The following is a 57,671-nucleotide window of genomic DNA, read 5'->3' as shown; positions in this document are numbered from 1 at the left end:
TTGCAGCACGTCGCGAAAGCGCGGATGCCGACTGGATCCGAGCCATTCGAACGCGATCATCTCGACGGTCGCAATCTCCACGCCGTTCGCCCCGAGCCTGCCGATCGCCGCTTCTCGATCGACCGTTTTGCGGGAACCCACCGCGTCGCTGACCACCGTGACTTTCCGCCCGCTACGCAACAAGCCGAAGGCCGTTTGCAACACGCAGACGTGTGCCTCGCAACCGGCAACGATGACGCTGTTGCGTTCGGCCGGAAGCGCATCGGCCAGACCATCCGCGCACGCGTCGAAATGGTCCTTGGTCAGATGTCTGAGCATAACCCTTTGATCTCCGACACGCTCTCGCCGAGCCGGAGCGGGCTTTGCTCGGTCCCGATGACCGGCACCTCGAATATCCGGGCAATCCGGCCGAGTTTGACGGCCTGCGCCGCGACAGACGCACCGTCGTGGATCGCCGGCATCAGCCGTGTCTGAAAATCGACCAATAAGAGCACTGAATCGTCGGGTACGTGCAGCACCGCGCATTCTCCAAAATGATGCAAAGGCAACCTCCTCCGTCGCCGACCAGATGCAACGCCCCGCTCAGCGAAGGGCCGAAATCGACAGCGAAGGAAGCCTCCAAGCCTACCAAATTTATCGATAACAACGGATGATCTCGAGCGCTGCGGTCCGCGCAGAACTCGGAAGCGGCATAGCGCGACCGCACTCGGCCCCATGCCGGGAACACCGATTGCTAAAGCGCCGGCCGCGCCGAATTCGCACAATCCGACGCCGTCGGTTCAACACCCGTCAAGCACCGGCAAATGACCTATACCGGCATCCATTGCCGATCGATTTTCGCCGAATTTCAAATTCGATTATCTCAAATTCATCCCGATTCGAACATTTTACCGACCTATCTGGCAATAATTGCATCCAGCTTTGAAGCGATCAGCCAAGAGTATTCAAAATCATTATTGACTCCATCTTTATTCGAACTTTAGAATCCCCTACGACAGCTTACGCTTCATCCCCCTGCAGCACGCGCGGCGCTTCCAGCGCCATGCGGGGATGCCTGCGGAAGAAGTCATTCATGCCTCACAGGGGTGAAGCCTCTTTTCGTTTTTTCAATTCGGGCATTTAACCGCCTGCCGGTTATTCCGTCCAATTCACCCGCATCACGCCCGGATTAAATCACGCATTCATCCAAATGCCGTCGCACCGAACGAAGCAGGCCAATCGCCCGCTGCTTCAATCATCCTCATAAAAAAATCACCATTCACCAGGAGGGACATCACATGCATCGTTTCGCGAAATCGCTGTGTATGGGATTCGTCTGCGCCGGCCTGCTCGCGGCCTGCAACGACGACGACATCAAGCCGGCCAATCCGCCGTCGAACCAGGCCGCCCTGTCGTTCCGCATGGACGCCGGCGGACAGATCAATGCGTTCTACCGGCAGGACCAGGTCGCCGCGCATCTGCTGGTGCGTTCGTCGACGAAACCGCGCCTGCTCGTGGTATTTCCGGCCGGCAACAGCGGCACCGGGCTGTGGTTCGACGATACGGCGCAGCCGGTGAACTGGAGCCTCGACACGCCGCCCGCCGCGCTGTCGGCGCCCGACTCGCACGGTCGTCCGCTGCACGGCATCGGTGCCGACGTGTCGGTCGACACCGATACGCTGACGGTCCGCCAAGGCCTGCTCAGCAACGTGCGCTTCCTGCGCGACTTCAACGGCGGCGCGACGATTCCGCCGGAGATCGTCACCGCCCCGACGATCCAGGGCAGCGCCGCGCAATGGCAACGCGACAGGATCGACGGCGCCCCCGGCTACGCGCTGCGCATCACGCTGCGCGACGGCGGCAGCATCGCGCCGGCCGCAGGCGGCAAGCTCGTGCTGCGCGCGGCGCCCGGCTCCCGCACGCTGAAACTGCACGTCGACGCGCTGTCTGGCGAGACGCCGTTGTCGCCGATCACGCGCGCCGACCTGCTCGCGCCGTCCGTGAACCCCGACCCGGTCAGCCAGAACGTGCTCGAATTCCTGAGCTTCCACGACAAGCTGCTGGCCGGCTCGTGGCAGTACGACACCTACTTCGGCCGCGACACGCTGATCTCGGTGCGCATGCTGATGCCGGTGCTGGCGCCGGCGGCGATCGAGGCCGGCCTGACGTCGGTGCTGAGCCGCCTGTCGAACGACGGCAAGGTCGCGCACGAGGAAGGCATCGGCGAATTCGCACTGGTCGACAATGCGAAGAAAGGCCGGCCGAACGATGCGACGCCGGCCTACGACTACAAGATGATCGACAGCGACTACCTGCTCGCGCCGATCGCGGCGGCCTGGCTGATCGACGACACGCGCGGCCAGGCGCGCGCGGCCGCCTATCTCGCGCAACGCGGCAGCGACGGCCGGACCAACGGCAGCCGGCTGGTCGTCAACCTGCTGCACGTCGCGGCAACCGCGCAGCCATTCGCGCAGCAGCCGTCGGTCGCGAACCTGATCCGCCTGCGGCCCGGCGAGATCGTCGGCAACTGGCGCGACAGCACGGACGGTCTCGGCGGCGGCGTCTACCCGTACGACGTGAATGCGGTGCTCGTGCCGGCCGCGCTGCGCGCGGCGAACGCGTTCCTCGCGCGCGGCCTGCTCGATCCGTACCTCGACGCCGGCCAACGCGCGGCGCTCGCGAACACGGCGACCGAAGCGGCCACATGGGAGCAGCAGGCGCCGCCGCTGTTCCAGGTGAGCGTGCCGGCCGCGCAGGCGGCGACCGACGTGTCGACCTATGCGCCGTCCGCCGGCGTGCCGGCCGGCACCGCGCCGAGCGCGCCGCTGTCGTTCTACGCGCTGTCGCTCGACCAGCAAGGCGCCCCGATCCCGGTCATGAATTCCGACGGCGGATTCGCGCTGCTGTTCGGCACGCCGCCGGACGATGAACTGCGGCGCATCGTCGCCGACGTCACGCGGCGCTTCCCGACCGGGCTCGTCACCGATGTCGGGATGCTGATCGCGAACCCCGCGTATGCGAGCCAGGCGCTGTGGCCGAAGTTCACGAGTTCCGCGTATCACGGCACGGTCATCTGGTCGTGGCAGCAGGCGATGTGGGTCGCCGGCCTCGATCGCCAGCTCGCGCGCCAGGACCTGTCGGACACGACGCGCACGCTGCTGACGCAGGCACGGCAGACGATCTGGCAGGTGATCTCGAACGGACGCGACATGCGCACGTCGGAGATGTGGACCTGGTCGTACGTCAACGGCCAGTATCGGCCAGACGCATTCGGCACGCGCAGCGCGGACGCGACCGAGGCCAACGCGGCGCAGCTGTGGAGCACGACGTATCTCGCGATCCGCGATCCGCAACTGCGCACGGGCAAGTACTGGTGGCAGGCATCGCAGCGGATTCAGGACGCGCAGCCGGCGAACACGGCGGCGATTGCGTCGCGATAGTCGGGCTGCCGGTGAAACGAAAGCCCCGCGCGCGTATTCGCGGGCGGGGCTTCGTTCGGGTTGCATGCAAAACGGCGGTACGTGGCATCGCGCCACTGCCGCGCATCAACGCGCACCATGTCGCCGGATGCGCGGCGGTCGCTCGTCAGTGCGCGACCACGCGATTGCGCCCGTCGCGCTTCGCCTGGTACAGCCGTTCGTCGACCGCGCGCAGCAACGCGTCGACCGTACTCCCGTCGACACCGTACTGCGCGACGCCGACGCTGACCGTCACCTGCACGCGCTTGAAATCCAGCCCGAACGGCGAACTCGCGATCGACGAACGCACGCGCTCGGCCGTCATGCGGGCGCCCTCGAGCGGCATCTCGGGCAACAGCGCCATGAACTCCTCGCCGCCGACCCGCGCGAGCGCACCCGCCGGACGAATCGCCTCGAGACACTGGCGCACGACGCCGCGCAACACCTCGTCGCCGATCTGGTGCCCGTACGCGTCATTGATGTTCTTGAAGTTGTCGAGATCGAGCGCCAGCAGGCAAAACGGCGTGCCGTCGCGTTCCGCACGCATGATCTCGCGCTCGACCTGCCCGATGAACTGGCGGCGGTTCGACGCACCCGTCATCGGATCGGTCGCGGCCATGTACTCGAGCTTCTGGTTCGTGCGCCGCAACTCCTGCAGCGCGCTATCGGTGCGCGCCATCGATTCCGACAGCCGGCTCATCAGGTCTTCCTGGCGGTAGATCGCCGAGAACGAGCGCGTCGTCTGCAGCGCCTGCACGACGCCATAGCTGAGCAGGAAGAACCCGCCCGCGAAGATCGCATGCGCGAGCCACCACATGTGATTCCATGGCTTGCCGAGGATGAACGCGACCGAAGATAGCGCGAACGCCATGATCGACATCCCGTAGATCACCATCAGCGGCGACCGGATCCGCCTGGCGAGCAGCACGCCGACGTTCAGCAGCGAAAACACCAGCGCGCCGCCTTCCATCGACAGCCGCGTGCCCAGCGCGCCGGCGACCGGCGAATACGCGATATAGGCGACCGCGACATTGATGATCAGGAAGAACGCGATCCACGGCAGCCAGGTAAGCGCGCGCGTGCGCTTCTCCGGCCGGTCGGGCGGATTCGAATACGACAGCATGCCCGTCAGCAGCAGGATCGACATCACGAGCCGCGACGCGGGCCCGTACAGCAGGAACAGCCAGATATTGTGGTGCGCCATCCCGGTGAACGCCCCGTGCAGCGCGTAGATCATCGCGAAGCCGAGAAAGCCGAGTGTCAGCCAGCGCAGCAGCGGCTCGCCGGACGACCGGTAGCACACCCACGTCACGTAGGTGACGAAGGCGCCTTCGAGCGTGGCGGCCGCGATCGCGATTTCATGGAATGCGTGGCTCTCGAACACGACGTGGGGGTCGCCGAAAAACCACAAATAGGCAATCAGATAGGCCGGCAAGAGCGCGAATCCGACCAGCAGGCATTTAGCGTAGAGCCTCGCGGCCGCGCTGACGACACGCGGCGGTTCCCCGGATGCATAGGTCGTGCTCAATTTGAACCCCGTTTCGGTCTGCTGCGTGGTTCGAACGTCCACGGTGCCGGAAACGCGTGCTGCATCGTCTTCGCCGGCTACCGGAAACGCGTCGCGAGCGTCGGTGCAACGCACGCGCTGGCCCATCCCGCCGAAAGGCAAATGTCAGAGCAAGTATAGATGCGTCAATTCGTTTGACAAGTAAGGGGAAACGGCAGCATCGAATGAATGCGCTTTGCTTCCGGTTCCTTTCGAATGGCCTGCGAAGGCCGGCGCTCGCGGCTTCCACTCGAGAAGCCGCGAGTCGGTCAGTCGAAATCAAACGATTTCGAACAGCCCGGCCGCCCCCTGCCCGCCGCCGATGCACATCGTGACGACCACATATTTCACGCCGCGCCGCTTGCCTTCGATCAGCGCATGACCGGTCAGGCGCGCACCCGACACACCGTACGGATGGCCGACCGCGATCGCGCCACCGTTCACGTTCAGGCGGTCCTCAGGAATCCCGAGCGTGTCGCGACAGTACAACACTTGCACCGCGAACGCTTCGTTCAGTTCCCACAGGCCGATGTCGTCGACCTTCAGCCCGGCCTGCTTCAGCAGCTTCGGCACCGCGAACACCGGGCCGATGCCCATCTCGTCCGGCTCGCAACCGGCCACCGCGAAACCGCGGAACACGCCGAGCGGACGCAGCCCTTCGCGCTGCGCGACATCCGCGTTCATCACCACGCACGCCGACGCGCCGTCCGAGAACTGGCTCGCATTGCCCGCGGTGATCACGCCGCCCGGCACGGCCGAACGGATCTTCGACACGCCTTCGAGCGTCGTGTCGGGCCGGATGCCTTCGTCGGCCGACACCGTCACGTCCTGCGTGAACAGCCGGCCCGTCGCCTTGTCCGCAATGCCCGCGCGTACGGTGATCGGCACGATCTCGTCGTTGAAGCGCCCGGCTTCCTGCGCGGCTGCGGCCCGCAGTTGCGACTGCACGCCGTACGCGTCCTGCCGCTCCTTCGAAATCCCGTAGCGCTTCGCGACGTTCTCCGCCGTCTGCAGCATGTTCCAGTAGATCTCCGGCTTGTGCTCGACGAGCCAGCCTTCCTGGACCATGTGCCGGTTCATCTCGTTCTGCACGCACGAGATCGATTCGACGCCGCCTGCGATGTACACGTCGCCCTCGCCCGCGATGATCCGCTGCGCGGCGAGCGCGATCGTCTGCAGACCGGACGAGCAGAAACGGTTCACCGTCATCCCCGGCACGCTCACCGGCAGCCCGGCGCGCAGCGCGATCTGCCGCGCGATGTTGGCGCCGGTCGCGCCTTCGGGGTTCGCGCAACCCATGATCACGTCCTCGATGCGCGCGGGGTCGAGCTTCGCGCGTTCGAGCGCGGCGGCGACGACGTGGCCGCCGAGCGTCGCGCCGTGCGTCATGTTGAATGCGCCGCGCCACGATTTCGCGAGCGGCGTGCGTGCGGTCGATACGATTACGGCTTCGGTCATGCGAGTCTCCTTCGGTCCTGCTTCATGTACTGAATCGGATGGGAATGCGCTACGCCGTCGGGCGTGCGCCCGCGGACGTCACATGTGCGACGCCCGCCGCCTGCATCTGTTGCCATGCGTGCGCGAGCGACCCGTTCAGGTCGATCGCGCGGCACGCATCGTTGATCACCGCGGCCTCGAAGCCCGCCGCGCGCGCATCGAGCGCGGACCATGCGACGCAATAGTCGGTCGCGAGCCCGCAACACCACACGCGCTTCGCGCCGAGCTCGCGCAGGTAGCCGGCGAGCCCCGTGCGCGTCGTGCGGTCGGCTTCGACGAACGCGGAATAGCTGTCGAGCTGGGCGTCGCCGCCCTTGCGGATCACGAGCCTGGCGTGCGGGATGTCGAGATCGCGATGCAGCGCCGCGCCTTCGGTATCCTGCACGCAGTGCACGGGCCACAGCACCTGCTCGCCGTACGGCAGCGCGAGCGTCGAGAACGGCTCGTGCCCCGGGTGGTTCGCGGCGAACGACACGTGTTCGCGCGGGTGCCAGTCCTGCGTCAGCACGACCTGGTCGAAGCGTCGCGCGAGCGCGTTGATCACCGGCACGACCGCGTCGCCGTCCGGCACCGCGAGTGCGCCGCCCGGCATGAAGTCGTACTGCACGTCGATCACGAGCAATACGTCGTCGGTGCGTTTCATTGCGTTTCTCCTTGCGGGCTTCGCCGTGCCGTCACGCGGGGCCCGTCAGTCGTTGAATCCGCGTCCGGCCGCCGCCCGCTCGACGATCGACGGCGCGAGCTGCCACGCGTCGCCGTTCGGCGCGGCCGCGTAGCGGCGGATCGCCCGCTCGACGTTGTAGAGGCCTACCATGTCCGCGTACAGCATCGGGCCGCCGCGCCAGAGCGGGAAGCCGTAGCCGGTCAGGTAGACCATGTCGATGTCGGACGCCTTCGACGCGATCTTCTCTTCGAGAATCTTCGCGCCTTCGTTGACGAGCGCGAACACGAGCCGCTCGACGATCTCGTCATCGCCGATCTTGCGCCGCTCGACGCCGCGCTCCTTCGAATACGCGACGACCATCTCGTCGACGAGCGCCGACGGCTTCGCCTTGCGATCGCCCGGCACGTAGTCGTACCAGCCGCCGCCCGTCTTCTGGCCGAAGCGGCCCAGTTCGCACAGGCGGTCGGCGATCTTCGAATACTGCAGATCGGGCTTCTCGACGTAGCGGCGCTTGCGGATCGCCCAGCCGATGTCGTTGCCGGCGAGATCGCTCATCCGGAACGGGCCCATCGCGAAACCGAACTTCTCGATCGCACGATCGACCTGAGCGGGCAGCGCGCCTTCCTCGAGCATGAAGAGCGCCTGGCGGATGTACTGCTCGATCATCCGGTTGCCGATGAAGCCGTCGCACACGCCCGACACGACCGCCGTCTTGCGGATCTTCTTGGCGACCGCCATCACGGTCGCGAGCACGTCCTTCGCGGTCTGCGCGCCGCGCACGACCTCGAGCAGCTTCATCACGTTCGCGGGGCTGAAGAAGTGCATGCCGACCACGTCCTGCGGACGCTTCGTGAACGCGGCGATCTTGTCGACGTCGAGCGTCGACGTGTTCGACGCGAGGATCGCGCCCGGCTTCGCCACGGCGTCGATCTGGCCGAACACCTGCTCCTTCACGCCGAGCTCCTCGAACACGGCCTCGACGATCAGGTCCGCGTCCTTCAGGTCGTCGTAGGACAGCGTCGGCGTGATCAGCGCCATGCGCGCGTCGAGCTTCTGCTGCGTGAGCTTGCCCTTCTTCACCTGCGCGTCGTAGTTCTTGCGGATCGTGGCCAGCCCGCGCTCGAGTGCGTCCTGCTTCGTCTCGAGCAGCGTGACGGGCAGGCCCGCGTTGATGAAGTTCATCGCGATCCCGCCGCCCATCGTGCCCGCGCCGATCACGCCGACGCGGCGAATCTCGCGCACCGGCGTATCGGCCGGCACGTCGGGAATCTTGCTCGCCGCGCGCTCGCCGAAGAATGCATGCCGCAGCGCACGGCTCTCCGGCGTCATCATCAGCGCGACGAAGCCCTCGCGCTCGGCCGCGCTGCCCTTGTCGAAACCGTTCAGCACGCCGGCTTCGATCGCGTCGATGCACTTGTGCGGCGCGGGGAAATTCGGCGCGGCGGCCCGCGCCGAATTGCGCGCGAACTGGATGAAACCCGCGGCGTTCTCGTGGACGATCTTGCGATCGCGCACGCGCGGGTGCGGCCCCTTCTGCGCACCGACCTTGCGCGCGAACGCGACGGCCGCGTCGAGCAGGTCGCCGTCGGCCATCGCGTCGAACAGCCCGCTGTTCGCGAGCTGCTCCGACGGCACCGGGGCGCCCGACACGATCATGTTCAGCGCGGTTTCGAGGCCCACCGCACGCGGCAGCCGCTGCGTGCCGCCCGCGCCCGGCAGCAGGCCGAGCTTCACTTCGGGCAGCGCGATCTGCGCACCGGGCGCCGCGACGCGATAGTGCGCGCCGAGCGCGAGCTCCAGCCCGCCGCCCATCACGACGCTGTGCAGCGCCGCGACGACCGGCTTCGCGCTCGCCTCCACCGCGCGAATCACGGTGTGCAGCGTCGGCTCCTGCAGGGCCTTCGGGGTATTGAATTCGGTGATGTCGGCGCCGCCCGAGAACGCGCGGCCGGCGCCCGTCAGCACGATCGCCGTGACCGACGCGTCCTGCAGCGCGCGATCGAGCGCGTCCATGACGCCCTGGCGCGTCGACAGGCCGAGCCCGTTGACGGGCGGATTGTTGAGCGTAATGACGGCCACGCCGTCGCGAGTCGAATAGTCCACTGCCATCTGCCTGCCTCCATGCATCGCGCGCCGGGGTGGCTGCGCTTCATTGTGCGCGGTCGAACGGCCGCATGTCCGGATCGAACGGAGGCAGCATACAACGAAAAAGCACGGTCGTTCAATTTGAATTTTTCCCGATCCGGGGGCCGGATCGGGCGACCGTGTGTCGGACTGCGTGGCGGACCGTGGCCGGCCCTGGCTTACGGCTCGCCCACCGCCGTCGGCAGCACGTAGTCGCGGAACGTCTCGCGCAGCTTCAGCTTCTGCAGCTTGCCGGTGGCGGTGTGCGGCAGCGATTCGACGAACACGACGTCGTCAGGCACCCACCACTTCGCGACCTTGCCCTCGTAGAACGCGAGCAGCGCGTCGCGGGTGAGGTTCGCCCCCTCGCGCGGCACCACGACGAGCAGCGGACGCTCTGTCCATTTCGGGTGCGCACAGGCGATGCAGGCGGCTTCGGCCACGCCTGGGTGCGCGATCGCGACGTTCTCGATGTCGATCGAGCTGATCCACTCGCCGCCGGACTTGATCACGTCCTTGCTGCGGTCGGTGATCTGCAGGAAGCCGTCCGGGTCGATCGTCGCGACGTCGCCGGTGGGGAACCAGCCGTCCGACAGCGGCGACGTGTCGCTCCGGAAGTAGTGATCGATCACCCAGGGCCCGCGCACCTGCAGTTCGCCGAACGCGACGCCATCCCACGGCAGTTCGTGGCCGTCGTCGCCGACGATCCGCATGTCGACGCCGCAGATCACGCGCCCCTGCTTCTCCAGCAACCGGCGCTGCGTGTCGAGCGGCCGCTGCGACTGCGCCCAGTTCAGCTTCGCGAGCGTGCCGAGCGGCGACAGCTCGGTCATCCCCCACGCGTGGATCACGCGCACGCCGTATTCGTCCTCGAACGTGCGCAGCATCGCGGGCGGGCACGCGGAGCCGCCGATCACCGTGCGGTTGAGCGTCGAGAAGCGCACGCCGGCCTCGCGCATGTAGTTCAGCAGCCCGAGCCACACGGTCGGCACGCCCGCGGAAAACGTCACGCGTTCGGCCTCCATCAGTTCGTACAGCGACTTGCCGTCGAGGTCCTTGCCGGGCAGCACGAGCTTGCCGCCCGTGAGCGGCACCGCGTACGGCAGCCCCCACGCGTTCACATGGAACATCGGCACGACGGGCAGCACGGCGTCCAGCGCCGACAGGTTCATCGCGTCGGGCAGTGCGGCGCCGTATGCGTGCAGCACGGTCGAGCGATGCGAATACAGCACGCCCTTCGGATTGCCGGTCGTACCCGACGTGTAGCACAGGCCCGACGCCTGCAGCTCGTCGAGGCGCGGCCAGTCATAGCGGCCGTCTTCGGCGTCGACGAGCGTTTCGTAGCACAGGTACGGCAGCGCGCCGGACGGCACGTGCGCGGCGTCGGTCATCGCGATCCAGCCCTTCACGTGCGGGCACTGCGGCGCGAGCGCATCGACGAGCGGCGCGAAATTGATGTCGAAGAAAACGTAGCGGTCTTCCGCGTGATTGATGATGTAGGCGATCTGCTCCGGAAAGAGGCGCGGGTTGATCGTGTGGCACACGGCGCCCATTCCGCCGATCCCGTAATACGCCTCCAGGTGCCGGTAGCCGTTCCAGGCCAGCGTGCCGACGCGATCGCCCGATTCCACGCCGAGCCGTGCGAGCGCCTGCGCGAGGCGCTTCGCGCGTTGCTCGCAGTCGCGGTACGTGTAGCGATGCAGGTCGCCTTCCACGCGCTTCGACACGATCTCCGTGTCGCCCGCATAACGCGCGGCATGCGCGATCAGCGACGACACCAGCAACGGCATGTCCATCATCTGGCCCAGCAACGGCTTACCCATCGTCTTGTTCTCCCGGAAGGACGCGAATCGGTGACCAGCCTTGAAGCGGTGCGCCGGCTTGCGGCCCGTCCACGGCCGGACGGGCCTCGCGCAACGCACGCGGGCCGCCATGCGGGCGGCGCGGCGCCGCCTTACAATATCGGCTTACCCAGAGGCGCTCAACATGTCGTTTTCCCGAAGCGCAGCCGATGCGGCTGACACTCTCCCCGACCTCGCCGCCACGCTCGGCGCGCCGGCCCTTGACGCGTTCGTCACGCTCGGCGACGCGTTTCATACGCGGCTGCCGGCCGCGCCGCTGCCCGCGCCGTACGTCGTCGGCTGTTCCGACGAAGTCGCGCAGCTGCTCGGCCTGCCGGCATCGTTCGCCACCCAGCCCGGCTTCGCCGAGCTGTTCGCCGGCAACCCGACGCGCGACTGGCCCGCGCACGCGCTGCCGTACGCGTCGGTGTATTCCGGCCACCAGTTCGGCGTGTGGGCCGGCCAGCTCGGCGACGGCCGCGCGCTGACGATCGGCGAACTCCCCGGCACCGACGGCCGACGCTACGAGCTGCAGATCAAGGGCGGCGGCCGCACACCGTATTCGCGAATGGGCGACGGCCGCGCGGTGCTGCGTTCGTCGATCCGCGAATTCCTGTGTTCCGAAGCGATGCATCACCTCGGCATCCCGACCACGCGCGCGCTCACGGTGATCGGCTCCGACCAGCCGGTGGTGCGCGAGGAGATCGAGACGTCGGCCGTCGTCACGCGCGTGTCGGAGAGCTTCGTGCGCTTCGGCCACTTCGAGCACTTCTTCTCGAACGATCGCCCGGACCTGTTGCGCCAGCTCGCCGATCACGTGATCGACCGCTTCTATCCGGCGTGCCGCGACGCCGACGATCCGTACCTCGCGCTGCTCGAAGCCGCGACGCTGCGCACGGCCGACCTCGTCGCGCAATGGCAGGCCGTCGGCTTCTGCCACGGCGTGATGAACACCGACAACATGTCGATCCTCGGCCTGACGATCGACTACGGCCCGTTCGGCTTCGTCGACGCGTTCGACGCGAATCACATCTGCAACCACTCCGACACGAGCGGCCGCTACGCATACCGGATGCAGCCGCGCATCGCGCACTGGAACTGCTACTGCCTCGCGCAGGCGCTGCTGCCGCTGATCGGGCTGCAGCACGGCATCGCCGACGACGATGCGCGCGCCGAGCGCGCGGTCGAGGACGCGCAGGCCGTGCTCGCGAAGTTTCCGGAACGCTTCGGCCCCGCGCTCGAACGCGCGATGCGTGCGAAGCTCGGCCTCGAGATCGAACGCGAAAACGACGCCGAGCTCGCGAACAAGCTGCTCGAAACGATGCACGCGAGCCATGCGGACTTCACGCTGACGTTCCGCCGCCTCGCGCAGCTGTCGAAGCACGACGCGAGCCGCGATGCGCCGGTGCGCGACCTGTTCATCGATCGCGACGCGTTCGACGCGTGGGCGAACCTCTACCGCGCGCGGCTGTCCGAGGAGACGCGCGACGACGCGGCCCGTGCGGCCGCGATGAACCGCGTGAACCCGAAATACGTGCTGCGCAACCATCTGGCCGAAGTCGCGATCCGGCGCGCGAAGGAAAAGGACTTTTCCGAAGTCGAGCGACTCGCGCAGGTGCTGCGCCGGCCGTTCGACGAACAACCGGAACATGAAGCGTATGCGGCATTGCCGCCCGACTGGGCCGGGTCGCTCGAAGTGAGCTGTTCGTCGTGACCCGCACGACCCGACCGACCGATCAGGAGAACTCCCACATGTCACACGATTCCGACGATAAAACCTATCCCTACCAGAAGGATGACGCCGAGCTGCGCCGCCGGCTCACGCCGATGCAGTACGAAGTCACGCAGCATGCGGCGACCGAGCGCGCGTTCACCGGCGAATACACCGACACCGAGGACGCCGGCATCTACAAATGCGTCGTCTGCAGCACGCCGCTGTTCGAATCCGGCGCGAAATTCCATTCGGGCTGCGGCTGGCCCAGCTATTTCAAGCCGCTGAACGGCGAGGTGATCGACGAGAAGATCGACCGCACGCACGGGATGGTGCGCGTCGAGGTCCGCTGCAACCATTGCGGCGCGCACCTCGGCCACGTGTTCGAGGACGGCCCGCGCGACAAGACCGGTTTGCGGTACTGCATCAATTCGGCTGCGTTAAACTTCGAGTCCCGACCCGAAAACGAATGAGCGGCGCCGGACGGATCGGTCGGACAGCCTTGCCGGCTGCGCCGATCCCGGACGGTGTCGCCTGGCGGGTCCCCACAACGGTGAAAGGCCGCGCGATGCGGTCTTTCACGCAGCTGCGAGCGCCATGAAATTCCTGTTCGATCTGTTTCCGATCATCCTGTTTTTCGCCGCCTTCAAGGTCTGGGGCATCTTCACCGCCACCGCCGTCGCGATCGTCGCGACGCTGGCCCAGGTCGCGTGGGTCGCCTTCCGCCACCGGAAGGTCGACACGATGCTGTGGGTCAGTCTCGGCGTGATCGTCGTCTTCGGCGGCGCCACCCTCGTCCTGCATGACGAAAAATTCATTCAATGGAAACCGACAGTGCTGTACTGGTTGTTTGCGATCGGGCTGCTCGCCGCACGCTATGCGTTCGGCAACAACCTGATCGAGAAGATGATGGGCAAGCAGCTCACGCTGCCGCATCCCGTGTGGGACAAGCTGAACGTCGCGTGGGCGATGTTCTTCGCGGTGCTCGGCGTCGCGAACCTGTACGTGGTGCACAACTACACCGAATCGCAGTGGGTGAACTTCAAGCTGTTCGGGACGACGGGCGCGATGGTCGTGTTCATCATCCTGCAGAGCCTGTGGCTCACGAAGTACCTGAAGGACGAATGACATGACCGACGCCTTTCTCGACGCCTCGCCCGACGAGCGCATCGCGCTGATCGAAGCGCGCCTGACCGCCTCGCTCGCGCCACTGTCGCTCGCGGTGCGCGACGACAGCGCGCAGCACGCGGGCCACGCCGGCGCAGCCGCCGGCGGCCACTACACGGTCACGATCGTGTCGGCCGCATTCGCGGGCAAGCCACGCGTGGCGCGGCACCGGCTGGTGTATGATGCGCTCGCTGATGCGATGCAGCGCGGCATTCACGCGCTCGCGATCATGGCTTATACGCCCGAAGAATTCAACGAATCTTCAATCTAGTCTCAACAGGAATTCCCGATGATCCTGAAATCCCCCCGCCTGTGGGTCGCGGCGGCTGCTTTTGCAGCGGCACCGGCATTCGCCCAGAACATCGCCGTCGTGAACGGCACGCCGATTCCGAAGTCGCGCGCCGACGCGATGGTCGCGCAGCTCGTCCAGCAAGGTCAGACCGACAGCCCGCAACTGCAGCAGGCCGTGCGCCAGGAACTCGTGAACCGCGAAATCCTGATGCAGGAAGCGATCCGCGAAGGCATCCCGAACCGTCCGGAAGTGAAGGCGCAGGTCGCCGTCGCGCAGCAGACCGTCGTGCTGCGCTCGATGATCGAGAGCTTCCTGAAGAAGAACCAGCCGACCGACGCGGAAGTGAAGGCGCGCTATGACGAGCTCGTGAAGGGCGCCGGCGGCAACCGCGAGTACCACCTGCATCACATCCTCGTCGAAAGCGAGCAACAAGCAAAGGACCTGATCGCGAAGATCAAGGGCGGCGCGAAGTTCGAGGATCTCGCGAAGCAGTACTCGAAGGATCCGGGTTCGGGCAAGAATGGCGGCGACCTCGACTGGTCCGATCCGAAGGCGTACGTGCCGGAATTCGCGGCGGCCGCGCAGAAGCTGCAGAAAGGCCAGATGACCGACACGCCGGTGAAGACGCAGTTCGGCTGGCACATCATCCGTGCCGACGACATCCGCGACGTCGCCCCGCCGCCGTTCGATCAGGTGAAGGCGCAGATCGCGCAGCAGATCGTGCAGCAGAAGCTGCAGGCGTTCGAGGAAGGCCTGCGCCAGCAGGCGAAGATCCAGTAACGTCGGCGACACTCGCCCATCCAAGGCCGCTCCCTGTGAGCGGCCTTTTTTCATGCACGCTTGGCGGCTGCGGCACACGCCGCGCCGGCTGCGGTCGACCCACGCGTTGCGGCCGGGATGCATATGGATACGGCTCGCGGCCCTGCCCGAACGCGCAAAGAAAAAGCCGCTTCTAAGCGGCTTCTTTTCGGAACGGCGGGATCCGGGATCCTGTTCGGACAGCGCGGCGAACCGCTATGCGGGATAGAACGCAGTGTGATAGCGGACCGCACCCGACGGCCGCGGCGCGGCTTCGTCGAACGCCAGCGCGAGGAAATACTCGCGGGGCGCATCCGCGAACACGAGATCGCCTGCCGGCAAGAAACCGAAACGCGCGTAGTACGCGGGGTCGCCGAGCACGACACAGCCGTGCGCACCGAGCCGGCGCAATGCGTCGAGCCCCGTGCGCACGAGCCCCGCACCAATGCTCTGGCGCCGGCATTCGGGCCGCACCGCGAGCGGCCCGAGCCCGTACCATGCGTGGCTGCCGGCCGGCGCGCCGCCGATCGACACTGGCGAGAACGCGACGTGACCGACCACGCGCTCGTCGCGCTCCGCGACGAGCGACACGGCGAGCGCACCATCCGCGCGCAGCGCGTCGACGATCTGCCGCTCGAGCTGCCCATGCTGCGGTTCGTCCGCGAACGCGGCCACGATCACGCGACCGATCGCATCGACGTCGCTGGCGCGTTCATCGCGCAGCGTGACGATCTCGACCGGTGCGTGCGGATCGAACATCAGCCGATCCAGCGGCGCGCGTTACGGAACACGCGCATCCACGGGCTCGCTTCGTCCCAATCTTCCGGATGCCAGCTCATCGTGACCGTGCGGTGCACGCGCTCCATGTGCGGCATCAGCACCGAGAAGCGGCCGTCGGCCGTCGTGACCGACGTGATGCCGGCCGGCGACCCGTTCGGGTTGAACGGATAGCGCTCGGTCGCTTCGCCGCGGTGGTCGATGTAGCGCATCGCGACCGCGACGCGATCGATGTCGCCCTGCTGCGAGAAGTCCGCATAGCCTTCGCCGTGCGCGACCGCCACCGGAATCCGCGAGCCTTCCATCCCCGCAAAGAAGATCGACGGCGACTTCTCGACTTCGACGAACGAGAAGCGCGCCTCGAACTGCTCGGACTTGTTGCGCGTGAACTTCGGCCACGCCTCGGCGCCCGGAATCATCGACGCGAGGCTCGACAGCATCTGGCAACCGTTGCAGATGCCGAGCGCGAACGTGTCGGGGCGCGCGAAGAACGCCGAGAACATGTCGGCGAGGTTCGCGTTGAAGCGGATCGTCTTCGCCCAGCCTTCGCCGGCACCCAGCACGTCGCCGTACGAGAAACCGCCGCACGCCACCGCGCCCGCGAAATCAGCGAGCGTCGCACGGCCCGCGAGCAGGTCGCTCATGTGCACGTCGTGCGCGTCGAAGCCCGCGCGGTCGAACGCGTACGCCGTTTCGAGGTGCGAGTTCACGCCCTGCTCGCGCAGGATCGCGACGCGCGGGCGTGCGCCCGTCGCGATGAACGGCGCGGCGATGTCGTCGGCCGGATCGAACGTCAGCACCGGCGAGATGCCCGGGTCCGCCGCATCGAGCAGCGCGTCGTATTCGGCGTCCGCGCAAGCCGGGTTGTCGCGCAGGCGCGCGATGCGCCAGCTCACTTCGCCCCACGCACGATGGAGTTCGGCGCGCGGCGCGTCGAAGATCTTCTTCGCATCGCGGTACACCTCGATTACGTCGCGGTCGTTGACCGTGCCGATCACGTGCGAGCACGCCGACAGGCCGAACTCGCGCAGCGCGCCGAGCACCGCGTCGCGATCGGCCGTGCGCACCTGCACGACGGCACCGAGTTCTTCCGAGAACAGCGCGCGCAGCGTGCGATCCTCGCGACGGCCGCTCGTCTGCTTCGCCCAGTCCTTCGCGTCGCCGTAGTCGGATTCGTGATTCGGGTCGAGCGTCAGCATGTCGACGTTCAGCGACACGCCCGCGTGACCCGCGAACGCCATTTCGCACACCGTCGCCCACAGGCCGCCGTCCGAGCGGTCGTGGTACGCGAGCAGCTTGTCTTGCGCGTTGAGCGTCTGGATCGCGTTGAAGAAGCGCTTCAGGTCTTCCGGATCGTCGACGTCCGGCGTCGCGTCACCGACCTGCTGCGTGACCTGCGCGAAGATGCTGCCGCCCATCCGGTGCTTGCCGCGGCCGAGATCGATCGCGATCAGCACGCTGTCGCCCGCGTCGGCGATGCGACGCAGTTGCGGCGTCAGGTGGCGGCGCACGTCCTCGACCGGGGCGAACGCGGAGATGATCAGCGACACCGGCGACACCACTTCCTTCGCGACGCCCTGCTCGTCCCACTTGGTCTTCATCGACAGCGAGTCCTTGCCGACGGGAATGCCGATCCCGAGCGCCGGGCACAGCTCCATGCCGATCGCCCGGACCGTATCGAACAGCGCGGCGTCCTCGCCGGCCGTGCCGCACGCCGCCATCCAGTTCGCCGACAGCTTCAGCTTGTCGAGCGACGCGATCGGCGCGCTCGCGATGTTCGTGATCGCCTCGCCGACGGCCATGCGGCCCGATGCCGGCGCGTCGATCACCGCGAGCGGCGTGCGCTCGGCCATCGTCATCGCCTCGCCCTTGAAGCCCGCGTAGTCGAGCGCGGTCACCGCGCAGTCGGCCACCGGCACTTGCCACGGGCCGACCATCTGGTCGCGCACCGACGTGCCGCCGACCGAACGGTCGCCGATCGTGATCAGGAACGACTTGCTGCCGACCGTCGGGTGCTTCAGCACGTCGACCGCGACTTCCGACAGCGCGATGCCCGTCACGTCGACCGGCGCGCGCTCGGTGGCGACGCGCGTGACGTCGCGATGCATGCGCGGCGGCTTGCCGAGCAGCACTTCCATCGGCATGTCGACCGGGTATTCGTCGGCGCCCGATGCTTCGTCGTCGACGAGCTTCAGCTGGCGTTCGTCGGTCGCGACACCGACCACTGCGAACGGGCAGCGCTCGCGTGCGCAGATCGCCTCGAAGCGCGGCAGGTCGGCCGGCGCGATCGCCAGCACGTAGCGCTCCTGCGCCTCGTTCGACCAGATTTCGCGCGGCGACAGGCCCGATTCCTCGAGCGCGACCTTGCGCAGTTCGAAGCGCGCACCCTTGCCCGCGCCGTCGACGATCTCGGGGAACGCGTTCGACAGGCCGCCCGCGCCGACGTCATGGATGCTCAGGATCGGGTTTTCCGCGCCGAGCTGCCAGCAGCCGTTGATCACTTCCTGCGCGCGCCGCTCGATTTCCGGGTTGCCGCGCTGCACCGAGTCGAAGTCGAGTTCGGCCGTGTTCGCGCCGGTCGCCATCGAGCTCGCCGCGCCGCCGCCCATGCCGATCCGCATGCCGGGGCCGCCGATCTGGATCAGCAGGGAGCCTGCCGGCACGTCGTGCTTGTGCGTATGCTGATCCGCGATGTTGCCGAGGCCGCCCGCGATCATGATCGGCTTGTGATAGCCGCGCACCTGACCGTCGACGTTCTGCTCGTACACGCGGAAGTAGCCGCCGAGGTTCGGACGGCCGAATTCGTTGTTGAACGCGGCGCCGCCGAGCGGGCCGTCGATCATGATCTGCAGCGGCGACGCGATGCGGTCCGGACGGCCGTACGGGCCGTGCGCGTCGTTCGGGTTGCGCTCGCCGAGCGGCTGCGCCGCGTCGCGGGCGTTTTCCCACGACTGACGCGCGCCGGGCAGGTCGAGGTTCGACACGGTGAAACCGGTGAGGCCGGCCTTCGGACGCGCACCGCGGCCCGTCGCGCCTTCGTCGCGGATCTCGCCGCCCGCGCCGGTGGCCGCGCCCGGGAACGGCGAGATCGCCGTCGGGTGATTGTGCGTCTCGACCTTCATCAGCGTGTGCGTGAGTTCGGTGTGGCGCCCATAGCGCTCGCCCGGCTCGCCGGCCGCGCCCGCGTTGCGCGGGAACCAGCGCTCGGCTTCGGCGCCGACCATGATCGACGAGTTGTCCGAATACGCGACGATCGTGCCCTGCGGGCTCAGCTTCTCGGTGTTGCGGATCATCGCGAACAGCGACATGTCCTGCGGTTCGCCGTCGATCGTCCACTGCGCGTTGAAGATCTTGTGGCGGCAGTGCTCGCTGTTCGCCTGCGCGAACATCATCAGCTCGACGTCGGTCGGGTTGCGTTCGAGCTTGCGGAACGCGTCGACCAGGTAGTCGATTTCGTCATCGGCGAGCGCGAGGCCCAGCTCGACGTTCGCGCGCTCGAGCGCGGCGCGGCCGACGCCCAGCACGTCGACGGTCGCGAGCGGCTTGGCCGGCAGTTCGTCGAACAGGTGCTTCGCGTCGTCGCGCGCGGCGACCACGCTTTCGGTCATCCGGTCATGCAGCGCGGCCGCGACGGCTGCGCGCGCGTCGTCGGACAGCGCCTTCTTGCCGCCGAGCAGGCCCGACTTCAGCGTGACCGTGAATTCGACGCCGCGCTCGATGCGACGCACCTGCGTGAGGCCGCAGTGCTGCGCGATGTCGGTCGCCTTGCTGGCCCACGGCGAAACCGTGCCGAAGCGCGGCAGCACGACGAAGGTCTCGGTCGCGCCCTTCTCGGCCGCCGGCTCGAACGGCGCGCCGTAGTGCATCAGCGCGTCGATGCGGGCGCTGTCGTCGGCCGACAGCGGCTCGGCCGCATTGACGAAGTGCAGGAACTGGCCGCGCACCGCGACGATGTTGGCGTCGATTTGCCTGAGCGTGTCGAGCAGACGGGTTTGACGGAAATCGGAGAGGGCCGAAGCGCCGGGAAAACACGAGAAGTGAGCCATGGGCTGGACTGACGTCGATGAGTCGCGCGAGGTGGCGACGTGGGGCGAAAGGAAGGCCGTAATTATACCCGGAAGTCGGTCGTCCCAGACCGGCCGATCGGGACCCGTCGCGCACCGCGACGGTGCACCGCAATCCGCCGCGCCCGCCTCGCCGAGCCGCCCGCCCATCCGCCCGCCGGGCCGGCGTGCCCGGCCGCGGCAGCCGGCGGTCGCACGATGGCGGAATCGGATGGGCTCGCGTGGCGCCGGTTCGCGCGCTTTTGGCGCTATCATTCCCGGTTCACCGGGCCGGGGGCCCGTCAGCGAATTCTCACCGGGCGGCGTGCGCGCCGCCCGTCATCGAAGCAATCCATGGATGTCATCGTCATCGGCGGCGGACTCAGCGGCGTCGCCACCGCCTACCAGCTGCGTGCGGCCGGCCATCGCGTCTGCGTGGTCGAGCGCCACGCGACCGTCGCGCAGGGTGCGACCTACGGCGACGGCGGCGCGCTGCTGCCGAGCCCGCTCGACGTCTGGTTCGGCCCCACCTTCATGCACCAGCGCCAGCCGCGCGAAACCGGCATCGTGTACAAGCCGGGCTTGAACGGCGGCGTGCGCCGCTTCGTGAAGCAGCTCGCGGCGCTGCGCGAGCCCGACGCATTCGTCGCGCAGTACGCACGGCTGCGCCCGCTGATCGACGCGTCGCGCGAGTCGCTCGCCGACATCGAGGCGCGCTTCCAGCTCGAATTCGAGCAGAAACCCGGGATCCTGCACGTCGTGCGCGACACGCGCGACTGGGACGCGCTGCAGCCGGCGCTCGACCTGCTGCGCACGCTCGACCAGCCGTACCGGGTGCTCACCGCCGACGAATGCGCGGCACTCGAGCCGTCGGTGCCGGCCGAGCCCGGCTTCGCCGGCGGCGTGCTGCTCGAGGCCGAGCGCACCGGCAACTGCCCGCTGTTCGCGAAGCTGGTCAAGCAGACGCTCGACGAGCACGGCGTGCAGTTTCGCTTCGGCGCGGACGTCGCGGCGATCCGCGTCGACACCGGCCGCGCCGCGGTCGAGCTCGCGCCGCCGGCCGGCGGCCGGCACGCGACGAAGGCGCACGAGGTCGACGTGATTTCGGCCGACGCGATCGTGGTCGCCGCCGGCGCCGGCAGCCTGCCGCTGCTGGAGCGGCTCGGCTGGCGGCTGCCGCTGCATCCGGTGCGCGCCCATACGCTGACCGCGCCGGTCGCGTACGAAGAACATGCGCCGCACCTGAGCGTCGTCGATTCGATCAAGCGGATCTCGATCACGCGCACCCACCAGCGGTTGCGGGTCGGCGGCGGCGGCGTGCTGCAGAGCGTCGCCGACACCGCGAAGCCGCTTCCCGAGCCGTTGTCCGAGGCCGCGCTCGCGCTGCTCGGCCAGGCCGTCCACGACTGGGTGCCTGGGGCAGCAAAGATTTCCGCCGCGCTGTCGTGGCAAGGCACGCAGTTGCTGTCGCCGGACGGCCTGCCGGTCGTCGGTCCGACCCCGCATCCGCGCGTGTTCGTCAATTTCGGCCACGGCCCGGCCGGCTGGGGGCTCGCGTGCGGGTCTGCTAAAGTGGTGACCGACTGCGTGGGCGGCGCAGCGCAGCAGTGGCCGGCCGACACGCTCGCCGCGCTGAGCGCCGCGCGCTTCACGACCTGACCGCCGCGGGCTCGCCCCCGGGGCGGCTTCCTCTTCGCCGCCATGACTCCGCGATGACGAATACCCGCCCGCTTCCCGACTCCGCCCCGCTCGCGCTGCTGCGCGTCGCCGACCTGCGCGCGGCCGAGGCCGCCGCAACCGCCGAACTGCCGCCGCACACGCTGATGGGCCGCGCGGGCGCGGCCGCCGCGCGCTGGCTGTCCGAGCGGGTCGCCGGCGACGAACGCCCGGTCTGGTTCGCGGTCGGCCCCGGCAACAACGGTGGCGACGCGCTGGTGGCCGCCGCGCAGCTGCAGCAGCTTGGCGTCGCCACGCAGGCGTGGATGCCGGTGGCGGTCAAGCCGGACGATGCGCAATGGGCGCTCGGCCTCGCGCGCGCGGCCGGCGTGCCGCTGTCGACCGAACCACCCGCATCGCTGGACGATTACGCGTGGGTCGTCGACGGACTGTTCGGCATCGGCCTCGGCCGCGCGCTCGACGGCCCGTTCGCCGCCCAGGCCGCGCGCATCGCCGCGCACACACGAAACGGCGGCCGCGTGCTCGCGCTCGACGTGCCGAGCGGACTGGACAGCGACACGGGCCGGATCGTCGGCGCGGGCGTCGCCGTCGCCGCCACACATACGCTCACCTTCATCGGCGCGAAGCCAGGCCTTTACACGGGCGACGGCCGCGATCTCGCCGGCGAGATTCACATCGCGTCGCTCGACGTCGCCCCGCCCGCCGCGCCGGCCGTCGTGCTGAATGCGCCGGCCCGGTTCGCCGCCGCGCTGCCCGCCCGCGCGTTCGCATCGCACAAGGGCACGTTCGGCAGCCTGGCGGTGCTCGGCGGCGACACCGGCATGTGCGGCGCGCCGATCCTCGCCGCGCGCGCCGCGCTGTTCGCGGGGGCCGGCAAGGTGCATGTCGGCTTCCTCGGCGCCGGCGCGCCGCCGTACGACCCGCCGTTTCCGGAACTGATGCTGCATCCGGCGGACGGCCTCGATCTCGATGCGATGTCCGCGATCGCGGCAGGCTGCGGCCTCGGCACGCGCGAGGCCGCGGCTACCCTCGTGCGTGACGTGCTCGCGCACGACGCCGTGACGCTGCTCGACGCCGACGCGCTGAACCTCATCGCGACCCACGCCGAGCTCGCGACCGCCGTTGCCGCCCGCGGCGCGCGCGGCCTCGCGTGCGTGCTGACGCCGCATCCGCTCGAGGCCGCGCGGCTGCTCGGCAGCGATACCGCGACGGTGCAGCACGATCGGCTGGCCGCGGCCCAGGCGCTGGCCGCGCGCTACGCGAGCATCGTCGTGCTGAAGGGCTCGGGCACGGTGATTGCCGCGCCCGACGGCCGCCTGACGATCAACCCGACCGGCAATGCCGCGCTCGCGACCGGCGGCACCGGCGACGTGCTCGGCGGCCTGATCGGCGCGCTGCTCGCGCAGCGCGTCGCGCCGTACGAAGCCGCGCTCGCGGGCGTGTATCTGCACGGCCTCGCGGCCGACACGCTGACCGCGAACGGCAACGGCCCGGCCGGCCTCGTCGCGGGCGAACTCGCGCCGATGGTGCGCACGCTGATCAATCGCCTTTTTTACCCGTCGCCGCGCGCCGACATATAACGCCGCTATACTGAGTGCCCCGCCGCACGGCGGGCCCTCTCGTCCGCCGGCCTTCCGATCCCGATGAGCCGGCGCGGCATTCCTCCCGATTCACGCTTCACTCGAACCGCCATGACGCTGAATTCGCTCCCCGCCTGGACTGCCCTTCAATCCCACTTCGAACAAATCCGCCATGCCCGCCTGCGCGACTGGTTCGCGCCGGAAAACGACCGCGCGCCGACCCGTGCCGAACGCTTCACGATTCCCGGCGGCGGCCTTGCGGCTGACTTGTCGAAGAACCGCATCAACGACGACACGCTGCGCCTGCTCGTGCAACTGGCCCGCGAAGCGGGCGTCGAAGCGCGCCGCGACGCGATGTTCGCCGGCGAGATCGTCAACCCGACCGAAGGCCGCGCCGCCCTGCACACGGCATTGCGCGCGACCGACCCACACGCGCCGTTCCATGCGCAGATCAGCGCCGAGCGCGCGAAGATGGCGACCTTCGCGCGCGCCGTGCGCAGCGGCGCATGGACCGGCTACACCGGCAAGCGCATCCGCCACGTGATCAACATCGGCATCGGCGGCTCGGATCTCGGACCGAAGATGGTCACGCATGCGCTGCATCACGTCGCGAGCCCGGACATCTCGACCCACTTCGTGTCGAACGTCGACGGCGCCGATCTCGCCCGCGTACTCGAACAGGTCGACCCGGAGGAAACGCTCGCGATCATCGTGTCGAAGACCTTCACGACGCTCGAGACGATGACGAACGCACGCTCGCTGCGCGACTGGTTCGTCGCGCGCGGCTGCCCCGAGGCCGCCCTCGCGAAGCACTTCGTCGGCGTGTCGGCGAACCCGGCCGAAGTCGTGAAGTTCGGCATCGACGCGGACAACGTGTTCGAAATGTGGGACTGGGTCGGCGGCCGCTATTCGCTGTGGTCGGCGGTCGGCCTGTCGATCATGATCGCGATCGGGCCCGAGCAGTTCGACGAACTGCTCGCCGGCGCGAACGACATGGACCGCCATTTCCGCCAGGCGCCGCTCGAGCGCAACCTGCCGGTGCTGCTCGGCCTGATCGGCATCTGGTACCGCAACTTCTTCGGCTCGCAGAGCTATCTCGTCGCGCCGTATTCGGAAGCGCTGCACTACCTGCCGTCGTACCTGCAGCAGCTCGAGATGGAAAGCAACGGCAAGTCCGCGCGCCTGGACGGCACGTTCGTCGACTACCCGACGTCGGCCGTCACGTGGGGCGAGCCCGGCACCAACGGCCAGCACGCGTTCTTCCAGATGCTGCACCAGGGCCCGACGATCGTGCCGATCGACTTCATCGCGGTGCTGACGCCCGAGCATCCGCTCGCGAGCCATCATCCGAAGCTGCTCGCGAACTGCTTCGCGCAGAGCGAAGCGCTGATGCTCGGCCGCACGCTCGACGAAGCACGCAAGGTCGCCGGCCCCGGCAAGGAAGCGCTCGCGCCGCACCTGACGTTCCCCGGCAACCGGCCGACGACGACGCTGCTGGTGGATGCGCTGACGCCGCGCACGCTCGGCGCGCTGATCGCGCTCTACGAGCACAAGGTGCTGGTGCAGGCGACGGTGTGGGACATCAATCCGTTCGACCAGTGGGGCGTCGAGCTCGGCAAGATTCTCGGCAAGGTCGTCGAAGCCGACCTGTCGGCCGAGTCGGTCGATCCCGCGAAGCACGATTCGTCGACGACCGCGCTGATCGAGCGCGCGCGTGCGGCGCTCAAGCGCTGACGCGACCACGTCATGCGCGTGCCGGTCGCACCGGCGATTGACCGTGTGCGACCGGCGCAGGCATTCAGCGCCGTGCTACGCCGCCTGCGGCGCGACGATGCGTCCGGCGTCGATGGTGACCGTCGTCGCGCAGCGCCGCGCGAGTTCGGCATCGTGGGTGACGAGCACGAGCGTCGCGCCGTGCGCGCGGTTCAGTTCAAACATCAGGTCGATGACCGCGTGGCCCGTGGCCGCATCGAGGCTGCCGGTGGGTTCGTCGGCGAACAGGATCGCCGGGTGCGTGACGAACGCGCGCGCGAGCGCGACGCGCTGCTGTTCGCCACCGGACAGCAGCTTCGGATAATGCGCGGTGCGCTCGCCAAGACCAACCTGCACGAGCAGCGCGCGGGCCCGCTCGGCCGCTTCGCGCGCACCGATGCCACCCCGCAGCTCGAGCGGCAGCATCACGTTCTCGAGCGCCGTCAGGTGCGGCATCAACTGGAATGACTGGAACACGAATCCGACGGCGCCGTTGCGCAGCGCGGCACGCTCGTCCTCGTCGAGCTGGTCGAGCGCACGGCCGAGCAGGCGAACCGTGCCGCTCGTCGCGCTGTCCAACCCCGCAAGCAGGCCGAGCAGCGTCGATTTGCCGGACCCCGATGCACCGACGATCGCGAGGCTGCTGCCGGATCGCACACTGAGCGTGATGCCGTCGAGGATCGTCAGCTCGCCCGTTGCATCGGCGACCCGCTTGCATACGTCTTGGACTTCGATGATCGGATCGGTAATCTTGAACATGGACACGACATTCCACTGGAAGAGACGCGCGGCGCTCGCCGCGCTGCTGGGTACGCTGCTCGCAGCAACCGTGCCCGCACGCGCCGCAACGGCGGCCCCGACATCGGGCCAGGGCCGGCCCGCGCTCGTCGTGCTCGGCGACAGCCTGTCGGCCGAATACGGACTGCCGCGCGACACCGGCTGGGTTGCGCTGCTGCGGCAACGGCTCGCGACCGAGCGAATCGATTATAGCGTCGCGAACGCAAGCGTCAGCGGCGACACCACGAGCGGCGGCCGCGCACGGCTGCCCGCGGTGCTGCAACGGCTCAAGCCGTCGATCGTCGTCGTCGAGCTCGGGTCGAACGACGCGCTGCGCGGCGTGCCGCTCGCGACGACCGAGCAGAACCTGCGTGACATCATCGCCGATGCGCGGCAAGCGCGCGCGAAAGTCGTGCTGGTCGGCATGTACGTGCCGCCCAACTACGGGCCCGATTACACGCAGAAATTCCATGCGCTCTATACGCGGCTGTCGAAGGAACTCGGCGTTCCGCTCGTGCCGTTCCTCTTGGCCGGCATCGAGAACAAGCCTGAGATGTTCCAGTCGGACCAGATGCATCCCACGCAGCAGGCGCAGGGCATCCTGCTCGACAACGTCTGGCCCGCGCTGAAACCGCTGCTCGGCAAACCGCGCGGTTGACCTCGCGATTCGCCACGGCCGGAAAACAGAAAGCCCCGCTCGAAGCGGGGCTTTCTGTTGTTGCGTGCGAAACCGTGAACGGCGCTTCGCTCAGTTGCCGCTGTCCTGCGACTGGCTCGGCGTGGTGCCGTACAGCTTCACCTTCGAACGGTCGCGCAGCGCGGCGAGATACGCTTCGCCTTCGCTTTGCGCTTCGACCTGCGCCATCTGCTGCTGCGCGGCCGCGAGCTGCTGCGGATCGACGGCCGTGCCCGGGATCACCGCGTTCACGCGATAGATCGCGTAGCCGTCCGCACCGAGATCGACTCCGACGTAGGCCGGCAGCGTCTTCGCATCGACCTTGTAGACGGCGCTCAGCGCCGCCGGCGTCAGGCCTTGCGATTGCATGCGCGACACCTTCTGCACAGGCGTGAAGCCATCGGTCGATTTCGACTTCTGCAGCTCGGCCAGCTTCGCCGCGCCGTCCTTCTTCGCGAGTTCCGTGGCTTGCTCGGCGACGACCTTCTGACGCACCGCGTCCTTGATCGTGTCGAGCGCCGGCACGGCAGCCGGCTTGTAGTCGGTCACGCGCGCCGAGATCAGCGTGTTGTTGCCCACGTCGATCGCCTGCGTGTTGTTCTGGCTCTTCACCGAGTCGCTCGCGAACACGGCAGCGAGGAACTTCGGATTGTTCAGCGGGCTCGTCGGCGGCAGCTGCGGATTCGGCGTCGGCATGACGGTGGCCGTCTGGATCGTCAGCTTGTACTTGTCGGCGGCCGGCTGCAGCGTCTTCGCCTTTTCATATACGGTCGACGTGAAGCCTTCCGCGTTGTCCGTGAACGCCTTCGCCGCATACTGCTGCTTCAGCTGCGCCGCGATCTGGTCCTTCACGTCGGCGAACGGCTTGACCACCGACGGCTTCACTTCCGTCGCCTTCAGGATGTGGAAGCCGAGATCCGACTGCACGACACCGCTGACGTCGCCCTGCTTCAGCGCGAACGCGGCATCGTCGAACGCCTTGCCGCCCGCCGTCGAGCCGCGCGTGATGAAGCCGAGATCGCCGCCCTTCGCTGCCGACGGTGCATCCTGCGAGTTCTTCTGCGCGATCTGCGCGAACTGGTCCGGATGCGCCTTCACGTCGGCCAGCAGCTGCTCGGCCTTCGCCTTCGCGGCCGCCTTGTCGGCAGCGCTCGCGTCGCTCGCCGCGGCGATGAAGATGTGGCTCACGCGCACCTGCGCTTCCGAGCGGAAGTGCGTCGGGTTGTCGTCGTAGAACTTCTTGATGTCCGCGTCGTTCGGCTGTGCGCTCGCGGCGGCCGCGGCCGGTGAATAGACGAGATACTGGATCGTCGCGGTTTCCGGCGTCGCGAAGCTCTGCTTGTGCGCGTCATAGTACGCGGTGAGCTGCGCGTCGGTCGGCTGCACCTTCGCCGCGTAGTCGCTCGTCTTCAGCACGAGCGCCTGCACTTCGCGCTGCTGCGCGGCCAGCTCGGACAGGCGTTGCGCCGGGCCCTTCGGCGTGAATGCGCTCGCCACGATGCTGGCCGGAATCTGCTGCAGCGCGAGGCTGTAGCGCACGCGCTCCTGGTACTGCTCGGGCGTCATCCCCTGGAACGACAGCAGTTGCGCATAGCGCTCGACGTCGATCGAACCGTCGGGCTTCTTCAGCGACGCGATCATCGGGTCGCTCATCAGCGCGTCGCGCACGGCGTTGTCGGATGCGGTCAGGTGCAGGCGTTGCGTCTCGTCGGCCAGCACGCGTTGCTGGATCAGGCCGTCGAGCACCTGCTTGCGGTGTTCCGGCGTGTCGAATGCCTTGATGTCGAACTGCCCACCGAGCGCCTGGCGCGCCTGGTCGATCTGCTGGCGGAACGCGCCGTCGAATTCGACTCGCGTGATCTTGTGCCCGTTGATCGCCGCGACGTTCGCGCTGTCGTCGAAGAAGCCGCGGAAACCTTGGATCCCGACGAAACCCAGCCCCGGCAATACGATCAGGAGCAGGAGCGCCATCATCAGGCGCTGGTGATTACGGAAGAAATCGAGCATGCGTGACGGGAAAATTGGACAAAACGTCCGATATTACAACATACGGGGTGGCACGGGAGAAAAGCAGGTGCGCAACGAACGGGCGCGACCGGCGATGCAAATGAAAAAGCCCGCACAAGGCGGGCTATCTCATTTTCTGGCGGAGCGGACGGGACTCGCCTACATCCCGCAGGCCGCGGCTGCGCGTGCACGCGCAGCCCTTCGAGTCCCGCCGGAAGCCGCGCAGGCGGCTTCCTCCACTCCGCTAGTCACGTGCCCGCAAGCGGGCACCAACGGAAAATGCAAATGAAAAAGCCCGCACAAGGCGGGCTTCTTCATTTTCTGGCGGAGCGGACGGGACTCGAACCCGCGACCCCCGGCGTGACAGGCCGGTATTCTAACCGACTGAACTACCGCTCCTTGGTCTGGCTGAATCGGGAAACTGGTGGGTGCTGAGGGGTTCGAACCCCCGACCTACGCCTTGTAAGGGCGCCGCTCTACCAGCTGAGCTAAGCACCCGTTTCCGATTCGTTCTGGCTGCGATCTGCGTTTCGGCATCAACAACCAGCGAGCCCGCAAGTTTAATTCATCCCCGATCATTTTGCCAAGCCCACACGTGAATTTTTTTCAACGCGCATCGTTCAACACTCACGCACGCGATGCCGACGCACATAAAAAAACCCGCGGACACGCCGCGGGTTTCGTGAACCACCGTCAGTGACGGTATTCAGCTTCTCAGTGCTTGACGACTTCCGTCGAGCCGGCATCCTTCGCCGCGTCGCCAACCGGTGCCGCAGCCTTCGCCTCTTCTTCCGGCGGCAGCGGGGTCGGCGTACGTTCGAGCGCGAGCTCGAGCACCTTGTCGATCCAGCGGACCGGCACGATCTCGATCGCGTTCTTCACGTTGTCCGGAATGTCCGCGAGATCCTTCACGTTCTCTTCCGGAATCAGCACGAGCTTGATGCCGCCGCGATGCGCAGCCAGCAGCTTTTCCTTCAGCCCGCCGATCGGCAGCACTTCGCCACGCAGCGTGATCTCGCCCGTCATCGCGACATCGGCACGCACGGGAATCCCCGTCAGCACCGACACCAGCGCGGTCGTCATCGCACCGCCCGCCGACGGACCGTCCTTCGGCGTCGCACCTTCCGGCACGTGGATGTGGATGTCCTGCTTCTCGAACGCTTCGTCCTTGATGCCCAGACGCCGCGAACGCGAGCGCACGACCGAACGCGCAGCCTCGACCGACTCCTTCATCACGTCACCGAGCGAACCCGTGCGAATCACGTTGCCCTTGCCCGGCATCACCGCGGCTTCGATCGTCAGCAGATCGCCGCCGACTTCCGTCCACGCGAGGCCCGTCACCTGACCGACCTGGTTTTCCTTCGCCGCGAGGCCGAAGTCGTACTTGCGCACGCCGAGGAACGTATCGAGGTTCTCGCCATCGACCTTGATCGCGCCCGATGCCTTCTTCAGCAGCAGCATCTTCACGACCTTGCGGCAGATCTTCGACACTTCCCGCTCGAGCGAACGCACACCGGCTTCGCGCGTGTAGTAGCGGATGATGTCGCGGATCGCCTGTTCGGTGACGTCGACCTCGCCGTCCTTCAGCCCGTTGTTCTTCTTCTGCTTCGGCAGCAGGTAACGCTGCGCGATGCTGACCTTCTCGTCTTCCGTGTAGCCCGACAGACGGATCACTTCCATCCGGTCGAGCAGCGGCGGCGGGATGTTCAGCGAGTTCGACGTCGCGACGAACATCACATCCGACAGGTCGAAGTCGACTTCGATGTAGTGATCGGCGAACGTGTGGTTCTGTTCCGGATCGAGCACTTCGAGCAGCGCCGACGACGGATCGCCACGGAAATCCATGCCCATCTTGTCGACTTCGTCGAGCAGGAAAAGCGGATTGCGCACGCCGACCTTCGCGAGGCTTTGCAGGATCTTACCCGGCATCGAACCGATGTACGTCCGGCGGTGACCGCGGATCTCGGCTTCGTCACGCACGCCGCCGAGCGCCATCCGGACGAACTTGCGGTTCGTCGCACGCGCGATCGACTGGCCGAGCGAGGTCTTGCCGACGCCCGGAGGCCCGACGAGGCACAGGATCGGCGCCTTGACCTTGTCCACACGCTGTTGCACCGCGAGATATTCGAGAATGCGTTCCTTCACCTTCTCGAGGCCGAAGTGATCCTCGTCGAGCACCTGCTCGGCGTTCGACAGATCGTTGTTGACCTTGCTCTTCTTGCGCCACGGCAGGCCGATCAGCGTGTCGATGTAGTTGCGCACGACGGTCGCTTCCGCCGACATCGGCGACATCAGCTTCAGCTTCTTGAGCTCGGCGTCGGCCTTCTTCTTCGCTTCCTTCGGCATGCGCGCGGCGTTGATGCGCTTCTCGAGTTCCTCGAGATCCGCACCCTCCTCGCCTTCGCCCAGTTCCTTCTGGATCGCCTTGACCTGTTCGTTCAGGTAGTACTCGCGCTGGCTCTTTTCCATCTGGCGCTTCACGCGCCCGCGGATGCGCTTTTCGACCTGCAGGATGTCGATCTCGGCTTCGAGCTGCGCGAGCAGGTGCTCGAGGCGCTCGATGACCGGGAACATCTCGAGGATGTGCTGCTTCTGGTCGAGCTTCAGCGGCAGACGCTCGGCGATCATGTCCGCGAGGCGACCGGCTTCATCGATGCCCGACAGCGACGTGAGAATCTCCGGCGGGATCTTCTTGTTCAGCTTCACGTACTGGTCGAACTGCGACACGATCGCGCGGCGCAGCGCTTCCGTTTCCGCGCTGTCGGCGTGATCGGGCTCGAGCGGCATCACGTCGCAGGAGAACTGCGTCTCCTGCTCTTCGATCGACAACGCCTTCGCACGCTGCAGGCCCTCGACGAGCACCTTCACGGTGCCGTCCGGCAGCTTCAGCATCTGCAGGATGTTGGCGATACAACCGACCTCGTACATGTCCTTTTCGGTCGGTTCGTCCTTGGCCGCGGTTTTCTGGGCGACGAGCATGATGTGCTTGCCGCCTTCCATCGCTGCTTCGAGGGCCTTGATCGATTTCGGCCGGCCCACGAAGAGCGGAATCACCATGTGCGGGAAAACGACGACGTCCCGCAGCGGCAGCAGCGGGAGCGTGATGCGTTCCGGCGGGAGAAGTTGGGTGCCTGACATTTCATTTCCCCATGAGTGGAATCAATTGTTCGGTAATTGAGGCCGCCACAACGAATTGCAAGCCTTCAAGTGCGGGAAATATTCGGTAAGAAAGTAACCACCGCGTGTCGAGTCAGAGTTACCCACAAGATAAACGAAAAAAAGCCGCCCACGGACTCATGAACGGCCTTTTTCGCAGAACATCGTCGGCAAGCCGGTCAGTTCGAACCCGCCACTTTCGGCGTGTCCTCATAGATCAGCAGGGGTTTGCCGTCGCCATCGATCACGTTTTCGTCGATGATGACCTTGCTGACCCCTTTCATCGCCGGCAACTCGTACATCACGTCGAGCAATGCCTGTTCGATGATCGAACGCAAGCCGCGCGCGCCGGTCTTGCGGCGGATCGCCTTGCGGGCGACTGCCTGCAACGCGCCCGGCCGGATTTCCAGCTCGACGCGCTCCATCGCGAACAGCTTGTGATACTGCTTGACGAGCGCATTCTTCGGCTCGACGAGGATCTTCATCAGCGCGGCTTCATCGAGCTTGCCGAGCGTCGCGACCACCGGCAGGCGGCCGATCAATTCGGGGATCAGACCGAATTTGATCAGGTCTTCCGGCTCCGTCTCGCGCAGCACTTCGCCCGCGTCGCGCTCCTGCTTGCTCTTGACCGTCGCGCCAAAGCCGATGCCCGTCTTTTCGGTGCGATCGGTGATCACCTTCTCGAGACCGTCGAACGCGCCGCCGCAAATGAACAGGATGTTGGTCGTGTCGACCTGAATGAAATCCTGGTTCGGATGCTTGCGGCCACCCTGCGGCGGCACCGACGCCATCGTGCCTTCGACGAGCTTCAGCAGTGCCTGCTGGACGCCCTCGCCCGACACGTCGCGCGTGATCGACGGGTTGTCCGACTTGCGGCTGATCTTGTCGATTTCGTCGATGTAGACGATCCCGCGCTGGGCCTTGTCGACCTCGTAGTTGCAGTTCTGCAACAGCTTCTGGATGATGTTCTCGACGTCCTCGCCGACGTAGCCGGCCTCGGTCAGCGTCGTCGCATCGGCGATCACGAACGGCACGTTCAGCAACCGCGCGAGCGTCTGCGCGAGCAGCGTCTTGCCGGAGCCCGTCGGGCCGATCAGCAGGATGTTGCTCTTCGACAGCTCGACGTCGTCCTTCTTGTCGAGATGCTTCAGGCGCTTGTAGTGGTTGTACACGGCCACCGCGAGGATCTTCTTCGCGCGCTCCTGCCCGATCACGTACTGATCGAGGATGTCGCGAATTTCCTGCGGGCTCGGCAGATCCGACCGGGACAGGCTGGCCTCGACGCCGGCGGCAGCCGCCTCGTCGCGAATGATCTCGTTGCAGAGGTCGATGCATTCATCGCAGATGAATACCGACGGGCCGGCAATGAGCTTCTTCACCTCATGCTGGCTCTTTCCGCAGAACGAGCAATACAACAGCTTCTCGCTGTTCGAACCTTTTTTGTCCGCCATGAATGTAGAGCCTCCGGACAGGTAAATGACATGATACGCCGAATGCTCCGGACGCCGCGCCTAGGGCGCGACCGGAGCCGGCTGGATGCGCTTGCCGCAGATGCTCAAGGCACTCGGGACGTTGCAGCGGGCGCCGCCCCAATCGGGGCGGCACCCCACTTAATTTCAGGGGCGCTTCAGCAGCACCTGGTCGATCAGCCCGTACGCCTTCGCGTCCTCGCTCGACATGAAGTTATCACGGTCGGTGTCGCGCGCGATGCGCTCGACGTCCTGGCCCGTATGTTGCGCGAGCAGGTTGTTCAACCGTTCCTTCAGGTAGAGGATTTCGCGTGCCTGGATCTCGATGTCGGACGCCTGGCCGCGTGCGCCGCCGAGCGGCTGGTGAATCATCACGCGCGAGTTCGGCAGCGCGAAACGCTTGCCCTTCGCGCCCGATGCGAGCAGGAATGCGCCCATGCTGGCCGCGAGGCCCATGCAGAGGGTCGACACGTCCGGCTTGATGAACTGCATCGTGTCGTAGATCGCCATGCCGGCCGACACCGAGCCGCCCGGGCTGTTGATGTAGAGGCTGATGTCCTTGTCGGGATTCTCGCTCTCGAGGAACAGCAATTGCGCGACCACGAGGTTGGCGGTCTGGTCGTTCACTTCGCCGACCATGAACACCAGGCGCTCCTTCAGGAGACGCGAATAAATATCGTACGAACGCTCGCCGCGGCCGCTCGTTTCGACGACGATCGGCACCAGCCCCAGCGCTTGCGCCTCGAAACCCTGCGGCGCGTTCGAAGCAAGCATGTCCAGCAATTCAGCGCGAGTGATCATTCAATGAACCTTGTTCGAATGGAAAATTGAACGGAAGGAAGCCGCCCGCTCAATCGCCATATTAATGGCAACCGTGCGCTTGACGTAAAAACGGCGTGCAGGCCGTCGCTCCGACAGCCGGCACGCCGCTAGAGCGACACTTACGCTTGCGACGATGCGCTTGCGAGTGCCTCGAAGCTCACTTCCTTGTCCGTCACCTTTGCCTTGCCCAGCACGAAGTCGACGACGTTGCTTTCAACGACGAACGCTTCCATCTCGGCGAGGCGCTGCTGGTTGGAATAATACCAGCGGACCACTTCCTTCGGGTCTTCGTAGCTCTTCGCGAACTCGTCGACTTCCGCGCGGATCTGTTCCGGCTTCGCTTCGAGGCCGTTCGCCTTCACGAGTTCAGCCAGCACGAGGCCCAGCTTCACGCGACGCTCTGCCTGCTCGGCGAACATCTCGGCCGGAATCGGTGCGTCCTTCGCGTTCGGCACGCCGCGCTGCGCCAGATCCTGGCGAGCCATTTCGACGAGGCGTTGCTGGTCCTGCTCGATCAGCGCCTTCGGCACGTCGAGTTCGGAAATCTTCAGCAGCGCGTCCATCACCTGGTTCTTGACGATCGACTGCGTGCGGCGCTTCGCTTCGCGCTCGAGGTTTTCCTTGATCTCGGCGCGCATCTTCGTCAGGTCGCCGTCTTCGATGCCGAGCGACTTCGCGAATTCGGCGTCGATTTCCGGCAGGTGCGGCCACTCGATCTTCTTCATCGTGACCGTGAATTGCGCCGTCTTGCCCGCCACGTCCTTGCCGTGGTAGTCGTCCGGGAACTTCAGGTCGAACGTACGTTGTTCGCCGACCTTCAGGCCGAGCGCCGCCGTTTCGAATTCCGGCAGCATGCGGCCTTCGCCGAGCACGAACGGGAAGTCTTCGGCCGTGCCGCCCTGGAACGCGACGTCGTCGATCTTGCCGACGAAGTCGACCGTCACGCGATCGCCGTCCTTCGCCGCGGTGTCCGCGCCGCCGTCGCCGTGCTCGCCGGCTTCGCCGCGAGCGTGGTAGTGCACGCGCTGCTTGCGCAGGATGTCCAGCGTGCGGTCGATTTCGGCGTCGCCGATCGACGTGGTCGAGCGCTCGACTTCAGCCGTCGCCAGATCGCCGATCTTCACTTCCGGGTAGACCTCGAACGTCGCGTCGAACGCGTATGCGTCCTCGGCCTGTTCCTGCTTCGGCTCGAAGCTCGGCTGGCCGGCCACGCGCAGGTTTTCCGCGCGGCTGATCGTGAAGAATTCCTGGCCGATCTTGTCGCTCAGCACTTCCGCTTCGACTTGACCCGAGTACTGCTGGGCGACCATCTTCAGCGGCACCTTGCCCGGGCGGAAACCAGGCATGCGAACGTTCTTCGCGAGTTTCTGGATACGGGCGTCGATTTCCTTCTGCACGGTGTCTTTCGGCAGGGAAATCGTCACGCGGCGTTCAAGCTTGCCGAGGTTCTCAACAACGTTAGCCATGGCTTCAATCGTCCTAAAATTATTCGAGCGAATCGGGTTTTCCTTGCCGTGCCTGCCTGCGGCGAGATGTGCATCACATCCACATGCCGCGCCGGAGCGCCACGCCATCCCTGCACGCGCCGAATGGCTAGCGCAAGCGGCTCGGAGCACGGCTTTGGCCGGAAGAATCGACTATTCTAGCAAACAATTTTCCTCGTACCGCCAGATCCCTCATGACAGGGGTGCGCTCCTGCATGCCGCCCGCGCCCGTGCACGGCAATGCGCGCGGATTGTCGCTATGCCGAACGACGTATCCACCGCGCGCCCGCCATCCTGTAAGCTCCGAATGAGGGTGCGCCGCCGTCGCGCCCCCATTTTTCACACCAATTACGCTTCCCGGAGACACCATGCCGCACCACCCGTCCGCGCCTGTCGTCGTCATCGCGCCCGATTCGTTCAAAGGCTCGCTTTCCGCCGAGCAGGTCGCGGACGCGATCGCCACCGGCATCCGCCGCGCCCGGCCCGACGCGGTCGTGCGCTGCTGCCCGATGGCCGACGGCGGCGAAGGCACGCTCGACGCGATGCTGGCGGGCGGCGGCACGCGGCGTGCGCTGCGGGTGGCCGGCGCGTCGCTCGCGGCACGCGATGCGGCAGTCGGCGTGATCGATGCGCGCACCGCGATCGTCGAGACGGCCGAGATCGTCGGCATCACCGACGCGGTCGGCATGAGCGTGCCGGTCGACGCGCGCAGCACACGCGGGATGGGCGAAGCGATCCGCACGCTGCTCGACGAAGGCGTGCGCCGCTTCTTCGTCGCGCTCGGCGGCAGCAGCACCAACGACGCGGGCGCAGGCTTGCTCGCGGGCCTCGGCCTGCAATGCTTCGACGCGGCCGGCCAGCCGGTCGAGCCCGTCCCCGCGCGGCTCGCCGACATCGCGCGGATCGACGCGTCGGCGCTCGATCCGCGTCTGAAGGAAGCCGAATTCATCGGCATGTCCGACGTCGACAATCCGCTGACGGGCGCGCATGGCGCGACCGCGGTGTTCGGTCCGCAAAAGGGCGTGGCGCCCGAGCAAGTCGCGACCCTCGATGCCGCGCTCGGCCACTTCGCCGACCTGCTCGAGGCGGCGCTCGACCGGCGCGGCCGCGACCTGGCGGGCGCCGGCGCCGCGGGCGGTCTCGGTTTTGCGCTGCACATGCTGGGCGCGCGGTTCGAAGCCGGCGCGGAAGTCGTCGCGCGGCAGGTCGGGCTCGACGCGGCGCTCGCCGGCGCCGACTGGCTGATCACCGGCGAAGGCCGCTCCGACGTGCAGACGCTGCACGGCAAGGCGCCGTTCATCGCGTGCCGTCACGCGCAGGCCGCCGGCGTGCCCGCGTCGCTGTTGTCCGGCGCCGTCGACCCGGCCGCGCTGCCGCGCCTGTCCGAACACTTCGCCGGCTGCTTCTCGCCCGCACCGGGGCCGATCACGCTCGACGTCGCGATCCGCGACGCGGCGAATCTGCTCGCGAACGAAGCGGAGCAGTTGACACGGCTGAAGTACGGCGCACACTGACCGTTGACCCGAGCGCGCGATACAGGAACAATCGGGCCCGCCCTTTTTCTTCAGGATTCGACATGAAAGGCCGTCAAGCCGGGCTCGATCAGTTTCTGACCTATCGCCTCCATGCGCTCACGAAGCGATCCGACCGCGGGATCGCCGACGTGTACCGGCACAAGCTGGACATCTCGCTGCCCGAGGCGCGCGTGATCGCCGCCGTCGGCGCGTTCGGTCCGTTCTCGATCATGGATCTCGCACGTCATACCAATCTCGACAAGAGCCAGGCGAGCCGCGCGGCGGAAGCGCTGCTGCGCCAGGGGCTGCTCGAGCGCAGCGCGAGCGAGGACGACGGCCGGATCGTGCTGATCGCGCTGACGGCCGACGGCCGCGCGCTGCATCGCCGGATCATGCCGATCGTGCGCAAGTGGAATGAAGGCTTGCTCGCATGCCTGTCCGACAGCGAGCGCCAGACGTTCGAGCGGCTGCTCGACAAGGTGGTCGCGCACGCGGTCGACGGCGACGAGTGAGTGTCGCGGGCGGCGATCCGTGCCCCTGTGCGCGTTGCGAATGTGTGACACCTGTACCGGAATCGCCGCGCTGTACGCTGGCCCCCGCAGATGCGTCACGAGCGATTCAGCGCGCGCCGCTTTATTCAGACGGATCCTTCAGATCGCCCGAATCGCTCCCGTCGGGTGAATCGCGCAAGCGCACGGGCAGCGGCCCGGTTTTCCCTGCCGGGCACGCACCGAACGACTTCTCATCATTCTTCATCAAAGCAGGCCATCTCCGCAGCGATCCCCTTGCGCTATAGCCCGCTGTTCGCCGCGCGCTGACGCAGCAGCCCCAGCACCGCATCGCAGTACGGCGTCGGCACGTCGAGCTTGCGCCCCAGCTCCGGAAACACGCCGAGGATCGGCCCGGTCTCGAGCGGTCGCCCGGCCTCGAAATCCTGCAGCATCGACGTCTTGAACGCGCCCAGCTTGCGCGTCAAGGCGATCCGCTCGGGCCCGCCCATCCCCGTATCGAGACCGAGCTTCGCGCCGATCGCGGCCGCCTCCTCCATCATCCGCAACGCAAGATCCCGCGTGAACGGATCGTCGAGCAGTTGCTCGGTGGTCGAACCCGTGAGCGCACTCAGCGGATTCATGTTCATGTTGCCCCACAGCTTCGTCCAGATCTCGGTGCGGATCGCCGGCGTCGATTCGACGTCGAAGCCGCCCGCGGCGAGCGCCGCCGCGAATCGCGCGGTGGGCGCGTCGAGCCGCGCATCGGGCGAGCCAATGATCAGGCGGTTGCCGCGACCGCGGCGCACGATGCCCGGCGCATCGGTACTCGACGACAGGTGCACGACGCAGCCGATCGCCTGCTCGGGCGGCAGCGCCGCCGAGACCGCACCGGCCGGGTCGACCGCGTCGAGCGGCACGCCGTCGAGCGGGCCCGCGAGCCCGTGCGTGAACCACCACGGCAGCCCGTTCATCGCGGCGACGATCACCGTGCCGGGCCCGACCAGCGGCGCGATGCGCGCGGCTAGCGCCGGCAACGCCTGCGCCTTCAGCGCGATCACCACGTAGTCCTGCACGCCGAGCGCGGCCGCGTCGTCGCTCGCGCGCACCGGGACCGACGACACCGCGCCCGCCTCGTCGATCACGCGCACGCCGTGCGCATTCAGCGCATCGAGCGTCGCGCCGCGTGCGTAGGCGCTCACCGTCATGCCGGCGCGCGACAGCGCCGCCGCGAGCAATCCGCCGATCGCGCCGACACCGACCACCGCAGCGCGCACCGACCCTGAATTCGTGTCGTTCATGATGAAATTCCGTCTTCGGGAAGCTGACGAGCATAACGCTCAATGGTTGCGGGCACAACCATTTGTGCAAGCGCCCGCAGCATCGATTCGCATGCGCGATTCAGCGCGACGCGCCGCCCGCCTCCGGCGGCTCGTCGACGCTCGGGCCGCCGGCCGCGCCGAGCACGCCGGCGATCTGGCTCTTGTCGTGCATGCCGAGCTTGCGGTACGCGCAGCGCAGGTAGTGACGCACGGTCGTCGGCGAAATCGCCATCTGCTGGGCGACCTCCTTATGCGAGCGTCCGGTGCCGTAATAGCGGATCGCCGCCAGTTCGCGCGGACTCAGCCGGTCGAGCAGCGAGCGCGGCCGCGCCTCGATCTGGAACAGCCCCGCGACGGGCACGCACTGGATGCGCAACGCGTCGCCGATGAACGGCTGGCCCGACTGGCGTCGCCCATGCGCGACCAGCGGCTCCGGGATACGCGGGCCGGTCCACGTCGGCCATTCGGTGCGCAGCACGTCGTCGAAGCCGTGATCGGCGTGATGCAGCACGCCGAAGTTGTCGCACAGCGCGCGTGCCGCCGGCGCAACCGCGTCGTCGCGCTCGCGCGTGAGCTGCGCCGCGCGGTTGATCGTCAGCGCGGCCGCCAGATGCGGGATCACTTCCTCGAAGCGGCTCGCATCGTCGTCGCTGAACGGGCGATTCAGGCCCTGGCGGTAGATCGACATGAAGGTCGTCAACCCGAAGCGGCGATCGAGCGTGCACACGCACATCAACTGCGCCAGCCCGTACTTCACGCACCAGTCGCGAAACCGCGCGTCGAATCCCGGTTCGACGACCGACAGGCGCACCGCTCGACCGTGTGCGCCGAGCAGCGTGCGTTGCGCGAGCGGATCGCAGTCGCGCACGCGTTTCCAGTCGCTGAAGAACGCGTGCGGAAGGCGATACAGGAAACTGTTGTGCATCACGGGGCCGGTCGGCACGTGCGTGGCGACGCCGGTCCATGCGGCGTCGAAGGGGATGAGCGCCTGCAGCAGCGAAAAGAAGCGGCACTCGAATTCGCCGATGCTCGACCGCGCGGCGACCGCGTACAGGTCGAGCAACATCAAGCCGAGTTCGCGCTGCGCTGCATCGCCGCGCGTCACGCCGTCGAAATCGGCCCGCCGTGGCGGCAACGGCGGCCATGCGGATTCGTCGAGCACGATCGCGGCCGGCACGTCGCGCAACGCGTCGAGATCCTGCCCGATATCCGTCGTGATCCTCACTTTCCGCTCCCCTGCCCGACCGGGCCGCTGATGCGCGCAACGCAGACCGGCCGATTATAGCGACCGGCATTTTTGGCGGGCGTCGCTGCCGGAACACACGCCAGCCCCATCCATTTGAACGGTACGCCACCCGTTGCTGCCGCGCGGCACGCCGCAGCGCGGCGTCGCGGCACGTTCACGCCGTGCACCGCGGGTTTTCCACACCGTTCATCTGCACGACTGTTCGCCTGCTTTCCCGCTACGGACACTGCGTCGCGACAACAACACACGATGCAGGACGGCATGGAGAACCCCACGTGATGACACCCCGCTTCATCCGCACGGCCACGGCCGCCGCGGCGCTCGCCGCGTGCAGCGTTGCCGCGCACGCGCAGTCGACCCTCACGCTGTACGGTGCGCTCGACGCCGGCGTGCAGTACCTGACGCATGCCGACGGACGGCATGCGGCCGTGCAGCTGCAGAACTACGGGATCCTGCCTTCGCAGGTCGGACTGAAGGGCCACGAGGATCTCGGCGGCGGCTGGCGCGCGCTGTTCAAGCTCGAACAGGGCCTCAACCTCAACGACGGCACCGCGACCGCCCCCGGCTATGCGTTCTTCCGCGGCGCGTACGTCGGTGTCGCGGGGCCGGCCGGCACCGTCACGCTCGGCCGGCAATTCAGCGTGCTGTTCGACAAGACGCTGTTCTACGACCCGCTGTGGTACGCGTCGTACAGCGGCCAGGGCGTGATCGTGCCGATGACGGCGAACTTCATCGACCACTCGATCAAGTATCAGTCGCCCACGTTCGCCGGCTTCGATGTCGAGGCCCTCGCGGCAACGGCCGGCGTCGCGGGCAATGCGCGCGCCGGGCGCGTGCTCGAACTCGGCGGCCAGTACACGAGCAACGGGTTGTCGGTCAGTGCGGTGCTGCATCAGGCGCGCGGCGACGCATCCGCCGCGGACGATGCTTCCGCGCGCCGCCGCGACCTCGGCACGCTCGCCGCACGTTATGCATTCGCGTCACTGCCGCTCACCGTCTATGCGGGCGTCGAACGCGTGAGCGGCAACCTCGACGCGGCGCGCACGATCGTCTGGGGCGGCGCGCGCTATCTGACCTCGAGCGGAGTCGGACTGAACGCAGGCGTCTACCACACCGATTCGCACACGCCGGCGATCGGCCACCCGACGCTGTTCATCGCGAGCACCACCTACGCGCTGTCGAAACGCACCGTCGCCTACGTGAACCTCGGCTATGCGCGCAACAGCGGCCAGAGTTCGCAGACCGTCTACGAATACGACCCGACGCCGCTTGCCGGCGCATCGCAGTTCGGCGCGATGGTCGGCATGTACCACCTGTTCTGATTCCGTCCAGCGAGATCCCGCCATGAAAACCCTTTGCTCCGATGCCGCGCTGCCGTCCGACGGCCGCGCAGCGCCCTTCGCGCGCTCGACACTCGTCGCGCTCGTCGTGTTCGCGGCCATCACGCCGCTGCTGCTGCTCGTCGCGCCGGCCGTCGCCGCTCAGCTGGCGACGCAGCTCGGGCTGTCCGCGTCGCAGATCGGCACCTACTTCTTCGTTGAACTCGGCGCGTTCAGCCTCGCGACCGTACCGTCGTATCTGTGGCTCGGCCGCGTCGATGCGCGCCGCGTCGCTGCGTGCGCAATCGCCCTGTTCGGCATGGGCAACCTGCTGACCGCGCTGTGGATGCCGGGCTTCGGCGCGCTGCTCGCGCTGCGAGCCGTCACCGCGCTCGGCGGCGGCTCGCTGATGGTGCTCTGCATGACCAGTGCGGCCACGAGCGAGAACAGCGATCGCGTGTACGGACTGTGGGTCGTCGGCCAGTTGACCGCCGGCGCGATCGGCCTGTTCGTGCTGCCGCACGTGTTCGCCGCGTTCGGGCTGCGCGCGCTGTATGTCGCGCTGGCCGTGCTCGCGCTGCTCGCGGCGCCGCTGTCGCGCGGCTTTCCGGCGACGCTCGGTGCACGGACCGCGTCGGCACAGGCCGCGCGCGGCGGCGCCGATGCCGATGCGTCACGACGTTTCGTCGTGCTCGCGATCGGCGCGGTGCTGATGTTCTATCTCGCGATCGGCAGCGTGTGGACGTTCGCGAGCCGCGCGGCGGCGCAGGCCGGCCTCGATCCGCAGTCGACCGGCAACGTGCTCGCGATCGCGAGCGTGATGGGGATTGCCGGCGCGGCGCTCGCCTCGTGCGCGGGCGGCCGGCTCGCCCGGCGCGCGATGCTGGCCGCCGGTTACGCGCTGCTCGCGGCATCGCTCGTCGCACTCGCCGCGCTGCCGGATGCGATCGGCTACAGCGCCGCGATCTTCGCGTTCAAGTTCGCGTGGACGTTCGTGCTGCCGTTCATGCTCGCGACCGTCGCGCAGATCGATACGTCCGGGCGCCTCGTCGCGACGCTCAATTTCGTGATCGGTGCGGGCCTCGCGGCCGGCCCGCTGCTCGCCGGGCTGTTGCTCGATGCCAGCGGCACGATGCACGCGCTATTCGCGGCCGCCACCGCCGGCGCGATCGCGTCGTTCGCCGCGCTGCGCCATCTCGATCGCCGCGCGCGCACGCCCATGACTTCCGTTTCTTCCCAACCGTGACAGGTCGAGCACATCCATGAATCGCACTGCCTTCTTCACCGACGAACGCACCTTCTGGCACACCGGCGGCACGCACGCGCTGTTCTTCCCGGTCGGCGGCTGGGTCCAGCCGGCATCGAGCGCCGGCTACGCGGAGTCTCCCGATTCGAAGCGCCGCTTCCTGTCGCTCGTGCAGGCATCGGGCCTCGCCGCTCACCTCGACATGCGCGGCGCCGCGCCGGCCACCGCCGACGATCTGCTGCGCATCCATCCGGAGAGCTATCTCGACGCGTTCCGCGCGCTCAGCGATGCGCACGGCGGCGACCTCGGCGATCTCGCGCCGTTCGGCAAGGGCAGCTACGAGATCGCCACGCTGTCCGCGGGCCTTGCGATCGCGGCGATCGACACCGTCGTCGGCGAGCATGCGGCCAACGCGTTCTCGCTGTCGCGGCCGCCCGGCCATCACTGCCTGCGCGATCGCCCGATGGGCTTCTGCCTGCTCGCGAACATTCCGATCGCGATCGAGGCCGCGCGCGCGAAGCACGGCATCGGCCGCGTCGCGGTGATCGACTGGGACGTCCATCACGGCAACGGCACGCAGTCGATCTACTACGACGATCCGGACACGCTGACGATCTCGCTGCATCAGGACCGCTGCTTTCCGCCCGGCTATAGCGGCGGCGCCGACCGCGGCGAAGGCACGGGCGTCGGGGCGAACCTGAACGTGCCGCTGCTGGCAGGGAGCGGCGATGACGCGTATCGGTATGCGTTCGAGCGGATCGTGCTGCCGGCGCTCGAACGGTTCCGGCCGGAACTGATCGTCGTCGCGAGCGGCCTCGATGCGAGCGCGGTCGACCCGCTCGCGCGCATGCTGCTGCATACCGACAGCTACCGGTTCATGACGCGGGCGGTGAAGGACGCGGCACAGCGCCACTGCGGCGGGCGGCTCGTGATCGTCCATGAAGGTGGGTATTCGGAGGCGTACGTGCCGTTCTGCGGGCTCGCGATCGTCGAGGAACTGGCCGGCATGCGTACCGAGGTCGCCGATCCGATGCTCGCGCTCGCGATCGCGCAGCAGCCGGGCGAGCGGTTCGTCGCGTTCCAGCGCGAGCTGCTCGACGAACTGGCAGCGTCGTTCGGGTTGTAACGCGCGTTCACGCAAGATACGGGGTCGGCACACGCCGGCCCTTGCGCGATCGGGGCGGATGGGGTTTCCTGTGCTTTTACACCTGCCAGGCCCCTCGTCAGATGAAATCGTCTCCGCGCGAACCCGACACCAACGACAAAGCGCGCCGCCAGCCTTCGAAGCTGGCTCTGAATATCGCCGCCGTGCTGGTCGGCCTCATCACGTTCGCGATCGGCGTGGCGTGGTTGATCTATAGCTGGATCGTCGATCGCGAAGCGCAGTATTTCGCGATTCCGCTGGTGTTTTCGGTGCCGGTGATCGTGGCGGTCGCGGTGCGGAGTTTCTGGGATTAGGCGCGTCACGCAAAACGACAAAGCGCTGCGGTCGGTCGAGTCACGGCGCTTTCTTTTGTCAGGTGTGGCGCTTATCGGGACAAGCGGCAAACCGCTCAGTTCGGCTGGAAAGCGTTCATAGGCTCCGCGGGCGCATGGTCTCGGGACGTGGTAGCCGCGGGTTTGCGCTCCAGAGAGCGACGCTTTCTCGGATACAATCGCGCAAATTCAACACCAGTCCATAACGCGATGAGCGGAAACGAACGGCTACACGAACTGGATAGCCTTAGAGCATTGGCAGCGATCGGCGTAATCGCCTGGCATTACACGAACCACTTCCATGCGTCTCCGTTTCCCAGCCTGATGGCCCCGTTCTATGGCCACGGGCTGCTGCTGGTCGACTTCTTCTTCGTGCTCTCCGGGTTCGTGCTCGCTCGCACCTACTGGAATGACAAGCGATCACCGAATTTCTCGTCGAATCTTCGTGATCGAATCGCTCGCCTGTATCCATTGCACTTCGTCATGCTGTGCCTTGTCGCGGTCATGCAATGGGTATTGGTGCACCGCCTCAGCTCGCCACCTTTTACCTACATCTACAACGACAAGCGGGAATTTGTTCTCAACCTGCTGCTGCTCAACAGAACCGGACTCGAGCGGGGCTTCTCGTTCAACGCGCCATCGTGGTCAATTTCTGCCGAGTTCGTAGTGAACATCGCCTTCCTTGCGGCCATTTCGACCCGGAAAAGGCTGTCCGCCGTTCTGGTGGGAACTGGATTCGTGGTCGCGCTCGCAGCCATCTTTCGCAACGGCTTGATCAGCGACACGGCCCTGTTCGGCATCGACAATGACATTTTCCGCGCGACGTTCGGCTTCTGTATCGGCGTCGCACTGTTACGCATCAACGACGTGTTCGACAAGATCTCGATTGCGAAACCCGTCTATGACCTCCTTGCAGTTTCGTCGACCGCGTGCTTCCTTTACTACTTCGCCAGCTCCAGATTTTCGAGTGGTCTGGACATCGTGGTTACGCTGATTTGCTTCCCGACATTGATTGTCGGGTCGATGCGAGGGACGGTCGTCAACAAGGTGCTCAAACTTCCTCCCCTCGTGTTCCTCGGCTCCATTTCATATTCGATCTATTTGGTGCATTTTCCGATGCAACTCGCCGTGCACATCCTGGGCGTCGCATCCGGACACGAGTTGCCATATAGCAGCCGCAGCTTCTTCGTCGCCTTTTTCGTCGCGACGATCGCGCTGTCGTGGTTGACATATAGGACGATCGAACTCCCCGGCAAGAATATCTTGAGGACGCTGATGGGCCACCGAAGCTCGTCTGCGCCGGCGCATCAACGTTAATGTACAAATCAGTTGCGATGGGTTGATAACGGAGTCGCACGGCCATCCGTTTCTCCCTGCCGTCGATGCGATACGTCGCCCGCCCAAGGGCGGCCGGGCATGCGGGTATTTCGATGTCCCCGATTCCATGGGCATCAATCGGAAACGCCAAGCAACGCTGGAAACAAAAAGCCCCGTCGGTACTTGACTGACGGGGCTTCCTTTCCAAACCTGAACCGGCTTGGGAGGATATGTGGTGCGTGAGGCCGGACTCGAACCGGCACACCCTTGCGGGCGTCAGGACCTAAACCTGGTGCGTCTACCAATTTCGCCACTCACGCGTATTGTCCGTCACCTGACCGCGCGGCACGCAAGATGCGTTCTCCACGCGCCCGGGACTTCATGCCGGCCCGAAAACCGGCATGCCCGATCAGGCGAGCGCGAGATTCTACCCGATCTGTGCGGCGTTGTCTCGCCCCGCCGGCGCCCGCCGGACAGCGGTGCTAGAATGCCGCGCTCGACGTGCCGGCCACGCGCCGGCGCGCGCCCCCGAACCCGCCTCCGCCACGATCCCACCCGTGAACTTCGACGACTACTGTCAGCAAAAGGCCGCCCCCGCGGGCTCCAGCGTCTACTACGCGCTGCGCCAGGCGCCGCTCGCTGCCGAACCGCGCCTGACCGCCCTGTTCGCGCTGCGCCGCGAACTCGAGGAAACCGTCAAGGAAACCAGCGACCCGACCGTCGGACACACGAAGCTCGCGTGGTGGCACAAGGAGCTCGCGGCGCTCGCCGCCGGCGAACCGTCGCATCCGGTCACCAAGGCGCTCGCGCAGCATCATCCGGCGATCGCGGCCGAAGCCGACGCACTGCGCACGCTGGTCAACGGTTACGGGATGGATCTCGAACAAGCGCGCTACCTGGATTTCGCGAACCTGCAACGCTACATCGCGCAGGTCGGCGGCACCTTCGCATCGCTGGTCGCGCGCGCCAGCGCCGCGAATCCGGCCGACCCGCAGCCGTGGGCCGCGGACGCCGGCCGCGCGCTGATGCTCGCGCAATTCGTGCAGGAGCTCGGCAACGATGCACGCCATGGCCGCATCTATCTGCCGATCGACGAACTGCAACGCTACAACGTGACCGCGGCCGACCTGCTGAACCGCCGCTACAGCCCGGCCTTCACCGAGCTGCTGCAGTTTCAGACGGCGCGCGCGCGCGAAGCGCTGGCCGCCGCCGACGCAGCGATCCCCGCCTCCGAACGCCGCGCGCAACGCACGCTGCGTGCGCAGATCGCACTGGCCGGCGCGCTGCTCGACGAAATCGAGCGTGACGGCTACCAGGTGCTGCACCAGCGCATCGCGCTGACGCCGATCCGCAAGCTGTGGATCGCATGGCGCGCCGCGCGCCGCCGCTGACCCGCGCCGCAACGCACGACCCTCATCACACCTTCAGCAGCGGCAGCGTGTCGAAGCGCTGCTGCAGCACGCGCGTCGCATCGAGCCCCCACCACGGCCCGAGCACGGTCGCATACAGCTGACGGAAATCGACCGCGACCGGCAGGTTGCCGTTGCCGTCGAGGTGCGCGAGCGCAGGCGCCGCACCGTACAGCTCGCCGGCCACGCGGCCGCCCATCACGAAATGCGGCGCGGCGGTACCGTGATCGGTGCCGTTGCTCTGGTTCTCGCGCACGCGCCGCCCGAATTCCGCATACGTCATCACGAGCGTCTGGTTCCAGCGCCCGAGCTCGATCAGCGCGTCGCGCATCGCACCCATCCCTTCCGCGAACTGCTTGAGCAGCGCGGCGTGCTGTCCCGGCTGGTTCTGGTGCGTGTCGAACCCGTTGAGCGTAAGCCGCAGCACCGCGACGCCATCCTGCGCGCCGGGCCCCGACGCTTCGCATGCCGCGAGCACCTGCATGGCGGTCTTCACCGAGGTCCCGAACGTACCGGCCGGAAAGGCCGTCCTGAACTCGCGCATCCCGCCGCGCGGGCGCAGCCGGTCCGCCGCCTTCACGATGTCGTTCTCGACGTCGATGATGTGTGCGAGCGCCGGGTTCCTTTCACGCAGCGACGACGGCTCGGCCAGCCGCGCCGCGCGGATGAACTGGGCGGGATTGACGAGCGCGATCGCGCGCGCGCCGTTCGCGAGCGGTCCCATCTCGGCGCTGCCGAGCACGACGCCGTCCGCCGCGAAGCCCGGCGGCACCGGCGCCTGCGCGAACGTGCGCGTGAGCCAGCCTTCGTGCAGGTACTGGTCCGAGCGCGACGCGGTATCCCAGATCTCGATCGAACGGAAATGCGACAGGTTCGGCTGCGGATAGCCGACGCCCTGCACGATCGCGACCTGCCCGTCGCGCCACAGCGGCATCAGCGGCGCGAGCGCCGGGTGCAGCCCCGTATGCGCATCGAGTTGCAGCACCTGGTCGCGCTTGATGCCGATGCCGCGGCGGAACTGGTAGTAGAGCGGATCCGCATACGGCACGACCGTGTTGAGGCCGTCGTTGCCGCCCTTCAGCTCGACGAGGATCAGCACGTTCGCATAGCCGGCCCGCCCCCCCGCGGGCATCGAAGCCGCGTGCGCGGCCGGATGCCACAACGACACGCCCGCCGCGGCCGCGGCGCCCGTGAGCGTCAGAAAATCACGTCGGTTCATCGTGCATCCTTCGGTTCGCCGCACGCCATGGCCACCGCGCCCGCGCGCCTGTTCGTCGTCGTTTCGGTCATTTCAGTTGATAGGCCGGATCCATCAGCAATGCCTCGAGATACGCGCTGCCGGTCGAGTCCGTATCGATCGCCGCGACCGGCGACACCGGCAGCACCGCGTGCTGCAGTTGAAGCTCGGTGGACAAGCCGGCGCGCGCCTGCGGCCGCACACGATATTGCGCGAGCCAGCGTTCGAGGTCGAACCGCAGGCCGCCGCGTGCGGGCTTGACCGGCGCGCCGCGCATACCGGCAGCGGGCATACCGGCACCGGGCATGCTGGCACCGGAGGCGGTGTCCGCAACCGGCATCGCATGCGCACGCGCATTCGGCACCGGCTGCGCCATCGCGTGCGCGGGTGCCCGCATGCCGGCCGCCTCGGTCGCGCGGAACAGCTGTTCGACGAACTGCTTGCGCGCGAGCAGCGTGGTGCTGTTGATCCACATCGCGCCGCCCGGCCAGCCCTTCACGTTCGGCGGATAGAACAGGTTCTGCCCGAGCGCGCGCACGGTGTTCGCGAGCATCTGCGGATCGCCGTACGCGACGTCGAACAGTCGCACCGACCCGACGACGAACTCGGCCGGCGACTTGACGAGCACGCCGCGATTGCCCGGATCCCAGAACGCGTCGGTCGACCATAGCGCGGCGAGCGCCGTGCGGATGTCGTAGCCGCTCGCGCGGAACCGTTCGGCCACGATCTCGAGCGCGCCGGCGTCCGGCGTATCGGACACGAACTCGCGCCACAGCTTGCCCGCGATGAAGCGCGCAGTGTCGGGCCGCTTCAGCAGGATGTCGAGAAATCCGTCGCCGTCGAACGCACCGGTCTCGCCGAGTATCGTCTTCTCGCCCGTGTCGTGCCACTCGGGCCGCGCCACGAAGCGCAGCGTGTCGGGATCGACGCTCCAGCCGGTCATCGCGCGCGCGGCTTCGGTCACGTCGTGCTGCGTGTAATGCCCTTCGCCGAGCGTGAACAGCTCCATCACCTCGCGCGCGAAATTCTCGTTCGGGCGTCCCTTGCGGTTGCTCGCGCCGTCGAGATACTGGAGCATCGCCGGATCCTTCGCGACCGCGTGCAGCAGCGTGTCGAAGCTGCCGAGCGCCTCGCGGCGAAACAGCGCATGCTGCGCGGCCATCGTCTGCGGATACGGGACCTTGTCCTGCCCGGACGTGAAGTGCCCATGCCAGAACAGCGTCATGCGCTCGGTGAGCGGCGACGGCGTCGCGACCATCTCGTTGACCCACGCCGCGCGCAACGCATCGTAGCGGCGATTGCGTTCGCGCTGCTCGTCGCGTCGCATGTCGGGGGTCAGCGCCTGGCGCTGCGCGCGGGTCGGCGGCAACTCCGCGACCCAGTCGGGCCAGCGCGTCACGGGCTCGCGGCGCACGTTGCCGAGCGCGTCGGCGACGACCTGCGCGCGCGTCATGCCGACGATGCGGGCGACCTCGGCCGGTGCGGGAGAAAAGCCGGTACGGCTCAGGAAGAACAGCGCATCGTCGGCGTCGAGCGGCGCCTGCATGGCGGGCGATGCCGGGGCGGCAGCGTTCGCTTTCATCGTCGTGGACTCCCGGAACGCACCGGCGGTGCGGATGCAGGTTCAACGGCGGCACGCATGGGAAAGTTGACGGGAAAATTGCTACGGAATCTTTCGTTGCCGTGCGGGCACGCGCGCGTGTCAGCGCTTGTACAGCTCGCGAACGGCGTCCTCGATGTGCTGGCGCAGCAGGTGGCGCTCCTCGGGCGTCATATGCCCGTCGCGGCGGTGCTGTTCGAGATCGGGAGGCACGGCGGACCGGACCGCCGTGTCGGCGGCGCGGTCGGACTGCGGCGCCTTGCCGCGCTGCAGCTTGCGCGACGATGCGCCCGCCTCGGGGCGCTGCGCATACGCGAAGTTCGACGCATATGGACCGGCAAGTGCGATCGTCAGCATCACTGCAATCCGCGCAGATCGCATGACCGTCCTCGCTTCTCTGGTCGATTTGTTCGCTTCGTCACGCGGCAACCGGTTACCTCTGGTACTTGAAAAACCCTGCGGAATTCGGGTGTACAAAGATGAAAGATGGAGTGCTGGGGAGTATCTACCGAACTCCGGCTTCGAGTAAAGGAATCTCTATAGCGTGCCTTTACTCCACGCGACACTACGGGTAAATTTTGTAACGGACTGTAACGCGCGAAAATACGCGAGCGTGCGTGATTTCCCATTCGCGATAAGATGCCGCTCATGGAAACGAAAAACCCCTCCAAGATTCTCGTCGTCGACGACGACCCGCGCCTGCGCGATCTGCTGCGCCGATATCTCGGCGAGCAGGGTTTCAACGTATACGTCGCGGAGAACGCGACTGCGATGAACAAGCTCTGGGTGCGCGAGCGCTTCGACCTGCTCGTGCTCGACCTGATGCTGCCGGGCGAGGACGGCCTGTCGATCTGCCGCCGCCTGCGCGGCAGCAACGATCGCACGCCGATCATCATGCTCACCGCGAAGGGCGAGGATGTCGATCGCATCGTCGGCCTCGAGATGGGCGCCGACGACTACCTGCCGAAGCCGTTCAACCCGCGCGAACTGGTCGCGCGCATTCACGCGGTGCTGCGCCGCCAGGCGCCGGCCGAACTGCCGGGCGCGCCGTCGGAAACCACCGAGGTGTTCGAGTTCGGCGAATTCTCGCTGAACCTCGCGACGCGCACGCTCACGAAGTCGGGCCAGGAAATTCCGCTGACCACCGGCGAATTCTCAGTGCTGAAGGTGTTCGCGCGCCATCCGCGCCAGCCGCTGTCGCGCGAGAAGCTGATGGAGCTCGCGCGCGGCCGTGAATACGAAGTGTTCGACCGCAGCCTCGACGTCCAGATCTCGCGCCTGCGCAAGCTGATCGAGCCGGATCCGGGCAGCCCGCGTTTCATCCAGACCGTCTGGGGCCTCGGCTACGTGTTCATTCCGGACGGCGCCGCCTGATCTTTTTCCTTTCCGGTTTCGCCTGTCCTCGGCCCGTCCCATGCGTATCGACCGGCGCCTCCTGCAGCTCGCGTTCGGCGGGCTGTTCTGGCGCACCTTCCTGCTGATCGCGCTGCTGATCTCGGTCAGTCTCGCCGCGTGGTTCCAGAGCTTTCGCGTGATCGAGCGCGAGCCGCGCGCGCAGCGCGTCGCGCTCCAGCTCGTCGCGATCGTGAAGCTCACGCGCACCGCCCTGCTCTATTCCGATCCCGATTTGCGGCGCGCGCTGCTGCAGGATCTCGAGAGCAACGAGGGCGTGCGCGTCTACCCGCGCGAAAAAACCGACAAGTTCAAGCTGCAGCCCGACGAATCGCTGAACCGTCTGATCGAACACGATATCCGCAGCCGGCTCGGCGACGAGACCGTGATCGCGCAGTCGGTCAACGACATTCCCGGCGTGTGGATCAGCTTCAAGATCGACGACGACGACTACTGGGTCGCGCTCGACCGCGACCAGCTCGACAGCGTCACGGGCCTGCAGTGGGCGGGCTGGGGCCTGTTCGCGCTCGCGCTGTCGCTGTTCGGCTCCGCGTTCATCACGAGCCTCGTGAACCGGCCGTTCTCGCGGCTCGCGCTCGCCGCGCGCCAGATCGGCTCGGGCCAGACGCCCGAGCTGCTGCCCGAGCGCGGGATGGGCGTCGCGGCCGAGACCAACCGCAGCTTCAACCAGATGGTGCGCGACCTCGAACAGCTCGAGGCCGATCGCGCGCTGATGCTCGCGGGCATCTCGCACGACCTCCGCACACCGCTCGCGCGGCTGCGGCTCGAGACCGAGATGAGCCCGTCCGACCAGGCGACCAAGGATGCGATGGTCGACGACATCGAGCAGATGGACCGCATCATCGCGGCCTTCATCGACTACGCGCGTCCGTCGCAGCGCAAGCCGGAGCCGGTCGACCTGTCGTCGATCGCGCACGAAGTCGCCGCGCGCGTGTCGGGCGAGGACGGCGTCGAGATCCGCACGCGGCTTGCGCCGAGCGCGGTGATCGAAGCCGACGAGACCGACATGCGCCGCGTGATCGGCAACCTCGTCGAGAACGCGCGCAAATACGGCCAGAGCCGGCAGGACGGCGTGTCGCGCATCACGCTCGAGACGCGCGTGACGCACGCGCGGGTCGAGCTGTCGGTGACCGACGAAGGCCCCGGCATCCCCGAGGATCAACTGCCGCTCGTGATGCGACCGTTCTACCGCGTCGACACGGCGCGCACCAAGGCGGACGGCACGGGGCTCGGGATGGCGATCGTGCTGCGGCTCGTCGGCCGCTATCGCGGCGCGCTGCGCCTGCGCAACCGCAGCCCCGATGCGGGCCTCGAAGTCACGCTCGAATTCCCCGGCGCCGGCAAGGCGCGTGCGACGGCGTGACGCGTTCGCGCACGCGTCCTGCGCGTCACACTATCGGTGCGGTTGAAAAAAACTATGGGGATCGTTAGTCAAAATCTATTGAATCGCTTGATTAATAGTGTTAAAGTCTTCGCATGCTGTCACATCAACGTTGCAGCACCGAGGTAGCTTGACTCAGTCTTCTTCCCAACTCACACAGGAGTATCCGCATGAAAACCGTGGGCGATAAACTCGAAGCATTCACCGTCGTAGCCGCGAAGCCGGGCTTCAACAATCACGAGGAAAACGGCCAGTCGGCGTTCGAGACCGTCACCGAAGCGTCGTTCCCGGGCAAGTGGAAGATCATCTACTTCTATCCGAAGGATTTCACGTTCGTGTGCCCGACGGAAATCGTCGAGTTCGCGAAGCTGACGAAGCAGTTCGAAGAGCGCGACGCCGTCCTGCTCGGCGGCAGCTCGGACAACGAATTCGTGAAGCTCGCATGGCGCCGTGAGCACAAGGATCTCGACAAGCTGAACCACTACTCGTTCGGCGACGTCAAGGGCGAGCTGATCGACCAGCTCGGCGTGCGCGACAAGGAAGCCGGCGTGGCCCTGCGCGCAACGTTCATCGTCGATCCGGACAACACGATCCAGCACGTTTCGGTGAACAACCTGAACGTCGGCCGTAGCCCGGAAGAAGTCCTGCGCATTCTGGACGGCCTGCAAACGGACGAACTGTGCCCGTGCAACCGTGCAGTCGGCGGCGCAACGCTGTAAGCGCATCGATGCACGAAGCCCGCGGCGCACGTCCTGCCTGCGGGCTTTTTTAACGGCCAACTCATAGGAGATATCAATGGAATTCATCGACTCGATTAAGGCACGTATTCCGGACTACGCGAAGGACATTCGCCTGAACCTCGACGGCACGATCTCGCGCTCGTCGCTCGAAGGCAACGATGCGGTCGGCGTGGCACTGGCGGCAGCGGTCGCGGCGAAGAGCACCGTGCTCGTGAAGACGATCCGCGAAGCCGGCGTGCTGTCGCCCGAAGAGACGAACGCCGTGCTGACGGCGGCCGCGCTGATGGGGATGAACAACACCTGGTATCCGTATGTCGAGATGGCCGACGATGCCGACCTGAAGACGCAGCGCGCCGAACTGCGGATGGGCGCGTATGCGTCGCACGGCGGCGTCGACAAGCGCCGGTTCGAGATGTACGCGCTCGCCGCGTCGATCGTCGGCAAGTGCCACTTCTGCGTGAAGTCGCACTATGCGCTGCTGAAGAACGAGCAAGGGATGACGACGACGCAGCTGCGCGACGTCGGCCGCATCGCGTCGGTGATCAACGCCGCCGCGCAGGTGATCGCCGCCGAAGGCGAGTAAGCGCACCGCTCGGCCGGCAGCGCGGTGCGGCGGTCCTTCGACGCCGCATCCGCCGCCCCGGGCCAAAAACGAAAATGCCACGCAAACGCGTGGCATTTTTCATTGCAGCGGCGCAACCTGCGCGCCGCTTCGGGCCGGTGTCAACCCGGCATCAGGCGCTCACGCGCCCTCTTTCACCAGCAGCGCGGCGGCCTGCGCCTCGATGCCGTCGCCGCGGCCGAGGTAGCCGAGCTTTTCGTTGGTCTTCGCCTTCACGTTCACGCGCTCGAGCGGCAGCCCGAGATCGGCCGCGATGTTCGCGCGCATCCCGTCGATATGCGGCGCGAGCTTCGGCGCCTGCGCGATCACGGTGCTGTCGACGTTCTGGATCGTGAAGCCGGCCGCCTTCACGCGGGCGGCGCACTCGCGCAGCAGCACGCGGCTGTCCGCCCCCTTGAACGCGGCGTCGGTGTCGGAAAAATGGCGGCCGATGTCGCCGAGCGCCGCCGCGCCGAACAGCGCGTCGGTGATCGCGTGCAGCAGCACGTCCGCGTCCGAATGGCCGAGCAGGCCACGCTCGTACGGAATCGTCACGCCGCCGATGATGAGGGGGCGCCCCGGGACGAGCTGGTGCACGTCGTAGCCTTGTCCGATTCTGAAATCCATGCGTATTCCGGTGTGAGATGAGGTGAAAGTCAGGAAGCGTTCGTGCCGCGCGCGAGGATCGCTTCGGCGAGCGCGAAATCTTCCGGGTACGTGACCTTGAAGTTGCGCAGGCTGCCCTGCACGACGCGCGGGGTATGACCGGCCCATTCGATCGCGCTGGCCTCGTCGGTCAGGTCGTGCCCTTCCCGCTGCGCGCGCAGGATCGCGTCGCGCAGCATGCCGATGCGGAACATCTGCGGCGTCTGCGCCTGCCACAGCGCGTCGCGCGACTCGGTGCGGGCGATCGCGTCGCCGCCGGCCGGCACGCGCTTGAGCGTATCGGCCACCGGCAGCGCGACGATGCCGCCGACCGGATCGTCCTTCAGCGCCGCGACCAGCGTGCGGATCAGCTCCGGCGTGATGCCGGGCCGCGCGGCGTCGTGCACGAGCACCCAGTCCTGGTCGGTCGCGCCGAATTCGCCCAGCCCCAGCAGCCCGTTGAGCACCGACGCCTGCCGCGAGCCGCCGCCGCAGCGGCGCACCGCGAAGCGCAGGCCCGCGAAGCGGCGCGCGTCGAAGTGCGTGTCGTCGGGCGCGAGGACGACGAGCGTCTGCGCGAATTCGCTGCACGCGTCGAATGCGGCGAGCGTGTAATGCAGGAGCGCGCGGCCGGCCAGCGTGCGGTATTGCTTCGGCACGGCCGAACCGGAGCGGCTGCCCGTGCCGGCGCAAGGAATCAGGGCGAAAAGTCGGGGAGTCACGAAGTGGAAACGCCGGAAAGATGAAATCGAGAAGCGGATTTTATAATAGGTCTTTCGTCTCGACCGGCGCACCGCGCCGCGCCGTGCCCGCCACCCCTGCCGTCCCTATGCCAGACAACGCTTCCATCCCGTTCGCCTCGCCCGTCGCCCGCGTCAAACCGGGCCAGCGGTTCGCCTTCGACGGCACGCACGGCTCCGCCGACGCACTCGCCATCGCCCGCTATCTCGCCGAGAACCGCGCCGCGGTCCCGCTCCTTGCGGTGATCTGCGCGAACGCGGTCGACGCGCAGCGGCTGTCGCAGGAACTCCGCTACTTCTCGCCCGATGCGCGCGTGCGCCTGCTGCCGGACTGGGAAACGCTGCCGTACGACACGTTCTCGCCGCACCAGGATCTCGTCTCCGAGCGGCTCGCGACGCTGCACGACCTTGGCGAGGGCCGCTGCGACATCCTGCTGGTGCCCGCGACCACCGCGCTGTACCGGATGCCGCCCGCGTCGTTCATGGCCGCGTACACCTTCGCGTTCGCGCAGGGCGAGCGGCTCGACGAGGCGAAGCTGAAGGCGCAGCTCACGCTGGCCGGCTACGAGCACGTGAGCCAGGTCGTGCGGCCCGGCGAATACTGCGTGCGCGGCTCGCTGATCGACCTGTACCCGATGGGCTCGCCGCTGCCGTACCGGATCGACCTGTTCGACGACCAGGTCGACTCGATCCGCGCGTTCGATCCCGATACGCAGCGCAGCCTCTACCCGGTTCGCGACGTGCGCCTGTTGCCCGGCCGCGAGTTTCCGTTCGACGAAGCCGCGCGCACGGCCTTTCGCAGCCGCTGGCGCGAGACCTTCGAAGGCGACCCGAGCCGCGCGCCGATCTACAAGGACATCGGCAACGGCGTGCCGTCGGCCGGCATCGAGTACTACCTGCCGCTGTTCTTCGACGAGACGGCCACGCTGTTCCACTACCTGCCGCAGGACGCGCACCTCGTGTTCACCGGCGATCTCGAGGCGTCGATCCGCCGCTTCACGGCCGATACGAAGCAGCGCCACGCGTTCCTCGCGCACGACCGCGAGCGGCCGATCCTCGAGCCGCAGCGCCTGTTCCTGTCCGACGAGGATTTCTTCGCGTTCGCTAAACCGTTCGCGCGCGTCGTGCTGCCCGCGCAGCCGGCCGGCGGCTGGGCGACGGGCCTGCCCGAGCTCACGGTCGATCGGCATGCCGACGATCCGCTCGCCGCGCTGCGCACGTTCGTCGAATCGTCGGGCAAGCGCGTGCTGCTGACGGTCGAATCGGCCGGCCGCCGCGAAACGATCCTGCAACTACTCGCCGAGCATCACCTGCGCCCCGCGTCGAACGACCACTTCGCGGGCTGGCTCGAAAGCGATGCACCGTTCGCGCTCGGTGTCGCGCCGCTCGCGAGCGGCTTCGCGGTGCCGGGCGAAGGCTACGCGATCGTCACCGAAACCGAGCTGTACGGCGCGCTCGGCCGGCGCGCGGGCCGCCGCCGCCAGGAACAGGCGAGCAACGTCGATGCGATGGTGCGCGACCTGTCGGAGCTGAAGGTCGGCGACCCGGTCGTCCATGCGCAGCACGGCATCGGCCGCTACATGGGCCTCGTGTCGATGGATCTCGGCGAAGGCGAGACCGAATTCCTGCACCTCGAATACGCGGGCGACAGCAAGCTCTACGTGCCGGTCGCGCAATTGCACGTGATCTCGCGCTACAGCGGCGCCGATCCCGACAGCGCACCGCTGCACGCGCTCGGCTCGGGCCAGTGGGAGCGTGCGAAGCGCAAGGCCGCGCAGCAGATTCGCGACACGGCGGCCGAGCTGCTGAACCTGTATGCGCGCCGCGCGGCCCGCGAGGGCCATGCGTTCGCGCTCGATCCGCGCGACTACGTGAAGTTCGCGGAAAGCTTCGGCTTCGAGGAAACGCCCGACCAGGCCGCGGCCATCGCGGCCGTGATCGGCGACATGACGAGCGGCAAGCCGATGGACCGCCTCGTGTGCGGCGACGTCGGCTTCGGCAAGACCGAGGTCGCGCTGCGCGCCGCGTTCATCGCGGTGATGGGCGGCAAGCAGGTCGCACTGCTGTCGCCGACCACGCTGCTCGCCGAGCAGCACACGCAGACCTTCGTCGATCGCTTCGCGGACTGGCCGGTGCGCATCGTCGAGCTGTCGCGCTTCAAGACCACGAAGGAAGTGAATGCGGCGATCGCGCAGATCAACGAAGGCACCGTCGACATCGTGATCGGCACGCACAAGCTGCTGTCGTCAGACGTGCAGTTCAAGCGCCTCGGCCTCGTGATCATCGACGAGGAACACCGCTTCGGCGTGCGCCAGAAGGAAGCGCTGAAGGCGCTGCGCGCGGAAGTCGACGTGCTGACGCTGACCGCCACGCCGATCCCGCGCACGCTCGGGATGGCGCTCGAGGGGCTGCGCGACTTCTCGGTGATCGCGACCGCGCCGCAGAAGCGGCTCGCGATCAAGACCTTCGTGCGCCGCGAGGAAGAAAGCGTGATCCGCGAGGCGATGCTGCGCGAACTGAAACGCGGCGGCCAGGTGTACTTCCTGCACAACGAGGTCGAGACGATCGAGAACCGCAGGGCCATGCTCGAGGAACTCGTGCCCGAGGCGCGCATCGTGATCGCGCACGGCCAGATGCACGAGCGCGAACTCGAACGCGTGATGCGCGATTTCGTCGCGCA

At 67.2% G+C, this 57,671-nt stretch carries 43 protein-coding genes, 3 tRNA genes and 1 pseudogene (2 of these 47 cut by a window edge); 23 read left to right on the top strand and 24 right to left on the bottom strand.

Annotated features, from left to right (window positions below; translation table 11 throughout):
- Window positions 1-518, bottom strand: a pseudogene (locus SB771_RS09260) (isochorismatase family protein) (it extends 12 nt beyond the left edge of the window).
- A 759-nt stretch (window positions 519-1,277) separates the two neighbouring features.
- Between SB771_RS09260 and SB771_RS09255 the strand changes: the two are divergent.
- Window positions 1,278-3,419 (top strand): hypothetical protein, encoded by a 2,142-nt coding sequence (locus tag SB771_RS09255; RefSeq protein ID WP_175660614.1) that lies wholly within the window; start codon window positions 1,278-1,280, stop codon window positions 3,417-3,419.
- Between the two features lie 145 nt (window positions 3,420-3,564).
- Here the strand turns inward: SB771_RS09255 and SB771_RS09250 are convergent, their stop codons facing one another.
- The 5 genes from SB771_RS09250 to SB771_RS09230 form a co-directional block, all read right to left on the bottom strand.
- Window positions 3,565-4,965, bottom strand: a complete 1,401-nt coding sequence (locus tag SB771_RS09250; protein ID WP_175660671.1) for a GGDEF domain-containing protein — start codon at window positions 4,963-4,965, stop codon at window positions 3,565-3,567.
- A gap of 297 nt (window positions 4,966-5,262) precedes the next feature.
- Entirely contained in the window at window positions 5,263-6,441 is a 1,179-nt protein-coding gene (locus SB771_RS09245) for an acetyl-CoA C-acyltransferase (RefSeq protein ID WP_011657145.1), read from the bottom strand.
- Window positions 6,442-6,490: 49 nt separating this feature from the next.
- Window positions 6,491-7,123 (bottom strand): bifunctional nicotinamidase/pyrazinamidase, encoded by a 633-nt coding sequence (pncA, locus tag SB771_RS09240; protein WP_006753411.1) that lies wholly within the window; start codon window positions 7,121-7,123, stop codon window positions 6,491-6,493.
- Window positions 7,124-7,168: 45 nt separating this feature from the next.
- Window positions 7,169-9,253 (bottom strand): 3-hydroxyacyl-CoA dehydrogenase NAD-binding domain-containing protein, encoded by a 2,085-nt coding sequence (locus SB771_RS09235; RefSeq protein ID WP_175660613.1) that lies wholly within the window; start codon window positions 9,251-9,253, stop codon window positions 7,169-7,171.
- A gap of 194 nt (window positions 9,254-9,447) precedes the next feature.
- Window positions 9,448-11,091, bottom strand: a complete 1,644-nt coding sequence (locus SB771_RS09230; RefSeq protein ID WP_175705339.1) for a 3-(methylthio)propionyl-CoA ligase — start codon at window positions 11,089-11,091, stop codon at window positions 9,448-9,450.
- A 163-nt stretch (window positions 11,092-11,254) separates the two neighbouring features.
- Here SB771_RS09230 and SB771_RS09225 point away from each other — a divergent pair, with 163 nt between their 5' ends.
- The 5 genes from SB771_RS09225 to SB771_RS09205 all read left to right on the top strand — a co-directional run bounded on the left by SB771_RS09225 (window position 11,255) and on the right by SB771_RS09205 (window position 15,059).
- Window positions 11,255-12,823 (top strand): protein adenylyltransferase SelO, encoded by a 1,569-nt coding sequence (locus SB771_RS09225; protein ID WP_175660611.1) that lies wholly within the window; start codon window positions 11,255-11,257, stop codon window positions 12,821-12,823.
- 38 nt (window positions 12,824-12,861) lie between these two features.
- Window positions 12,862-13,293, top strand: coding sequence for a peptide-methionine (R)-S-oxide reductase MsrB (gene msrB / locus SB771_RS09220; RefSeq protein ID WP_165751568.1), 432 nt, complete (start codon window positions 12,862-12,864; stop codon window positions 13,291-13,293).
- Window positions 13,294-13,417: 124 nt separating this feature from the next.
- Window positions 13,418-13,948, top strand: a complete 531-nt coding sequence (locus SB771_RS09215) for a septation protein A (protein WP_105834071.1) — start codon at window positions 13,418-13,420, stop codon at window positions 13,946-13,948.
- A 1-nt stretch (window position 13,949) separates the two neighbouring features.
- Complete coding sequence (locus SB771_RS09210) at window positions 13,950-14,258, top strand: BolA family protein (RefSeq protein ID WP_175660610.1); 309 nt, start codon at window positions 13,950-13,952, stop codon at window positions 14,256-14,258.
- An 18-nt stretch (window positions 14,259-14,276) separates the two neighbouring features.
- Window positions 14,277-15,059 (top strand): peptidylprolyl isomerase, encoded by a 783-nt coding sequence (locus SB771_RS09205; RefSeq protein ID WP_126228038.1) that lies wholly within the window; start codon window positions 14,277-14,279, stop codon window positions 15,057-15,059.
- A gap of 234 nt (window positions 15,060-15,293) precedes the next feature.
- On the opposite strand, the gene SB771_RS09200 is transcribed toward SB771_RS09205, so the two are convergent.
- Both SB771_RS09200 and purL read right to left on the bottom strand, forming a co-directional pair.
- Window positions 15,294-15,836: a GNAT family N-acetyltransferase gene (locus tag SB771_RS09200; RefSeq protein WP_175660609.1), complete on the bottom strand. Its 543-nt coding sequence runs from the start codon at window positions 15,834-15,836 to the stop codon at window positions 15,294-15,296.
- A complete protein-coding gene (gene purL / locus SB771_RS09195) occupies window positions 15,836-19,900 on the bottom strand; it encodes a phosphoribosylformylglycinamidine synthase (protein WP_175660608.1) in 4,065 nt (1,354 codons plus the stop codon). The genes SB771_RS09200 and purL overlap by 1 nt, the downstream gene beginning before the upstream one ends.
- 351 nt (window positions 19,901-20,251) lie before the next feature.
- On the opposite strand from purL, the gene SB771_RS09190 reads away from it, so the two are divergent.
- The 3 genes from SB771_RS09190 to pgi all read left to right on the top strand — a co-directional run bounded on the left by SB771_RS09190 (window position 20,252) and on the right by pgi (window position 24,888).
- On the top strand, window positions 20,252-21,556 hold the full coding sequence (locus tag SB771_RS09190) for an FAD-dependent oxidoreductase (protein WP_175660607.1): 1,305 nt from the start codon (window positions 20,252-20,254) through the stop codon (window positions 21,554-21,556).
- A gap of 53 nt (window positions 21,557-21,609) precedes the next feature.
- Window positions 21,610-23,154 (top strand): NAD(P)H-hydrate dehydratase, encoded by a 1,545-nt coding sequence (locus SB771_RS09185; protein ID WP_175660606.1) that lies wholly within the window; start codon window positions 21,610-21,612, stop codon window positions 23,152-23,154.
- A gap of 111 nt (window positions 23,155-23,265) precedes the next feature.
- Window positions 23,266-24,888, top strand: coding sequence for a glucose-6-phosphate isomerase (pgi, locus tag SB771_RS09180; protein ID WP_012364074.1), 1,623 nt, complete (start codon window positions 23,266-23,268; stop codon window positions 24,886-24,888).
- Window positions 24,889-24,963: 75 nt separating this feature from the next.
- Here the strand turns inward: pgi and SB771_RS09175 are convergent, their stop codons facing one another.
- Window positions 24,964-25,665 carry an ABC transporter ATP-binding protein gene (locus SB771_RS09175; RefSeq protein WP_011657158.1) on the bottom strand — a complete coding sequence of 234 codons (702 nt, stop codon included), beginning with the start codon at window positions 25,663-25,665 and terminating at the stop codon, window positions 24,964-24,966.
- Between SB771_RS09175 and SB771_RS09170 the strand changes: the two genes are divergently transcribed.
- Window positions 25,664-26,341 carry an arylesterase gene (locus SB771_RS09170; RefSeq protein ID WP_175660605.1) on the top strand — a complete coding sequence of 226 codons (678 nt, stop codon included), beginning with the start codon at window positions 25,664-25,666 and terminating at the stop codon, window positions 26,339-26,341. The two genes, SB771_RS09175 and SB771_RS09170, sit on opposite strands and share 2 nt — an antisense overlap.
- 90 nt (window positions 26,342-26,431) lie before the next feature.
- On the opposite strand, the gene SB771_RS09165 is transcribed toward SB771_RS09170, so the two are convergent.
- The 7 genes from SB771_RS09165 to tig all read right to left on the bottom strand — a co-directional run bounded on the left by SB771_RS09165 (window position 26,432) and on the right by tig (window position 35,279).
- Window positions 26,432-28,366 carry a SurA N-terminal domain-containing protein gene (locus SB771_RS09165; protein ID WP_175660604.1) on the bottom strand — a complete coding sequence of 645 codons (1,935 nt, stop codon included), beginning with the start codon at window positions 28,364-28,366 and terminating at the stop codon, window positions 26,432-26,434.
- Between the two features lie 322 nt (window positions 28,367-28,688).
- Window positions 28,689-28,765 (bottom strand) — tRNA-Asp (locus tag SB771_RS09160).
- A gap of 23 nt (window positions 28,766-28,788) precedes the next feature.
- Window positions 28,789-28,864: transfer RNA gene (locus SB771_RS09155), tRNA-Val, on the bottom strand.
- A 216-nt stretch (window positions 28,865-29,080) separates the two neighbouring features.
- The gene (lon, locus tag SB771_RS09150) at window positions 29,081-31,504 is read right to left on the bottom strand and encodes an endopeptidase La (protein ID WP_011657161.1); all 2,424 of its coding nucleotides are present in this window, start codon (window positions 31,502-31,504) and stop codon (window positions 29,081-29,083) included.
- Window positions 31,505-31,701: 197 nt separating this feature from the next.
- A complete protein-coding gene (gene clpX / locus SB771_RS09145; protein ID WP_006754177.1) occupies window positions 31,702-32,973 on the bottom strand; it encodes an ATP-dependent Clp protease ATP-binding subunit ClpX in 1,272 nt (423 codons plus the stop codon).
- A 165-nt stretch (window positions 32,974-33,138) separates the two neighbouring features.
- Window positions 33,139-33,792: an ATP-dependent Clp endopeptidase proteolytic subunit ClpP gene (clpP, locus tag SB771_RS09140; protein WP_006496351.1), complete on the bottom strand. Its 654-nt coding sequence runs from the start codon at window positions 33,790-33,792 to the stop codon at window positions 33,139-33,141.
- Window positions 33,793-33,932: 140 nt separating this feature from the next.
- Window positions 33,933-35,279, bottom strand: a complete 1,347-nt coding sequence (gene tig, locus SB771_RS09135; RefSeq protein WP_011657162.1) for a trigger factor — start codon at window positions 35,277-35,279, stop codon at window positions 33,933-33,935.
- A gap of 386 nt (window positions 35,280-35,665) precedes the next feature.
- On the opposite strand from tig, the gene SB771_RS09130 reads away from it, so the two are divergent.
- Window positions 35,666-36,811, top strand: a complete 1,146-nt coding sequence (locus tag SB771_RS09130) for a glycerate kinase (RefSeq protein WP_165751579.1) — start codon at window positions 35,666-35,668, stop codon at window positions 36,809-36,811.
- A gap of 62 nt (window positions 36,812-36,873) precedes the next feature.
- On the top strand, window positions 36,874-37,323 hold the full coding sequence (locus SB771_RS09125) for a MarR family winged helix-turn-helix transcriptional regulator (protein ID WP_011657164.1): 450 nt from the start codon (window positions 36,874-36,876) through the stop codon (window positions 37,321-37,323).
- A gap of 278 nt (window positions 37,324-37,601) precedes the next feature.
- On the opposite strand, the gene SB771_RS09120 is transcribed toward SB771_RS09125, so the two are convergent.
- Together SB771_RS09120 and SB771_RS09115 are read right to left on the bottom strand one after the other, a co-directional pair.
- Window positions 37,602-38,600 carry a 2-dehydropantoate 2-reductase gene (locus tag SB771_RS09120; RefSeq protein WP_175660603.1) on the bottom strand — a complete coding sequence of 333 codons (999 nt, stop codon included), beginning with the start codon at window positions 38,598-38,600 and terminating at the stop codon, window positions 37,602-37,604.
- A 100-nt stretch (window positions 38,601-38,700) separates the two neighbouring features.
- Complete coding sequence (locus SB771_RS09115) at window positions 38,701-39,846, bottom strand: helix-turn-helix transcriptional regulator (protein WP_175660602.1); 1,146 nt, start codon at window positions 39,844-39,846, stop codon at window positions 38,701-38,703.
- 296 nt (window positions 39,847-40,142) lie between these two features.
- Between SB771_RS09115 and SB771_RS09110 the strand changes: the two genes are divergently transcribed.
- The 5 genes from SB771_RS09110 to SB771_RS09090 all read left to right on the top strand — a co-directional run bounded on the left by SB771_RS09110 (window position 40,143) and on the right by SB771_RS09090 (window position 45,225).
- Window positions 40,143-41,189, top strand: a complete 1,047-nt coding sequence (locus SB771_RS09110; RefSeq protein ID WP_175660601.1) for a porin — start codon at window positions 40,143-40,145, stop codon at window positions 41,187-41,189.
- 22 nt (window positions 41,190-41,211) lie between these two features.
- The gene (locus SB771_RS09105) at window positions 41,212-42,432 is read left to right on the top strand and encodes an MFS transporter (protein WP_175660600.1); all 1,221 of its coding nucleotides are present in this window, start codon (window positions 41,212-41,214) and stop codon (window positions 42,430-42,432) included.
- Between the two features lie 16 nt (window positions 42,433-42,448).
- A complete protein-coding gene (locus tag SB771_RS09100) occupies window positions 42,449-43,558 on the top strand; it encodes a class II histone deacetylase (protein ID WP_175660599.1) in 1,110 nt (369 codons plus the stop codon).
- 101 nt (window positions 43,559-43,659) lie between these two features.
- Complete coding sequence (locus SB771_RS09095) at window positions 43,660-43,890, top strand: hypothetical protein (RefSeq protein WP_006752038.1); 231 nt, start codon at window positions 43,660-43,662, stop codon at window positions 43,888-43,890.
- 228 nt (window positions 43,891-44,118) lie between these two features.
- The gene (locus tag SB771_RS09090; protein WP_175660598.1) at window positions 44,119-45,225 is read left to right on the top strand and encodes an acyltransferase family protein; all 1,107 of its coding nucleotides are present in this window, start codon (window positions 44,119-44,121) and stop codon (window positions 45,223-45,225) included.
- 233 nt (window positions 45,226-45,458) lie between these two features.
- On the opposite strand, the gene SB771_RS09085 is transcribed toward SB771_RS09090, so the two are convergent.
- Window positions 45,459-45,545: transfer RNA gene (locus tag SB771_RS09085), tRNA-Leu, on the bottom strand.
- A 237-nt stretch (window positions 45,546-45,782) separates the two neighbouring features.
- On the opposite strand from SB771_RS09085, the gene hpnD reads away from it, so the two are divergent.
- A complete protein-coding gene (gene hpnD / locus SB771_RS09080) occupies window positions 45,783-46,616 on the top strand; it encodes a presqualene diphosphate synthase HpnD (protein ID WP_041491204.1) in 834 nt (277 codons plus the stop codon).
- Window positions 46,617-46,641: 25 nt separating this feature from the next.
- Here hpnD and SB771_RS09075 read toward each other — a convergent pair whose 3' ends face one another.
- The 3 genes from SB771_RS09075 to SB771_RS09065 all read right to left on the bottom strand — a co-directional run bounded on the left by SB771_RS09075 (window position 46,642) and on the right by SB771_RS09065 (window position 49,852).
- Window positions 46,642-47,853 (bottom strand): DUF1501 domain-containing protein, encoded by a 1,212-nt coding sequence (locus SB771_RS09075; protein ID WP_410721794.1) that lies wholly within the window; start codon window positions 47,851-47,853, stop codon window positions 46,642-46,644.
- Between the two features lie 67 nt (window positions 47,854-47,920).
- The gene (locus SB771_RS09070; RefSeq protein ID WP_175660553.1) at window positions 47,921-49,453 is read right to left on the bottom strand and encodes a DUF1800 family protein; all 1,533 of its coding nucleotides are present in this window, start codon (window positions 49,451-49,453) and stop codon (window positions 47,921-47,923) included.
- 120 nt (window positions 49,454-49,573) lie between these two features.
- Window positions 49,574-49,852 (bottom strand): hypothetical protein, encoded by a 279-nt coding sequence (locus SB771_RS09065; protein ID WP_126228058.1) that lies wholly within the window; start codon window positions 49,850-49,852, stop codon window positions 49,574-49,576.
- A gap of 258 nt (window positions 49,853-50,110) precedes the next feature.
- Here SB771_RS09065 and ompR point away from each other — a divergent pair, with 258 nt between their 5' ends.
- The 4 genes from ompR (at window position 50,111) to SB771_RS09045 (ending at window position 53,588) form a co-directional block, all read left to right on the top strand.
- Window positions 50,111-50,845 carry a two-component system response regulator OmpR gene (gene ompR, locus SB771_RS09060; protein WP_004192636.1) on the top strand — a complete coding sequence of 245 codons (735 nt, stop codon included), beginning with the start codon at window positions 50,111-50,113 and terminating at the stop codon, window positions 50,843-50,845.
- A gap of 40 nt (window positions 50,846-50,885) precedes the next feature.
- A complete protein-coding gene (locus tag SB771_RS09055) occupies window positions 50,886-52,247 on the top strand; it encodes an ATP-binding protein (protein WP_011657176.1) in 1,362 nt (453 codons plus the stop codon).
- Between the two features lie 188 nt (window positions 52,248-52,435).
- Complete coding sequence (locus SB771_RS09050) at window positions 52,436-52,984, top strand: peroxiredoxin (RefSeq protein ID WP_006478563.1); 549 nt, start codon at window positions 52,436-52,438, stop codon at window positions 52,982-52,984.
- 76 nt (window positions 52,985-53,060) lie between these two features.
- On the top strand, window positions 53,061-53,588 hold the full coding sequence (locus SB771_RS09045; RefSeq protein ID WP_006752031.1) for a carboxymuconolactone decarboxylase family protein: 528 nt from the start codon (window positions 53,061-53,063) through the stop codon (window positions 53,586-53,588).
- Window positions 53,589-53,747: 159 nt separating this feature from the next.
- On the opposite strand, the gene ispF is transcribed toward SB771_RS09045, so the two are convergent.
- Both ispF and ispD read right to left on the bottom strand, forming a co-directional pair.
- Entirely contained in the window at window positions 53,748-54,233 is a 486-nt protein-coding gene (ispF, locus tag SB771_RS09040; RefSeq protein ID WP_175660552.1) for a 2-C-methyl-D-erythritol 2,4-cyclodiphosphate synthase, read from the bottom strand.
- Window positions 54,234-54,262: 29 nt separating this feature from the next.
- The gene (ispD, locus tag SB771_RS09035) at window positions 54,263-54,973 is read right to left on the bottom strand and encodes a 2-C-methyl-D-erythritol 4-phosphate cytidylyltransferase (RefSeq protein ID WP_011657178.1); all 711 of its coding nucleotides are present in this window, start codon (window positions 54,971-54,973) and stop codon (window positions 54,263-54,265) included.
- Between the two features lie 20 nt (window positions 54,974-54,993).
- On the opposite strand from ispD, the gene mfd reads away from it, so the two are divergent.
- Window positions 54,994-57,671, top strand: the 5' portion of a protein-coding gene (gene mfd / locus SB771_RS09030; RefSeq protein ID WP_175660551.1) for a transcription-repair coupling factor. 880 nt of this gene lie beyond the right edge of the window; the window shows 2,678 of its 3,558 coding nt (coding positions 1-2,678); the start codon lies at window positions 54,994-54,996; its stop codon lies off the right edge, out of view.

This window comes from Burkholderia sp. SIMBA_051 (assembly GCF_046534915.1).
GTDB classification, from domain to species: Bacteria; Pseudomonadota; Gammaproteobacteria; order Burkholderiales; family Burkholderiaceae; genus Burkholderia; species Burkholderia ambifaria.
Note: the sequence above shows the minus strand (reverse complement) of the source record. Positions and strands in the feature narration are given on the sequence as shown.

Excerpts from the sequence above, each read along its gene's own strand:
- SB771_RS09255 (WP_175660614.1), top strand. The coding sequence starts at position 1,278 with ATGCATCGTTTCGCGAAATCGCTGTGTATGGGATTCGTCTGCGCCGGC.
- SB771_RS09245 (WP_011657145.1), bottom strand. The coding sequence starts at position 6,441 with ATGACCGAAGCCGTAATCGTATCGACCGCACGCACGCCGCTCGCGAAA.
- pncA (WP_006753411.1), bottom strand. The coding sequence starts at position 7,123 with ATGAAACGCACCGACGACGTATTGCTCGTGATCGACGTGCAGTACGAC.
- SB771_RS09235 (WP_175660613.1), bottom strand. The coding sequence starts at position 9,253 with ATGGCAGTGGACTATTCGACTCGCGACGGCGTGGCCGTCATTACGCTC.
- SB771_RS09230 (WP_175705339.1), bottom strand. The coding sequence starts at position 11,091 with ATGGGTAAGCCGTTGCTGGGCCAGATGATGGACATGCCGTTGCTGGTG.
- SB771_RS09225 (WP_175660611.1), top strand. The coding sequence starts at position 11,255 with ATGTCGTTTTCCCGAAGCGCAGCCGATGCGGCTGACACTCTCCCCGAC.
- msrB (WP_165751568.1), top strand. The coding sequence starts at position 12,862 with ATGTCACACGATTCCGACGATAAAACCTATCCCTACCAGAAGGATGAC.
- SB771_RS09215 (WP_105834071.1), top strand. The coding sequence starts at position 13,418 with ATGAAATTCCTGTTCGATCTGTTTCCGATCATCCTGTTTTTCGCCGCC.
- SB771_RS09210 (WP_175660610.1), top strand. The coding sequence starts at position 13,950 with ATGACCGACGCCTTTCTCGACGCCTCGCCCGACGAGCGCATCGCGCTG.
- SB771_RS09205 (WP_126228038.1), top strand. The coding sequence starts at position 14,277 with ATGATCCTGAAATCCCCCCGCCTGTGGGTCGCGGCGGCTGCTTTTGCA.
- SB771_RS09200 (WP_175660609.1), bottom strand. The coding sequence starts at position 15,836 with ATGTTCGATCCGCACGCACCGGTCGAGATCGTCACGCTGCGCGATGAA.
- purL (WP_175660608.1), bottom strand. The coding sequence starts at position 19,900 with ATGGCTCACTTCTCGTGTTTTCCCGGCGCTTCGGCCCTCTCCGATTTC.
- SB771_RS09190 (WP_175660607.1), top strand. The coding sequence starts at position 20,252 with ATGGATGTCATCGTCATCGGCGGCGGACTCAGCGGCGTCGCCACCGCC.
- SB771_RS09185 (WP_175660606.1), top strand. The coding sequence starts at position 21,610 with ATGACGAATACCCGCCCGCTTCCCGACTCCGCCCCGCTCGCGCTGCTG.
- pgi (WP_012364074.1), top strand. The coding sequence starts at position 23,266 with ATGACGCTGAATTCGCTCCCCGCCTGGACTGCCCTTCAATCCCACTTC.
- SB771_RS09170 (WP_175660605.1), top strand. The coding sequence starts at position 25,664 with ATGGACACGACATTCCACTGGAAGAGACGCGCGGCGCTCGCCGCGCTG.
- SB771_RS09175 (WP_011657158.1), bottom strand. The coding sequence starts at position 25,665 with ATGTTCAAGATTACCGATCCGATCATCGAAGTCCAAGACGTATGCAAG.
- SB771_RS09165 (WP_175660604.1), bottom strand. The coding sequence starts at position 28,366 with ATGCTCGATTTCTTCCGTAATCACCAGCGCCTGATGATGGCGCTCCTG.
- lon (WP_011657161.1), bottom strand. The coding sequence starts at position 31,504 with ATGTCAGGCACCCAACTTCTCCCGCCGGAACGCATCACGCTCCCGCTG.
- clpX (WP_006754177.1), bottom strand. The coding sequence starts at position 32,973 with ATGGCGGACAAAAAAGGTTCGAACAGCGAGAAGCTGTTGTATTGCTCG.
- clpP (WP_006496351.1), bottom strand. The coding sequence starts at position 33,792 with ATGATCACTCGCGCTGAATTGCTGGACATGCTTGCTTCGAACGCGCCG.
- tig (WP_011657162.1), bottom strand. The coding sequence starts at position 35,279 with ATGGCTAACGTTGTTGAGAACCTCGGCAAGCTTGAACGCCGCGTGACG.
- SB771_RS09130 (WP_165751579.1), top strand. The coding sequence starts at position 35,666 with ATGCCGCACCACCCGTCCGCGCCTGTCGTCGTCATCGCGCCCGATTCG.
- SB771_RS09125 (WP_011657164.1), top strand. The coding sequence starts at position 36,874 with ATGAAAGGCCGTCAAGCCGGGCTCGATCAGTTTCTGACCTATCGCCTC.
- SB771_RS09120 (WP_175660603.1), bottom strand. The coding sequence starts at position 38,600 with ATGAACGACACGAATTCAGGGTCGGTGCGCGCTGCGGTGGTCGGTGTC.
- SB771_RS09105 (WP_175660600.1), top strand. The coding sequence starts at position 41,212 with ATGAAAACCCTTTGCTCCGATGCCGCGCTGCCGTCCGACGGCCGCGCA.
- SB771_RS09100 (WP_175660599.1), top strand. The coding sequence starts at position 42,449 with ATGAATCGCACTGCCTTCTTCACCGACGAACGCACCTTCTGGCACACC.
- SB771_RS09095 (WP_006752038.1), top strand. The coding sequence starts at position 43,660 with ATGAAATCGTCTCCGCGCGAACCCGACACCAACGACAAAGCGCGCCGC.
- SB771_RS09090 (WP_175660598.1), top strand. The coding sequence starts at position 44,119 with ATGAGCGGAAACGAACGGCTACACGAACTGGATAGCCTTAGAGCATTG.
- SB771_RS09075 (WP_410721794.1), bottom strand. The coding sequence starts at position 47,853 with ATGAACCGACGTGATTTTCTGACGCTCACGGGCGCCGCGGCCGCGGCG.
- SB771_RS09070 (WP_175660553.1), bottom strand. The coding sequence starts at position 49,453 with ATGAAAGCGAACGCTGCCGCCCCGGCATCGCCCGCCATGCAGGCGCCG.
- SB771_RS09065 (WP_126228058.1), bottom strand. The coding sequence starts at position 49,852 with ATGCGATCTGCGCGGATTGCAGTGATGCTGACGATCGCACTTGCCGGT.
- ompR (WP_004192636.1), top strand. The coding sequence starts at position 50,111 with ATGCCGCTCATGGAAACGAAAAACCCCTCCAAGATTCTCGTCGTCGAC.
- SB771_RS09055 (WP_011657176.1), top strand. The coding sequence starts at position 50,886 with ATGCGTATCGACCGGCGCCTCCTGCAGCTCGCGTTCGGCGGGCTGTTC.
- SB771_RS09050 (WP_006478563.1), top strand. The coding sequence starts at position 52,436 with ATGAAAACCGTGGGCGATAAACTCGAAGCATTCACCGTCGTAGCCGCG.
- SB771_RS09045 (WP_006752031.1), top strand. The coding sequence starts at position 53,061 with ATGGAATTCATCGACTCGATTAAGGCACGTATTCCGGACTACGCGAAG.
- ispF (WP_175660552.1), bottom strand. The coding sequence starts at position 54,233 with ATGGATTTCAGAATCGGACAAGGCTACGACGTGCACCAGCTCGTCCCG.